The organism is Roseburia intestinalis L1-82 (assembly GCF_900537995.1).
GTDB classification, from domain to species: Bacteria; Bacillota; Clostridia; order Lachnospirales; family Lachnospiraceae; genus Roseburia; species Roseburia intestinalis.
In genome coordinates this window covers 1,115,344-1,173,014 of sequence record NZ_LR027880.1, presented here as the reverse complement: position 1 = coordinate 1,173,014, position 57,671 = coordinate 1,115,344, and the positions used below count along the sequence as shown (strand labels likewise).

General features: G+C 43.4%; 49 protein-coding genes (2 of these 49 only partly in view). 4 read left to right on the top strand and 45 right to left on the bottom strand.

The genetic code is table 11. The features are described from left to right. The 7 genes from RIL182_RS05560 to RIL182_RS05530 form a co-directional block, all read right to left on the bottom strand. Positions 1 to 628, bottom strand: the 5' portion of a protein-coding gene (locus tag RIL182_RS05560) for a carbohydrate ABC transporter permease (RefSeq protein WP_006855605.1). The gene continues 248 nt to the left of window position 1, outside the view; 628 of the gene's 876 nt are visible here — the first part of the coding sequence; the start codon lies at positions 626 to 628; its stop codon lies beyond the left edge, outside the window. A 4-nt stretch (positions 629 to 632) separates the two neighbouring features. Further along, a complete protein-coding gene (locus RIL182_RS05555) occupies positions 633 to 1,658 on the bottom strand; it encodes a carbohydrate ABC transporter permease (protein WP_006855606.1) in 1,026 nt (341 codons plus the stop codon). 50 nt (positions 1,659 to 1,708) lie between these two features. Continuing rightward, positions 1,709 to 3,178: an ABC transporter substrate-binding protein gene (locus tag RIL182_RS05550; RefSeq protein WP_006855607.1), complete on the bottom strand. Its 1,470-nt coding sequence runs from the start codon at positions 3,176 to 3,178 to the stop codon at positions 1,709 to 1,711. Between the two features lie 1,364 nt (positions 3,179 to 4,542). Then, the gene (locus RIL182_RS05545; protein WP_006855608.1) at positions 4,543 to 5,568 is read right to left on the bottom strand and encodes a substrate-binding domain-containing protein; all 1,026 of its coding nucleotides are present in this window, start codon (positions 5,566 to 5,568) and stop codon (positions 4,543 to 4,545) included. Positions 5,569 to 5,610: 42 nt separating this feature from the next. Beyond that, positions 5,611 to 7,800 (bottom strand): alpha-galactosidase, encoded by a 2,190-nt coding sequence (locus RIL182_RS05540; protein ID WP_006855609.1) that lies wholly within the window; start codon positions 7,798 to 7,800, stop codon positions 5,611 to 5,613. Between the two features lie 16 nt (positions 7,801 to 7,816). After that, positions 7,817 to 9,535 (bottom strand): phospho-sugar mutase, encoded by a 1,719-nt coding sequence (locus RIL182_RS05535; RefSeq protein WP_006855610.1) that lies wholly within the window; start codon positions 9,533 to 9,535, stop codon positions 7,817 to 7,819. A gap of 131 nt (positions 9,536 to 9,666) precedes the next feature. Beyond that, complete coding sequence (locus RIL182_RS05530; protein WP_006855611.1) at positions 9,667 to 10,602, bottom strand: glycoside hydrolase family 113; 936 nt, start codon at positions 10,600 to 10,602, stop codon at positions 9,667 to 9,669. A 145-nt stretch (positions 10,603 to 10,747) separates the two neighbouring features. Here RIL182_RS05530 and RIL182_RS05525 point away from each other — a divergent pair, with 145 nt between their 5' ends. Next, positions 10,748 to 11,644 carry an AraC family transcriptional regulator gene (locus tag RIL182_RS05525; RefSeq protein WP_044998501.1) on the top strand — a complete coding sequence of 299 codons (897 nt, stop codon included), beginning with the start codon at positions 10,748 to 10,750 and terminating at the stop codon, positions 11,642 to 11,644. Here the strand turns inward: RIL182_RS05525 and RIL182_RS05520 are convergent. From RIL182_RS05520 to truA, 11 genes are all read right to left on the bottom strand, one after another. Then, on the bottom strand, positions 11,638 to 12,756 hold the full coding sequence (locus tag RIL182_RS05520; RefSeq protein WP_006855613.1) for a CPBP family intramembrane glutamic endopeptidase: 1,119 nt from the start codon (positions 12,754 to 12,756) through the stop codon (positions 11,638 to 11,640). The two genes, RIL182_RS05525 and RIL182_RS05520, sit on opposite strands and share 7 nt — an antisense overlap. Positions 12,757 to 12,771: 15 nt before the next feature. Beyond that, on the bottom strand, positions 12,772 to 14,061 hold the full coding sequence (locus RIL182_RS05515; protein ID WP_006855614.1) for a CapA family protein: 1,290 nt from the start codon (positions 14,059 to 14,061) through the stop codon (positions 12,772 to 12,774). Positions 14,062 to 14,205: 144 nt separating this feature from the next. Then, a complete protein-coding gene (locus RIL182_RS05510) occupies positions 14,206 to 15,243 on the bottom strand; it encodes a DUF4097 family beta strand repeat-containing protein (protein WP_006855615.1) in 1,038 nt (345 codons plus the stop codon). Continuing rightward, a complete protein-coding gene (locus RIL182_RS05505) occupies positions 15,240 to 15,920 on the bottom strand; it encodes a DUF1700 domain-containing protein (RefSeq protein WP_006855616.1) in 681 nt (226 codons plus the stop codon). The genes RIL182_RS05510 and RIL182_RS05505 overlap by 4 nt, the downstream gene beginning before the upstream one ends. 5 nt (positions 15,921 to 15,925) lie before the next feature. Further along, positions 15,926 to 16,246, bottom strand: a complete 321-nt coding sequence (locus tag RIL182_RS05500) for a PadR family transcriptional regulator (RefSeq protein WP_006855617.1) — start codon at positions 16,244 to 16,246, stop codon at positions 15,926 to 15,928. A gap of 287 nt (positions 16,247 to 16,533) precedes the next feature. Further along, the gene (ade, locus tag RIL182_RS05495; RefSeq protein WP_055195947.1) at positions 16,534 to 18,222 is read right to left on the bottom strand and encodes an adenine deaminase; all 1,689 of its coding nucleotides are present in this window, start codon (positions 18,220 to 18,222) and stop codon (positions 16,534 to 16,536) included. 27 nt (positions 18,223 to 18,249) lie between these two features. Continuing rightward, the gene (locus RIL182_RS05490; protein WP_006855619.1) at positions 18,250 to 19,446 is read right to left on the bottom strand and encodes a DUF1002 domain-containing protein; all 1,197 of its coding nucleotides are present in this window, start codon (positions 19,444 to 19,446) and stop codon (positions 18,250 to 18,252) included. 65 nt (positions 19,447 to 19,511) lie between these two features. Further along, positions 19,512 to 20,456: an alpha/beta fold hydrolase gene (locus RIL182_RS05485; protein ID WP_022112265.1), complete on the bottom strand. Its 945-nt coding sequence runs from the start codon at positions 20,454 to 20,456 to the stop codon at positions 19,512 to 19,514. An 80-nt stretch (positions 20,457 to 20,536) separates the two neighbouring features. Continuing rightward, positions 20,537 to 21,457, bottom strand: coding sequence for a methyl-accepting chemotaxis protein (locus tag RIL182_RS05480; protein ID WP_006855621.1), 921 nt, complete (start codon positions 21,455 to 21,457; stop codon positions 20,537 to 20,539). Between the two features lie 13 nt (positions 21,458 to 21,470). After that, complete coding sequence (gene recJ, locus RIL182_RS05475) at positions 21,471 to 23,228, bottom strand: single-stranded-DNA-specific exonuclease RecJ (protein ID WP_006855622.1); 1,758 nt, start codon at positions 23,226 to 23,228, stop codon at positions 21,471 to 21,473. Continuing rightward, a complete protein-coding gene (gene truA, locus RIL182_RS05470) occupies positions 23,203 to 23,958 on the bottom strand; it encodes a tRNA pseudouridine(38-40) synthase TruA (protein WP_006855623.1) in 756 nt (251 codons plus the stop codon). The genes recJ and truA overlap by 26 nt, the downstream gene beginning before the upstream one ends. Positions 23,959 to 24,181: 223 nt before the next feature. Here truA and RIL182_RS05465 point away from each other — a divergent pair, with 223 nt between their 5' ends. Continuing rightward, positions 24,182 to 25,441 carry a peptidoglycan-binding protein gene (locus RIL182_RS05465; RefSeq protein WP_044998502.1) on the top strand — a complete coding sequence of 420 codons (1,260 nt, stop codon included), beginning with the start codon at positions 24,182 to 24,184 and terminating at the stop codon, positions 25,439 to 25,441. 125 nt (positions 25,442 to 25,566) lie between these two features. Here the strand turns inward: RIL182_RS05465 and glmS are convergent, their stop codons facing one another. From glmS to RIL182_RS05365, 19 genes are all read right to left on the bottom strand, one after another. Continuing rightward, positions 25,567 to 27,387: a glutamine--fructose-6-phosphate transaminase (isomerizing) gene (gene glmS / locus RIL182_RS05460; protein ID WP_006855625.1), complete on the bottom strand. Its 1,821-nt coding sequence runs from the start codon at positions 27,385 to 27,387 to the stop codon at positions 25,567 to 25,569. Positions 27,388 to 27,920: 533 nt separating this feature from the next. Continuing rightward, a complete protein-coding gene (locus RIL182_RS05450) occupies positions 27,921 to 28,562 on the bottom strand; it encodes a DUF6553 family protein (RefSeq protein ID WP_006855627.1) in 642 nt (213 codons plus the stop codon). After that, complete coding sequence (locus tag RIL182_RS05445; protein ID WP_283833943.1) at positions 28,563 to 29,618, bottom strand: galactose ABC transporter substrate-binding protein; 1,056 nt, start codon at positions 29,616 to 29,618, stop codon at positions 28,563 to 28,565. It abuts the gene before it with no gap. A 72-nt stretch (positions 29,619 to 29,690) separates the two neighbouring features. Further along, positions 29,691 to 30,635 (bottom strand): substrate-binding domain-containing protein, encoded by a 945-nt coding sequence (locus RIL182_RS05440; RefSeq protein ID WP_243128736.1) that lies wholly within the window; start codon positions 30,633 to 30,635, stop codon positions 29,691 to 29,693. Positions 30,636 to 30,667: 32 nt separating this feature from the next. After that, on the bottom strand, positions 30,668 to 32,509 hold the full coding sequence (locus RIL182_RS05435; protein ID WP_006855630.1) for a sensor histidine kinase: 1,842 nt from the start codon (positions 32,507 to 32,509) through the stop codon (positions 30,668 to 30,670). Continuing rightward, on the bottom strand, positions 32,506 to 34,107 hold the full coding sequence (locus tag RIL182_RS05430; protein WP_006855631.1) for a response regulator: 1,602 nt from the start codon (positions 34,105 to 34,107) through the stop codon (positions 32,506 to 32,508). Before RIL182_RS05430 ends, RIL182_RS05435 begins: the two co-directional genes overlap by 4 nt. A gap of 55 nt (positions 34,108 to 34,162) precedes the next feature. Continuing rightward, a complete protein-coding gene (locus tag RIL182_RS05425; RefSeq protein WP_015561254.1) occupies positions 34,163 to 34,474 on the bottom strand; it encodes a hypothetical protein in 312 nt (103 codons plus the stop codon). A gap of 105 nt (positions 34,475 to 34,579) precedes the next feature. Beyond that, on the bottom strand, positions 34,580 to 35,569 hold the full coding sequence (locus RIL182_RS05420; protein ID WP_006855633.1) for a galactose/methyl galactoside ABC transporter permease MglC: 990 nt from the start codon (positions 35,567 to 35,569) through the stop codon (positions 34,580 to 34,582). Between the two features lie 20 nt (positions 35,570 to 35,589). Then, on the bottom strand, positions 35,590 to 37,098 hold the full coding sequence (locus RIL182_RS05415) for a sugar ABC transporter ATP-binding protein (RefSeq protein WP_006855634.1): 1,509 nt from the start codon (positions 37,096 to 37,098) through the stop codon (positions 35,590 to 35,592). A gap of 224 nt (positions 37,099 to 37,322) precedes the next feature. After that, a complete protein-coding gene (locus tag RIL182_RS05410) occupies positions 37,323 to 38,474 on the bottom strand; it encodes a galactose ABC transporter substrate-binding protein (RefSeq protein ID WP_006855636.1) in 1,152 nt (383 codons plus the stop codon). 228 nt (positions 38,475 to 38,702) lie between these two features. Continuing rightward, positions 38,703 to 39,107, bottom strand: coding sequence for a C-GCAxxG-C-C family protein (locus tag RIL182_RS05405; protein ID WP_015561253.1), 405 nt, complete (start codon positions 39,105 to 39,107; stop codon positions 38,703 to 38,705). Positions 39,108 to 39,448: 341 nt separating this feature from the next. Further along, positions 39,449 to 40,726: a phosphoribosylamine--glycine ligase gene (purD, locus tag RIL182_RS05400; protein ID WP_006855638.1), complete on the bottom strand. Its 1,278-nt coding sequence runs from the start codon at positions 40,724 to 40,726 to the stop codon at positions 39,449 to 39,451. Between the two features lie 92 nt (positions 40,727 to 40,818). Then, the gene (purN, locus tag RIL182_RS05395) at positions 40,819 to 41,448 is read right to left on the bottom strand and encodes a phosphoribosylglycinamide formyltransferase (RefSeq protein WP_006855640.1); all 630 of its coding nucleotides are present in this window, start codon (positions 41,446 to 41,448) and stop codon (positions 40,819 to 40,821) included. Continuing rightward, on the bottom strand, positions 41,442 to 42,467 hold the full coding sequence (gene purM, locus RIL182_RS05390) for a phosphoribosylformylglycinamidine cyclo-ligase (protein WP_015561252.1): 1,026 nt from the start codon (positions 42,465 to 42,467) through the stop codon (positions 41,442 to 41,444). The genes purN and purM overlap by 7 nt, the downstream gene beginning before the upstream one ends. A gap of 28 nt (positions 42,468 to 42,495) precedes the next feature. Continuing rightward, entirely contained in the window at positions 42,496 to 42,996 is a 501-nt protein-coding gene (gene purE / locus RIL182_RS05385; protein WP_006855648.1) for a 5-(carboxyamino)imidazole ribonucleotide mutase, read from the bottom strand. A 179-nt stretch (positions 42,997 to 43,175) separates the two neighbouring features. Beyond that, positions 43,176 to 45,209, bottom strand: coding sequence for an aminopeptidase (locus RIL182_RS05380; protein WP_044998503.1), 2,034 nt, complete (start codon positions 45,207 to 45,209; stop codon positions 43,176 to 43,178). Between the two features lie 28 nt (positions 45,210 to 45,237). Next, positions 45,238 to 45,825: an HD domain-containing protein gene (locus RIL182_RS05375; protein WP_006855651.1), complete on the bottom strand. Its 588-nt coding sequence runs from the start codon at positions 45,823 to 45,825 to the stop codon at positions 45,238 to 45,240. Between the two features lie 58 nt (positions 45,826 to 45,883). Further along, positions 45,884 to 46,210 (bottom strand): DUF6142 family protein, encoded by a 327-nt coding sequence (locus RIL182_RS05370; protein WP_022112256.1) that lies wholly within the window; start codon positions 46,208 to 46,210, stop codon positions 45,884 to 45,886. Between the two features lie 302 nt (positions 46,211 to 46,512). Further along, on the bottom strand, positions 46,513 to 47,499 hold the full coding sequence (locus tag RIL182_RS05365) for a transposase (RefSeq protein WP_197730452.1): 987 nt from the start codon (positions 47,497 to 47,499) through the stop codon (positions 46,513 to 46,515). 473 nt (positions 47,500 to 47,972) lie between these two features. On the opposite strand from RIL182_RS05365, the gene RIL182_RS05360 reads away from it, so the two are divergent. After that, positions 47,973 to 48,284: a hypothetical protein gene (locus RIL182_RS05360; protein ID WP_006855657.1), complete on the top strand. Its 312-nt coding sequence runs from the start codon at positions 47,973 to 47,975 to the stop codon at positions 48,282 to 48,284. Between the two features lie 345 nt (positions 48,285 to 48,629). On the opposite strand, the gene pap is transcribed toward RIL182_RS05360, so the two are convergent. Continuing rightward, positions 48,630 to 50,099, bottom strand: coding sequence for a polyphosphate:AMP phosphotransferase (gene pap, locus RIL182_RS05355; RefSeq protein ID WP_044998504.1), 1,470 nt, complete (start codon positions 50,097 to 50,099; stop codon positions 48,630 to 48,632). 212 nt (positions 50,100 to 50,311) lie between these two features. On the opposite strand from pap, the gene RIL182_RS05350 reads away from it, so the two are divergent. Beyond that, positions 50,312 to 51,547 (top strand): EAL and HDOD domain-containing protein, encoded by a 1,236-nt coding sequence (locus RIL182_RS05350; protein ID WP_006855661.1) that lies wholly within the window; start codon positions 50,312 to 50,314, stop codon positions 51,545 to 51,547. A gap of 132 nt (positions 51,548 to 51,679) precedes the next feature. Here the strand turns inward: RIL182_RS05350 and RIL182_RS05345 are convergent, their stop codons facing one another. From RIL182_RS05345 to RIL182_RS05315, 7 genes are all read right to left on the bottom strand, one after another. Beyond that, positions 51,680 to 52,321 carry a V-type ATP synthase subunit D gene (locus RIL182_RS05345; RefSeq protein WP_006855662.1) on the bottom strand — a complete coding sequence of 214 codons (642 nt, stop codon included), beginning with the start codon at positions 52,319 to 52,321 and terminating at the stop codon, positions 51,680 to 51,682. A gap of 13 nt (positions 52,322 to 52,334) precedes the next feature. Continuing rightward, positions 52,335 to 53,711: a V-type ATP synthase subunit B gene (locus RIL182_RS05340; protein WP_015561246.1), complete on the bottom strand. Its 1,377-nt coding sequence runs from the start codon at positions 53,709 to 53,711 to the stop codon at positions 52,335 to 52,337. 65 nt (positions 53,712 to 53,776) lie between these two features. Next, positions 53,777 to 55,543 carry a V-type ATP synthase subunit A gene (locus tag RIL182_RS05335; RefSeq protein ID WP_006855664.1) on the bottom strand — a complete coding sequence of 589 codons (1,767 nt, stop codon included), beginning with the start codon at positions 55,541 to 55,543 and terminating at the stop codon, positions 53,777 to 53,779. A 62-nt stretch (positions 55,544 to 55,605) separates the two neighbouring features. After that, on the bottom strand, positions 55,606 to 56,172 hold the full coding sequence (locus tag RIL182_RS05330; protein ID WP_006855666.1) for a V-type ATP synthase subunit E: 567 nt from the start codon (positions 56,170 to 56,172) through the stop codon (positions 55,606 to 55,608). Positions 56,173 to 56,187: 15 nt separating this feature from the next. Then, on the bottom strand, positions 56,188 to 56,496 hold the full coding sequence (locus RIL182_RS05325) for a V-type ATP synthase subunit F (protein ID WP_006855667.1): 309 nt from the start codon (positions 56,494 to 56,496) through the stop codon (positions 56,188 to 56,190). 27 nt (positions 56,497 to 56,523) lie between these two features. Beyond that, on the bottom strand, positions 56,524 to 56,937 hold the full coding sequence (locus RIL182_RS05320) for an ATP synthase subunit C (protein WP_006855668.1): 414 nt from the start codon (positions 56,935 to 56,937) through the stop codon (positions 56,524 to 56,526). Between the two features lie 14 nt (positions 56,938 to 56,951). Beyond that, on the bottom strand, positions 56,952 to 57,671 hold the end of the coding sequence (locus RIL182_RS05315; RefSeq protein ID WP_243096716.1) for a V-type ATP synthase subunit I. Its footprint extends 1,218 nt past the window's final position; the window shows 720 of its 1,938 coding nt (coding positions 1,219–1,938); the start codon falls outside the window, past its right edge; it ends in the stop codon at positions 56,952 to 56,954.

The window sequence follows — 57,671 nt, the reverse complement described above, 5'->3', positions numbered from 1 at the left end:
TTGCCGGTTTTAACAGTGGAAGCATAATTTTCCAGTAAATTGTCCAGTAGGATGCGCCATCAATGATTGCCGATTCATCCAGAGATATTGGTATATTTTCCATAAACTGAATGAAAATGTAAATTGAGATAACATCCGTTCCGCACATCAGAATAATATATCCATATAAATGATTGACAAAGTGCAGTGCTGTCATGATATTATATACAGTTACCTGCATTGCAACTGCCGGAAGCAGTGAAGCAAACAAAAACAGGTTTCGGATCAGTCCGTTTCCCGGGAATTTAAAACGGTTTAATACATAAGCAAGCTGTGTTCCGATTACAATGGAAACAACCAGGACAGATACCATAACGATCACGGAGTTTAAGAAAGCTCTTCCCATATCCGCTGTCTGAAATGCTTTAATAAAATTATCAAAATTCAGCCAGTTCTTCGGCAATGTCATAACATTGGTCGTCTGATATTCTTCCTGTGTCTTAAACGCTGTAATCACACAGGAGATAACAGGAACAACTGCACAAAGTCCAAAGAAAATCAACGATACATATTCAACGATCAGCCAGAGGATTGCACCAACGGTATAATGTTTTTTTCTTTTCTGCACATTTACATTATGTTTTCTCATCTTCCTATGCCACTCCCTTTCCAGCTTTCTTTGCCTGTTTTTCTGCTTTTAATCTTGCGCGTTTTGCCTTGTAGGATTCATCCTCACTCTCAGCATCACGGAAGATATATTTAAAGAATAACTTCTGTAAAATCGTACATGCAAAAATGATAAGGAGAAGTACGACTGCCATTGCTGATGCAAGACCGACTTTCTGGCTTACATGAGCGATCTCATTCATAATTACAAAATATGTTCCGGTTCCATTTGCACCATCTGTGATAACGTAAGGCTGCTCAAATGCACTTAAGGAACCTGTGATAGAAAGAATTACATTTAAAGTGATAATTGTTTTGATACTCGGCAGAATAATATGTTTAAACTGCTGAAATTTATTTGCACCATCTAACTCTGCTGCTTCGTAAAGGTCTGCATCCACAGACATGATTGCACCGATAAACAATACCATGTTCTGTCCAAAATAACGCCATACCGAAGTAGCCACCAAAGACCAGTTGTTAATTGACTGATCTTTCAGCCAGTATGGAAGATTGTCAAGTTTAAATCCACACCATTGTAAGATCGTATCAAATACAAATCCTCTGGTATAGAAAAATTTAAAAATAAATCCGATCGCAATACCACTGATCAGATATGGGAAAAACATTAACCCTTTAAAGAAGTTTCCTCCCTTTACTTTAAAACTTAAAATAGTTGCCAGATAAAGTGCAAGCACAAGCTGAATGATTGCACCTACCATATAATAAAGACTGAGCTTTAATGCTCCAAAGCAGTCATCCCTGCGAAATACGTCAATATAATTTTTGAATCCGACAAATTTTCTCTGATCTACCGGAGTTAAATATTTCATCTTATAAAAACTAAATTTTACCATCTCGGCAAAAGGCAGATAAGTAAATACAAACAGCAACAGCAGCGGAATTGTCATAAATGCCACGCAGATAATCACCTGCTGTCCTTTTCTGCTTTTTGCCCATTTTGTAAAACTGAATGGTTTTTTCCCTTCCATATCCACAATTCCTCCATCCATTGTCTTTTATCCGGGAAGGGGAACCTCCCCTTCCCTTTTGTGGAACTATATTACTCAGTTACTTCAATTCCGTTTGATTCCTGTGCATCAGACCATGCTGTGTTCCATTCGTCCATGATCTCATCAAATGTCTTATCGCCATTGGATGCATGCTCAATGATTGCCTGGATTTTACTGTCTCCACCTGCGTTAATATTTAACTCAGACTCTGCATTCATCTCATTTAAGAAATCTTCCTCGCCAGCTAATGCAGGTTCATCCTCTAAGAATGTTACGCCATCGAAGGAAAGTTTTGTATCTGTACTGCCGGCTGCGACTGGAAGTCCATCCTCGTTGTATGAGAAACCGGATTTTTCTGTCATCCATTTTACAAATACCATAGCTGCTGCTTTTTCATCATCTGTTGCATTTGCATTGATACCATAAGAGTAATCAGCACCTGCGGATGCATACTGCTCACCATTTACAGTGATCGGGAATGGCATATAACCGATATCTGCGCCATTTTCGCCTGCTGCTTCCATCTGAGGATAAGCCCATGAGCCAAGTACCATACAACCGATCTCACCATTGTTGATCATACCTTTACAGCCCTCCCAGTCAGTTGTTGCAAAGTCATCTTCGATCAGTCCGTCTGCAACTGCATCATAGAGGATCTTGTAAACTGCATAAGCATGTGTATCATCGCCATAATTCTGGAATGGATCTTTTGTATGAACTAATTTCTGGTTCATATATGTATTGTCGCCTGTTGCATTATTTCCGATGTAAGCATCCCATGCTCCCATTGTCCAGCCTGCTGCATAGTTTGTATAAAGTGGGATGGCATCTGTATTATCTTTGATTTTCTGTAATGCACCGATAAATTCTTCCGGAGTCTTTGGAAGTTCTGTAACTCCTGCTTCTTCAAATACTTTTTTATTGTATACGATACCCTGTGTAGTTGCTGTAGAAGGAACACCGTAAACCTGTCCGCCATACTCCCATGTAGTTGCATAATTGATCTGGGTCTTCATGGTATCAAGATCACCATATGAAATAAAGTAATTGCTTAAGTCTGCCTTATCAACCGCCGGGATCATCATGACTGTCTCATAGTCACCGGACTGTAAATGCATCAGAGCATCATCTGCATAGTTGGTATCGGTTGTAAGTTCAACTGTAATATTTGGATACATTTCATTGAATGCTGCTAAATACTCTTTCCATGTTGTTCCGTTATAATCGTCAGATTCAAGATCTGTTCTGTGGTTGAATAATGAAATTGTTGCTGTCAGATCTGTATAATCCTCACCAAGTTTGATATCTGCATAGGATAAAGATCCGTCTGCGGATGTAGAAGCATCACCACTCTCAGTTGCTGCTACATCATTTGATGCATCTGTGCTGTTATCTGCTGCTGCACTGTTGTTGTCTGTTGTTCCCCCATTGCCTGCTGTGTTGTTTGAGCCACCGCATGCTGCCATGCTCATGGTCATTGCTGCTACTAAAGTAACGGCTAAAACTTTTCTTAATTTCATAGAATTTTCCTCCTTATGATGTTTGTTACTTGTTTTGTAACTTAATTTAATTATATATCGTTTTATTTTTTAGTCAACACTTTTTTCCTGATTTTAGCCCATTTTAACCCTTCTATTGTGCATTTCGGCACTATAGACAATTCTTTTTTGCTGTTTTTGTGCACTTTTTCACATTTATTTTTGTTTTAATTTTGTTTTTTAGCTTATTTTAGTCTATATTTTGTAAATTGATTAATTCACTTATTTACCTTGATTTTAGTTTAACTAATTACTTATTTCGCCACAGCGTTATCTGCAGAACATCCATAACTTAACAATATGAAATGCTCACCAAATGATGGTTTGTGGGTGACATGAGTTTCCTTGTGTAGGGTGGTTCTGGGGGGTTACGATTGGCAAATTGCATCAAGCCGGGACTGTTTTGTTTCCGTTGTCCGAAAATAAGAAACTCTAAGCATGCCTGATTCAGGTTGGGGCGGAGTGACGTGTACGTCCTAAATGCGCCATCCGGGCACATTAGGACTTGTGCTGCCGTCCATGGCAGCACAACACTATGTTGCGAACAGGCATCCTAAGAGTTTCTAATTTCCTTCCAAAGTCACAAAACGAGTCTCGGCTTGATGCGATTTGCCAGCCGCAAGGTTGTGAACCACTCTTCGTCGGGGAACTCATTTTACAACCTTGGGGGTGCGTAAATTTTTGTGACATTCATTTCAAAAAGGTTGAAAAATCTCGACACAATCTGTTATATCTATGCTTTTAAACATACATACTTGGAATAATAATCTGCATTATCAGTCTGGTAATTTACGAAATGATTAATGTAATGCAACATAGCAGATGAAACTTCAGACAAGTCATCAGGCTGAATATTAATGATACAGCACATTACGATTTTAAGCATATTTCCATTCGTGCGAATATCAAAAATTCACACCCGCACCCCCAATTCTGAGATGAACCGCCCGCCCAAATGGTGTTCATAACCTGAAGGCTGGCATCTTGCGCAAAGCCAGAGCTAATTTTGTGACTTTGGAAGAAAATTAGAAAATCTTGGTGTGCCTGTCTACACATAGTGATGTTCTGCCACGGATGGCAGAACAAGGCAGCATCGAGTCATGGATGACTCGTTGTTGCCGGTCACGTCACTCCGAGAAAATCTAAACCAGGCATACCTAGACTTTTCTTATTTTCGTACAACGGAACCAAAATTAACTCCGGCTTTGCGCAAAATGCCATTCACAGACCTACGACACACCATTTGGACGGGCGAAGCATGTCAACCACAAGCCAAAATTTGGTGTGAAATCCATGAAACGAAAAAAACAGAAAGCGGCAAGCCTTTCACAACTTACCGCTTTCTCTTATTTTACAACCTGCTGCACGCTGGCTTTTTCCACCAGTCTTCCCTCAACAATGGTAATCCCTTGTTTGTAGCGTTCACCGCCGACTTTTTTCAGCAACACATGAATCGCTTTATTTGCCATTTCACGAATATCCACCTCATAGGTTGTGATCTCAACATCACATAAGCCCGGGAAAAGATAGTTGTCAAATCCAACCACCGAAAAATCTTGTGGAACACGATATCCCTGTTCTTCTAACTGATTGATGACCATGCTTGCCGTGAGATCGGAGTTGCACACAAATGCCGTCGGCATATCTTTCATCTGATCCGGATGAATATCAACCTTTACCACACCACATTCCATATCACGATCCGATATGATCCACTCCTGTGGCACTTCAATACCATGTTCTAACATGGATTTCCGGTAACCGAAATAACGGTCTGTAATACTTGCCGTAAACAACAGTGTTCCGACATACGCAATTTTTTCATGACCATGCTCGATCAGATAATTCGTCAGCATGTAAGTGCCATAGTAACTGTTAGAGATCACCGCATCACTCATCTGATGTTCATCGTAAAAATCAAGATATACGATCGGGATCTGCGTATTCTGTCTTAATGCACCTAAATATTCTGTCTTCAGCCGTCCGATCAGAATCAGACCATCTACCTTCCGCTCCAGCACGATCTTCGGCAGATTAGCCTCTGCTTCATCTTCTAACGATACCACTTCAAGCATCGTAAAGCACTCTTTCTGCACCGCTCTCGTTGCAACGCTCTGATACATTCTCCAGTAAAAGGATGCATACTCTCCCAGATATTTTTCTGATACTAAAACTCCGATATTATAACTTTTTGCTGACTTTTCTTTTTTTACGGCAGATGGCTGCTTGTATCCAAGTTCATCTGCCAATTGTTTGATTTTTTCCCGCATAGCCTCGCTGACACCTTTTTGTCCGGAAAGTGCTTTTGAGACCGTGACCGTACTGACACCAAGCTGCTCTGCAATGTCTGCCAGCTTTACTGCTTTTGCCATAACCGTCCCCTTCTTACTACTTTTTACTTTTTCGATTTAATCTTATTTCTTTTCCACAAAATGTAACAGTTTTGACTGGAAATCACCCCATGGATTCTGGATCAGAATACCTGCATACATTAATGTATCTCCCGCATATACAGTATCTTCGCCTTCCAGACAGTAATTCTTCTGCGGATCGAGTCCTTTTAATGTGATTCTTCTGCTCTTATAATTCGGACGGTTGATCACCTGCACAAATGTAACCAGTGCTTCTGATTTATCTTTTGAAACCACCTCGTAACAGTCAAAATAATGATTTTCCTGATAGGAGGCGATCCTGTAATAATCGCCGCTTCTTACCAGATCATTGTATTTATGATACATGGCAACCTGTTTCGGGATCATCTGTCTGTCTTCTTCCGGAATCTTTGTGATATCCAGCTCATAACCGAAAGTTCCTGCAAGCGCTACATGACCTCTTGTCTCAAACGGTGTAACACGTCCCACCGTATGATTCGGACAGTCTGAAACGTGCGCTCCCATCGTCGATAACGGATAGATCATCGCCGTACTTTCCTGAATCTTTAACCGCTCCACCGCATCCGTATCATCCGAGCACCAGATCTGTGGACTGTAATAAAGCATACCCGGATCAAAACGTGCCCCACCGCCGGAACAGTTTTCCAGTAAAAGATGTGGGAACTCTGTTACCAGACGCTCCTGCATCTCATACACTGCCAGCACATAACGGTGATAAAGTTCACCCTGTCGGTCTGCAGGAAGTCCAAAGCTTCCGATGTCAGAAAGCTGACGGTTCATATCCCATTTGACATACTCAATATTTGCACTGCGTAAGATCGACGCCACGCTCTCATATGCATAATCGCGCACTTCTTTTCTGGTAAGATCAAGTACATACTGATTTCTGCAGAGAGATCCCTCTCTTCCCGGAATCTGAATTGCCCAGTCCGGATGTGCCTCATAAAGTTTTGAATCCGGTGAGATCATTTCCGGCTCAAACCAGATACCGAATTTTAATCCAAGCTTATTTACCTCATCTACTAGATGTTTTAAACCACCGTTTAATTTTTCTTCGTTGACATACCAGTCACCCAGACTTGATGAATCATCATTGCGGTGTCCAAACCAGCCATCATCCATAACCAGCATTTCAATGCCAAGTTCCGATGCTTTTTTTGCAATGGAAAGTAATTTTTCTGTATTGAAATCAAAATAAGTTGCTTCCCAGTTGTTGATCAGAATCGGACGTTTCTTATCCTTATATTCGCTGCGGATCAGGTGGTTCCGGTAAAGTTCATGGAACTGGTGTGTCATGCCGTCATATCCGGTGTCACTGTAAACCAGCACAACTTCCGGTGTCTGGAAACTCTCACCTTTTTCTAACTTCCAGCAGAAGTTCTCCGGGTGAATTCCCATGCCTACGCGGACAGTATCAAACTGTCCCAGTTCCACCTGTCCGATAAAGTTGCCGGAGTATACAAAATGCATACCATATACTTCGCCCTGTGACTGGTCAGCGTTTCCTGCCGCAAGTGCCATGAATGGGTGTTCCTGATGGGAAGACTCGCCTCTTACAGATTCCACACCCATAAATCCTTTTTTCACTTTGCGGTGTTCTAACATACGCTCTCTCGCCCAGGAACCATGCATCGTAAGAAGTGTAAAATCACGGTTATCCATATCCATGGAGCAAGACAGTGCTTTCGTCAGATACAACATCTCGCCGTTATTTTCGATCCGCACGCTTCTTGTGATGACATCCACATCCGAAAATGCCGTATAGAGCAATGTTACTTTCAATCCAAGTACCGGATCCTCACAGAGAAGCTCTAATGTCTCGCAGGCATTCTCGTCCCCAAATGTTGCAGGGAGACCGGCAAGTCCCGGTTTTCCTGCATAAATTTTATGTGAAACATAAAACAGTGACACTGCGGTGTGTCCGCCTGCCGTTCTTACCGAGATACTGCTTCTTCTGTAATCTCCGAGTCCGTTTCCGGCATATTCCATCGGAAATGTATCGTAAAAAGAAACACGCTCCCTGTTATTTTCCGAAGGCACAAACGGTCCTTCTCCTGTACGGAGCAGGTACGCGATGTTTGCATCTCTTAATTTCTTACCATAATAAACATGACCGACAAAGTTTTCTTTATCCACGATACCGATCACATAACTGGAGGCTGGTGTATCCAGCTTGAAAATGCGTTCTTTTTCAAAGTATGTGATTGCCATGCTGTATTTCCTCCTGTTATTTCAGCAAGTCTTCTTTTAACACGGCAAGTTTCTTTTCTGCATCCTCTAATGAACTGCCTTTTACGCCAAAGTAATATTTGATCTTCGGCTCTGTTCCGGACGGACGCATACAGCACCATGCGTTATCAGAAAGTTCATAGTAAAGTACGTTGGATTCCGGCAGACCTGTCTTTGTCACTTCTCCGGTCACAGTATCTTTTCTGGTATCTTCTTTATAGTCGCGCACTGCAAGCACATCAAATCCGCCAAGTGTTTTCGGAGGATTTTTTCTGGAATTGCTCATCAGTTCCTGGATCTGTGCAGCTCCGTCGATTCCCTTTAATGTCTTTGTCTCAAGTCCCTCTCTGTAATAGCCGTATTTCTCATACATGGCAAGCATCTCATCCCATAAGGTCATATTGTTCTTCTTGCACCAGGAAGCAACCTCACATAACATCATGACTGCAACACAGGCATCCTTATCCCTTGCGTAAGTACCTGCAAGGCATCCGTAGCTTTCCTCTAAACCAAACACATAATCGTAAGTATTCTGCTGCTCGAAAAATTTGATCTGCTCTCCGATATATTTAAATCCAGTTAAAACTTCGATCAGTTTTACACCGTAAGCTTTTGCGATCGCTTTTGCCATATCGGTTGTAACGATTGTCTCAACCAGTGCAGGATTCTTCGGCATAGTTCCCATTGCTGTTTTTTCTCTTAAAATGTATTCCGCGATCAGCATACCTGACATATTTCCGGTAAATGTCACATACTCGCCACTCTTCGTATCTTTGCAGTATACGCCAAGACGGTCTGCATCCGGGTCAGTTGCAAGAACGATGTCCGCATCCACTTCTTTTGCAAGTTTTAATGCAAGTTCAAATGCTTTTGGTGACTCCGGGTTCGGGTATGCAACGGTCGGGAAATTACCATCCGGTTTTTCCTGCTCCGGCACTACATATACATGCTCAAAACCAAGCTCTTTTAACACGCGGCGCACCGGAAGATTTCCAGTTCCGTGAAGCGGTGTGTATACGATCTTGATATCTTTTGCCATCTCTTTGATGATCTCAGGATGAATGGACTGTTTTTTCAGTTCTTCCATGTAACGGTCATCAATCTCTTTACCAATCACATTGTAAAGGCCTGCTGCAACTGCCTCTTCTTTTGCCATGGTCTTTACCTGATCGAAGGAAGTTACTTTTGCAACTTCCGCTAAAATATTTTTGTCGTGAGGCGGTGTGATCTGTGCACCATCTTCCCAGTATACTTTGTATCCGTTGTATTCTCTCGGGTTATGGCTTGCTGTAATTACAATACCGGAAATACATCCTAACTCGCGGACTGCAAAAGATAACTCCGGTGTCGGACGAAGGCTGTCAAATACATATGCCTTAATGCCGTTTGCATTTAAGCAGAGTGCTGCCTCCTCGGTAAATTCCGGGGACATAATTCTGGAGTCATGTGCGATCGCAACACCCTTTTCCTGTCCATTCTGGGAAATAATGTAATTTGCAAGTCCCTGTGTTGCCTGACGTACGGTATAAATATTCATACGGTTGGTTCCGGCTCCGATCACGCCTCTTAAACCACCGGTACCAAATTCTAACTGTCTGTAAAAACGATCCTCGATCTCTGCCTGATCCCCCTCAATCTTCTTTAACTCAGCCTTTGTATCTGCATCAAAATATGGATCTGTGCACCACTGTTTGTATGTTTCCATGTAATTGCTCATTCTTCTTCTCCTTTACTTTTCTGCGATTCATTTTTTATTATATTTTGGATTATAACCTTTTTTTAAGTTATTGTAAACTAATTTTAACCTTTTGACTATTTTTATTTAAAAATCAGCTTTTGACCTCAACATCATTTATTAAAAATATCATAATATTTTTTTACGACTTTTTCTGCGGGCTTTGCATAAATTTCATAGTCCATACGGGTCTTTGCGCTCCGCTCCTGATAAAGCTTTGCATCCCAGGACCAGAGCGCCATACCTCCTACCCAGTCTCTTTTACTGCACGCCGTAAACATATCTTCGTACCATTCTGCCTGACCCTTTGGATCCGCATCACCTCTTACACACCAGTCATTTGGCACCTCTTTGGAACCTTTTACCGACATACATCCTGTTTCCGCAAAGAAAAACGGTTTTTGAAATCTGTTTACCACGGTTTCAATACGATCCAGCTGATTTTCCCAGTCCCCATATGGATAGTAACCACTCGAAGAAATCACATCCACAGCATCCCACCAGTTTACCCGGTGTTCCTGATACTTATCTGTATTATAGGAAAGCAGTCCATGATAGACCTGTCTGATATCCGAGAGCAGTTTGCGCCATTCTGCTTCACGGTGCTCACTCATCACCATCTCGCAGCCGGCAATAAACATTTCACAGTCATGCTGTTCTGCAATTTTCGCATAGTGAAGCTGAAATGCCGTATAGGATGCAAACCAGTTTCCCCATTTCGGTTCACACGGAACATCCTCATCAAAAAAATTAATATGCGCCCGCCAGGTCCCGTTTTTACAGTTTACGGTCGGTTTTAATGCCACACGAAGCCCTATTTCCTTTGCATATTCAATCATAGCGATCAGCTCGTCATCTTCCATCGTCGCCTTTGATGTGAAGCAGATCTCCTCCGACTGCGGTGTCTCCTGTAACCCTCCAGGCACAAATATCACGAAATTTGCGCCGGTTCTCTCCTTCATCATAGCAAGGCTCTCCTTTGCCCCCGGTTTAAAAAAAGCCCCGGCACACGCAAACGGTGCAAAAGTCACCCCACAGATATATTCCATATTTTTTTCCTCCCTTTTCTCAATGCACTCTTAAAAATATAACATTTATTTTACTGATTCTGCCATTAATATAGCATTCGTCATATATATCTGCTATAATTTTTCAAGTTAAAAATTGCATAAATCTATTTTTATGGAGCCGCATATGAAATCTTTATTTGAATATACCGACAAACTGAACAAACCTTACGAATGTTTCTTTTTAGATATGAAGAAAGAATGGCTGCCCGTGCAGCCACACTGGCATTATTTTATGGAAATCCTGTATGTAACAAGGGGCACCGCCCTGATGTATCAGAATGAACAAAGTTATATTGTGACGGAAGGTGACATGATCGTCTTTCTCCCCTCCGTCGTTCATTCTGTCCATGCAGTGTCCGATGCCCCTCTGCAGTATTATGTTTTAAAATTTGACCTAAGCCAGCTGGATTCTTCCGCTTCACTTACCGGTGGAAGCTGGAATTACAGTGCACTGTTTAACAATGCCATAAATAACGAGCAGGCTGATATTTATTTCCCGGAGGAGATACTCCACTCTCTTCCGGTACAGTCTTTATTTGACGACTGTGTCCGCGAAATGCAAAATATGCAGTATGGGTATCAGATGATCCTGCAGTCGAAAGTCAGAGAACTTCTGACCTGGCTGCTTCGCATCTGGCGCGATGACGGGTTCGATACTGACTGTTATTTTTCTTCACTCACAAAAGAAAATACGATCTATACCATCACAGAATACATTGACCGTCACGCCTGCGAAAACATCCGTGTAGAAGATATTGCTGCACTCTGTCATATGAGTTATTCACATTTTGCCAAAAATTTCCGTGAAATCTACGGGCAGTCCTGTAAAAAATATATTGAATTTATCCGGCTGTGCAAAGTAGAAGATATGCTTCTTTTTACAAATTTTGACTTAAATTATATCAGTCAGGAGACGGGATACGCCGACTGCAGTCACCTGATCCGGTCATTTAAAGAAAAATATGGTGTTTCCCCGCATCAGTACCGCAGGCAGCATTCCTCACCCAGACAGAATCACTGATTCATAATGGATTCAAGTGTACTGGTATCACCTAAAACCGGCATGAGAAACATGATTGCAGTAATCATCAGTGCAGCGATCACCAGTCCGATGATTGAAGTGACCAATGCAGCGGTTGCCGTACCGTTCTGCTGTGGTTTTATTTTTTTCGAACAGATTGCACCAAGCAGACCGACCAGACCAAATCCTGCTCCATATCCCACAAACCCTGTCACAATGCCAAGGATTCCAAGAACTAATGATACCGTCGCAATATTTTCTCCCTCACGCTCTGACGGGATGATAATCTCACCTTCTCTCATTTCCACAATCTCGTCTAACTTGCTTCTCCGCAGTAATACGATACATGGAACCAAAAACAGCGGAACTGTCACTACAAGATTTAACACAGAAAGGCTGCCGATCATGTCCGTCATATCACCATTTCCAAAGATGCCACTCGCCATTAATCCGCCAAAATCAACAAGTGCATGAATAATGATACAAATCCATAAATTTCCGCTGCGCAGATAGATTGCTGCAAACAGCACACCGAGCAATGTTGCCTGCAGTGCCTGGATCAATGCGCTGGATAATGGCACACCGGAAAGTACATTCGGGATATGTGCCGCACCAAAGATCACGCTGGATAAAATAATGGCTGCAAGCACTCCCCGTCTTGTATTTGAAAAACGGTCCGCAAAAAGGTTTAACACGATTCCACGCATGATCACTTCCTCGTTCATGCCGACCAAAAACATGGTCAGTATGTAAATCATGATCCCACCGGCAGAGCGCACTCCGTCCGAACCGGAAACACTCTGCAAAAATAACTGTGCAACTGCCACATACACGCAGTAGCCAACCATAAAACCACCGATATAAAATCCTCTTAAAAATCCCACACCGGTTTTCTTAAGCGACTGCTGATATCCCATAAGAAACAGCATACCGATTGCATAGATTGCTACACCGATCTCGGCGATCAGCTGTAACGTGTAACTGTCTGCAATGGATGTCAGATGTGCCACTACTCCTCCAACCAGATTCATCAGCACCAGAAACAGTGCCGTAATCACAATGCCAATGACAATCACAGCTGCCTTTGGCAATCCCAAAATTTTGTTTTTCATACTATTCCTCCTATACTACTTTTCACTGATATTTCCCGCTTCATCTACTGATGCATTGTCCGAGATACTCTCCATATAAGAAAACAACCCCGGTGCGGCATTCGCATCCATCTGTTTTGTCTGCCCGTCCGATGCATAGACCGGAATCAGCGCATAAGAAACTGTTCCATCTTCTGTCACAGTAACTTTCACGGCTGCGGATCTGTCAATATTCTGTCCGAAAATAAAATTACCCAGACTGTAAAAAACAGGTTTTCCGTCAATATATTCGATTCCTTCCAGACAGTGGGTGTGCGCTCCGACAACCAGATCTGCACCTGCATCCATGCACTGTTTTGCCAGTTCACGCTGCACGGCATTCGGCTGTTCGCTGTACTCTGTCCCCCAGTGTGGAAATACCGTCACAAAATCACAGGTCTGTTTTGCTTCTTTGATCACTTCGATCAGTGCTGTGGCATCATAACAGGTAAACATTCCCGGCGCAGCACTCTCGATCTTCCAATCAGCAGACGGTACCACGCGCGATACAGCGATAAATCCATATTTTTTCCCATTTACTTCCATAATCTGCACTTCTTTTGCACGCTGCACCGAATCTCCGGCACCACCGTACAGGATTCCTGCTCCGTCTAATGCACTGAAAGTGTCTGACAGCGCCGCTCTTCCATAGTCTAACGTGTGGTTGTTTGCAAGTGATACAATATCCACACCCATTTCATTTAATGCCTTTACATAGGAAGGACTGCACCGGAATGTGAACTGCTTATCTGCCATCGGTTCCCCGCGGTCACTGAATGGAAACTCATTGTTTACCATCAGGATATCGGCTGCCTTTAACTGTTCTAACAGTTCCGGTGAGACGACACGCTCGATCCCGCCGGCATCGTAGGCTGCCTTGAAAGCATTTGCAAAAAGAACATCACCGGTCAGGATGATGGTTGTATCGCCGGAGTCTTTTTGATTATCCTTGTTTGCTGTTTCATCTGATGCACTCCCAGTTCCAGCTGCTGTGGCTGCATCATCTGATATGCTTCCATTTTCACCTGCTGTGGCTGCATTCTCTGATATGCTTCCGTCTTCACCTGCCGTTTCTGCACCATCCGTCGATATTCCACTTCCATCCGCTGTGGCTTCCCCATCCAGAGTGGCTTCTGCGTCAGACATCTCCGCCTGCTCCTCTTCTGCCGTCGCCCCCGGCGCAGACGCCGGTTTTGCCTGGCCGCCGGTTAAAATTGCCGCTGCGATCACGCCCGCCACAGTCAGTATGGAAAGTACATAAAGTACGATTCTGATTGTTTTATTCATAGATCCCCCATTTTTGCATTGTTTTGTTTTTCTTTGGTCTGAGAAACACTACAAAAATGACGCCGATGTACAACGATTGTACGCCGACGTCATTTTTATCATAATGATTTGCACCTTAATTGTCAACTGACACAGGATCTTAGTCTACTCAAAATCCACTTCAATACTTCCCATGCCACAGTCAAGTTCCATATTTTTCTCTGCCCCTTCATTTTTGACTTCTTTATCTCCGCTGATGTTTGAGTAAGTTTCACCATCCACATCAATCGAACCAAGTCCGCAGGAAAGTTTGTAGTTATACTCTTTTTCCTCGCCGTTTAAATCGAGTGTCATGCTTCCCATGCCGCAGTCTGCTTTCAGGTTACCCTCAACACTTCCCTCCATGGAAAAATTGCCAACTCCGCAGTCTAACGCAACATCACCATACACTACACTGTCTGTAATCTCTACATTTCCAACTCCTACGGATACATCCATTTTTCCATCTACCTGAAACCGCTCTGCCTCAAAATTACCAGCACCGACATCCACGATCAGTCTGTTACAAGTGCTGTCAAAATCTTTCCAGCTCATGTCTGCAGCACCGATATCAAAATTCAGCTCATCAAAAGAACTTCCCTTTGGCAGATACAGGATGATCTGCGGCGATCTTTTATAATAGTGTTTTTTTGCATCGTATTTAATTTTTAATGTATCACCATCCAACCTGCAGGAATAATATTTCTCCTTACCGTGTTTTAATACGGCGCGGATCTTCGTACTGTCATCCGGTTCTTTGACTGTAATTTCCGCTGCATCAATATCCAATTTGATATTTCGAATGGAAGAGACATCAAAGCTGCTGTCTGCTCCACCTGCAGGTACCTCAGTAGAAAACTCCATATCACTGATATCTGTTATCATATCATCGTCATCACTATCATCGTCATCGCTATCATCGTCATCGCTATCATCGTCATCTTCATCAAAATCATCCATATCATCATCTTCTTCGTCATCTCCATCAGCACTGCTATAATAAAGTCCCACCGGACCAATATGCCAGTTTCCATACCGGAGTTCTCCATTCTTTGCCATACGCCATACAGAAGCCCCCATCGCAGTACTGACACCGCAGAAGATCAGTCCTGCACCAAGCAATGACACTGCAATGATTAACATAATTTTTGTAAATTTTTTCATGCTGCCACCCCACTTTCTTTCTTCTTTTCAAACGGTTTTTTACACAAACCGATGATTCCCCTGACTGCCCATGGAAGAAATACGCCAGACACCCACACGACCAGAAGTACTGCAAGGATTCCAAGTCCCAATACCAAAAGTCCTGCTCCGGTCAGTCCAAGTCCGACAGCCACTCCACCGGTAAATAAAGTGCTGCATCCAAAACCAATCAAAAGGAAACCTGCAAACACAAGTGATGCCATCACTGCAACCACTGCAACCGCAATGCCAAACAATATCGCAACAACCGCAAGAAGAAGTGATGCCACGACTAAAAGCAATGTCAGCCAGAACGGTGATGTAAGAACCACCAATACGATTGCTGCTGCACTCCATCCACCTTTCTTTTCTTTTGGCACCTCTTCGCTTTTCACAAACATATCATCGTTCTTATTCCACTCCGGATTTTGATCCGCCGGCATGCCATAAGATCCATTCTCTTTTTCCATGCCAAGATTCTTTTTGATGCTCTGGGCAACCTTCTCCGGTGACTCAAGCTCCGCTATCACAGATTCCTCATTTTCCTCGCCCGCATCTTCAAAATAACTGCGGTAAAACGCAAGCGCATCCGCTTTTTCTTCTTCTGATATTCCATCCAGAAGCTGTTCTAACTGTTTTAAAAATTCTTCTCTTTTCATAACCTCTAAAGCTCCTCTCCTGAAAATAATGCTGATATTTTCATGGAATAATCTTCCCATTCTCTCCGGTATTCAACTAACTTATCCTGCCCCGGTTCCGTGATCTTATAATAACGCCTGTTCCTGCCTCCGCACTCTCTGTCATATACCTCAAGGCATCCGTCTTTCTGCAGTCTCCTGAGCACCGGATACAAAGTGGACTCTGATACATCAATGGCTTTTCGTACATCCTGTGTGATCTTATAGCCATAGGTGCCTTCCTCCTCTTTCGACACAACAGCTAACACGATCGCGTCTAAGAGAGCGGCTCCTGTATTAAATACCATACGCTCATCTCCTTTTCTTTATAATATTCTATCTGTTTTAATATTATTTTCTTATTAATACTATATTTCGTATAATATAATTTGTCAACATTTATTTTATGGAAAATATTATTAAGGAATTCTAAAGATTACAAGATATTGAGATTTCATTGAATTTATATGAAACAAATAAAGCAATAAAAATACCGGCCTCCAATCGTTAGATTTTTAGGTCTAAACTTTTGGGGTCGGTACACTTTTCGATATCATATCTCTTTTTTCATATACAAAAAATTATAACTGCCTTACTATTTCGCACCAAACAGATACACGCCGCGCTCTGTCACACGGATCTCCGGTATTACCGTAAGTGCCATAAAGGAAAGCGTGATAAATGGATCGATGTCCTCGGAAATGCCAAGTTTCTTTGCTTTCTCCAACATGTCCGCCACTTTTTCCGTGATCTCATCACAGGATTTTTCGCTCATCAGACCGCAGATTGGAAGCGGAAGCACATCCACGACTTTTCCACCGGAAGCGATAACATATCCGCCCTGATTTTCTTCCACACCTTTGATTGCTGCAAGGATATCCTCATCATTATCGCCCGCAACGATCAGGTTATGGGAATCATGTGCAACGGAAGTCGCCACTGCGCCGCCTTTGACGCCAAACCCTTTCAGCGGCGCAACACCGATCTCCCCTGTCTTTCCATGACGCTCTACCACGCAGATCTTGTTGTATACACCATCCGATTTGAAATATCCGTTTTCTGTCGGCACTTCCTCCACCAGATGCGTGGTCACGATCTGGTGCGGGTTCATCTGTATCACATCCGTTTTTCCATCACAGGAAAGCCTGATTTTCTCTTTGGTGACCTCTCCCACATGAACGGTATGAAGCAGCTCATCCGGAACCGGAACGGAATAATCTTTCGCATAATCTTCCTCTGTCAGAATACGTCCGTCCTTCATGACATCAAGCGGTCTGACCTGCTCTAAATCATCTAAAAATACGATGTCTGCACGGTAACCCGCACCGATCGCGCCATAATTTTTCAATCCATAAAACTCTGCCGCCTGATAACTTCCCATCTTATAGGCTTTTGCAACCGGCACGCCAAGTGCAATCGCCTTGCGGATGCAGGTACTGATATGTCCCTCTTTGCGGATCTCCTCCACATGCTTGTCATCCGTACAGAAAGCACAGCGGTCTAAGCATACACCTGCATCTAACATTGTTTTGATCAGTGTCTCTAAATTCTTTGCACCACTTCCCTCGCGCACATAGATATGCAGTCCGGCACGGAGTTTATCGAGCACTTCCTCAGCGGTAGAACATTCATGATCGTTTTCCACACCGGCAAGACGGTATGCCTGCACTTCTTTTCCTCGGATTCCAGGCGCATGCCCATCAATATGTTTCTTGGCAAACAGCTCTAACTTGTCTGCCATTCTCTTTTCACCCTCACAGCACTCCATAAAACGCATGGTCTCACCGAGTCCAAGTACTCTTGCATTATCCACATATTTCATCATGTCAGAGGCAAGAAATTCACCACAGCCGTTTGTCTCCACATCCGTTGCAGGAACTGCGGAAGGCACCATAAAAAATACGTTTACCAGAAGTTTTGCAGCACATTTTAAGAAATAGTCCATTCCTTTTGTTCCGCTGACATTCACGATCTCGTGCGGATCGGCAATGATCGTCGTTGTTCCCGCCTTCGCAAGGACTTTGGCAAGTTCTCCCGGTGCTGCCATACAGGATTCAATATGCATATGCGCATCGATAAAGCCCGGCACCAGATATTTCCCGGTACAGTCGATTTCTTCTTTTCCCTCGTATTCACCTACGCCTACGATCGTGTCCCCGCAGATCGCAACATCCGCTTTTAACACTTCCTCCGTAAAGACATTCAGCACATTTCCGTTTTTCAATACGAGATCTGCTTTTTCACGTCCATTTGCACAGTCTAACTTTCTTTTTCTCTCTAACATACGCTTCCTCTTTTCGTTATATATTTATTATGAAAATAACTTTTTAAAGAAATCTCCCACAGAAGAAATGATCGATTTAAAAAATCCACCGACAGCCGCTGCTATACCGCTATTTGAACTTCCATCTCCGTTTTTAAACGAATTGTACAAAGACTCCGCATAATCCACAAGTCCGTTTAAATCAATTCCGAGTGAATTGATCTTCTTGATCAGATCTATGATCTGCTGACGCTCATCATCCGATAACGTCACACCATATTTTTCACACGCCTCATCGATTGCACCGTTGATCCCGGCATCATCCGTCAGGTCATCTTTTGCAATCAGAGCCTTGATATACGCAATAAACTCTTCCACTTCTGCGTCGGAGACACCTTTTAAGGAATCTTCTAACTGACCGGTCAGCACAAGTTCATTGAGTGCCGTATCAACTACCGAATCACTGATCTCTTTTCCTGTCATCTCCTGATATGCTTTTAATACGCCTACTAAAGCCGCCGTTCCGGAAATTGGAGTTGGTCCTGCTACAATAATATCTGCATCTGTTACCCCTGCAGTAGTCAGCGCATTTTTATACATACCAACGGTACAATAATTAATATTTGTTGTGGAAATGTTTAATCCGCTTCCCTTATCCCTCTGTACGATCACAACAGAAGAAAGCGATCTTGTTCCAATCTGCGAGGATGAAATATAGGAATCTAAATACTGGTGTTCCTCTGCATTTGTCACATAGACCACATCATAATTTGACAGATTTGCCGCATCAATGCCCATAATAGAAAGAATCGTCGCTCTTTGAGAATCATTAAGATCTGCTCCAAGCGCAAGGTACGGTTTATCACTTGCCTTGATTGTGACATTATCGCTGTCCTCGTTTTGCACAATCGTTCCGTTGATATCCTGTGACGCCTGGTCTGATGTCGCATTTCCATCCTGCTGTGGCGTCTGATCCGACGATATATTTCCATCCTGCTGTGCATCAGAATTGTTTGTCTGAGCCGAATCATCCAAATACTGAATGGAACCTTCCAGATCGTCACTATCTGCATTCTGCGCAGAATCCTCTGCCGAAGTTTCTGCTGCATTCTGCACATCATCTGTCTGATCTGCCGTCGCTGCAACTGCCCCTGCCTGTGCTGCCTGCACACCCACACCGGAGGAAACAGGCATCGCTGCTGCAAGTATCACACATAATATTTTAACTACTTTTTTGTTTCTCATAATAATCCTCACTAACACTGTCCATCCCTGCTTTATATTTTATGCAGGTAAATCTATCTTATATTTTATATCTGCGCAATTCTGACACTCATCCATGCACAGATATCCGCATAAACCTGATCGCGGTCTGTCTCATTTAATATCTCATGACGGTCTGTCTCATACAAACGGTAGGTCAGATCATCCACACCCGCATCTTTGTACATATGATAAACTTTTTTTACCCCTTCACCGAGGTCACCAACCGGGTCATCTGCCCCGGAAACCATGAAAACCGGCAGATCTTTCGGCACTTTTTTTATATTATCCATCTGATTGTCAAAATATACCGCTTCCATCAGCCCATAGTACCCGTTTAATGTAAACAGAAACGTGCAGCGTGGATCACTGTAATATTTTTTGACATGCTCCACATCCTTTGTCAGCCAGCTGTTGGTATAATCTTTTCCATAAAGGTCAAATTTGTGGTATGGCTTGCTGTAGGAAAGTTTCTGCACCAGTTTACTTCTGTAATTCCAGCCACGGAAAAAGGCTAAAAATTTACACAGCGTCATACCAAATTTCATGGTGCCATCCGGCACACACCCAGTTCCCATAATGACCGCTCCACTTAAATTTTCACCATGCAGACACAGATATTTTCGCAGCATATAAGAACCCATGCTGTGTCCCATCATAAAATACGGTATCCCCGGATTCTCTCCCTGAACTGTTGTTCGCAGGCTATGCATATCCGCAACAAGCGTATCACTCGGATTTTCTGCAAAATATCCCCACTCTGTTTCATCTTTTACCGAAGCGCCATGCCCTAAATGATCGTGGCCAACAACCATAAATCCGCGCTCTGTCAGGTACTCTGCGAACTCATGATATCTTTCAATATATTCGATCATGCCGTGCGTGATCTGTAAAATTGCCTTATACTTTCCATCCTCCGGCATCCATTTTACCGCATGGATCTTTGTCGTTCCATTCGCAGATAAATACGTCATCTGTTCTTCTTTTGCCATATAAGTTCTTCCCTCATTTCTATACTGCTCTTTACTATGCCGCTGACTGTTTTGCATGCAGATATTTCATTACAGATTACTTACTCCATATCCAAAAGTGCTTTACATCCATTATAGATCTTTTCCAATTCATCCTCAGCAGATTTTTTTGCATTGATTTCTTCACGCAGTGCTGTAACCTGCACTTTTGCCTCATCCCCGAGTTTTAAGAAATCCTCCCCGGCCTGTTTTATAAAATCCGCAGCCGGTACTGCGTTGCCGGACATGTGCTCCCTTAAAGAAGTCTGTCCATTTTCATATATGGAAAGTTTCTGTGCACTGTCACTGTACAGTTTCATTACCATCGATGTAATACCCGCTTGCATTTCATTGATCTGTGCAGTCTGTTCTTTGATTTCTTTTTGCGCCTCTTCCATCGCGTCGATCTGTTCTGATAATGCCTTTAGTCTTTCTTCATACCGCTGTGCCACATTTTTGATCTCCTCCGCAGCATGAAGGAATTTTTCTCCATTCTCTCCCATTCTTGCTGCTTCGATTGCCGCATTCAATGCAAGCACTCCCATATTTTTTGCATCATCTTCCAGTTCAGCTGTCACATTTCCAAGACCATCCTGCTCTTTCGAAGCACGGTAAAGACTTTCTTCTAACTGTGCACACGGTTCTTTTAACGCCTTGTGCTGTTCAAAAACTTCTTTGATCTTTTCATTCTGCTCTGCCACCTGTCCAATAAAAATGGAATGATTTGCCTCAAAAGATTCCACAGCATTATGTACTTCAACGAATGTACTGTACAGTTCTTTTCCTGTTCTGCAGCTCTCTTCTGCCAGTTCACCCACACATTCTAACTTTTCCTCAAGAATTTCTATATTTTCTTCCATCTGGACACGGGATGCTGTCATCTGCACAGAATCTTCTTTTAATTCATCACTGTATTCTGCAATCTGTTTCTTGATCGTATAGAGTTCGTCCTGCAGTGCCTTCTCTTTCTTTCCACCAAACATATATGTCCTCCATTTACTGATAATTCTTTATCACAATCTGTATGCTTTCATTTCCCTGATACCTGTTTATCTCGGGATAATATACCACAGACATCCGGATTCCATTTGTCCTGCCAAGGAATGCCTGCTGCACTTCATTTTCCCCATATTTTCTTCCATAATATTCCCGGAATTCCTCCACATCTCCAAAATAAACAGCAGATATGGATTTTCCACGTTCAGTCTTAAGTGTCAGTTTTAATACATTCTGATTTTTCCCGACTACAACCGCACGATCGATTCCAAGATTCTTATCCGCAAACTGAGGTTTTACATTTGCTTTCCCGAATGGTTCTAACAACAACAGTTCATTTACCAGCGGAATGTCCGGATAATCGACGGGCATGGGAATATCTATTTTTATCTTAGGAATAAAATCTTCTTCTGTCAAGCCACAGCAGGCATTTATTTTCTCCCTGAAAATCTCTACATTTGCTTCCGGCAGGGAAAGTCCTGCTGCCATCGGATGACCGCCAAATTTTGTAAATAATTCCTGACATTTGCACAGTTCCTCATACATCGAATATGCCTCGATTGAGCGCCCGGAGCCTTTAACCCCATCCTCACTCTTTGTCAGCACAAAAGTCGGTTTATGACACGCCTCCCGGATTCTTCCTGCAATGATTCCTGCAAGACTTTCATGCACATCCGGCAGATAGACAACCAGGACTTTTTCACCCGTATTTCCCTCTTCCACCTGCTGCATGGCAAGTTCTACGCCCTCTGCAGTCATGTCTTTTCGCTGCGCATTCAGATCGACCAGTTCCGCTGCGATCTCCGATGCTTTTTTTACGTCCTCCTGCAGGAAAAGATTTAAGGCAATTTTCGCTGTCTCTAATCGTCCGCTTGCATTGATGCATGGTCCTAACACAAATCCGAAATGATAGGAACTGATCTGTTCCGGCTCTAATTTATTCTGTAAAATCAATGCGCGCATCCCCGGATTCATGGTCGTATGGATCCGCTTTAATCCTTCCCTTACCAGGATTCTGTTCTCATCCGTCAGATCCATCACATCCCCGACCGTCGCAAATGCCACATTTTCCAAAAAATCGTAGGACTCCTCCACCGCAATGTCACATTTTTCATAGAGGATCTGTATCACTTTCCAGGCAACTGCAGCACCGCAGAGATTTTTATACGGATATGTACACTCCATCTGCTTTGGATTTACAATGGCATCCGCCTCACTTCTTTTATAATGGCGTTCTCCCCTCTCCTCCGTATATGGTATTTCATGATGGTCTGTGACAAGAACTGTCATTCCAAGACTTTTAGCGTGCGCGATCTCGCCTATCGCTGCAATTCCATTATCACAGGTAATGATCGTATCAATTCCCGCCTCATCTGCCTGCTCAATCAGATGATCGTTGATTCCGTAACCATCTTTCATCCGGTCCGGTATCTGAAAATCCACACTGCCACCGCAGCGTGTGATTCCTTTGTACAGAATATAAGTCGACATTACCCCATCAATATCGTAGTCGCCTATGACCCTGATCTTTTTCTGTTCACTGATCTTCTGCACCAATATATCCGTCAACCGGTCCGAATCCAAAAGTAAATGAGGATCGTAAAGTTCCCCAATTCCGCCTTTTAAGTATCTTGCGATTGCCTCATCCCCCATAACCTCACGATTCCGGATCAGCCTTGCCGTAACCGGACTTATCCCAAAACGTTTTGCAATTCCTGCAAAATCAGCGCCTTTATTTATTACAAACCATTTTTCCATATATTACCTCAAGCAATGTCAGCCCGCATGCCGGTGCCGTGTATCCTGCTCTTTCCCTGTTTTTTGCCTCTAAGATCTCTGACACATCCTCCGGAGTTCTTCTTCCATCTCCGATCTCGATCAGTGTACCGGTTAAAATGCGCACCATATTCTGTAAAAATCCATTTCCGGTATAATAGATCTGTATCTCTCCCGGCAGTTCTTTGATCTGTATCCGGGAGATCGTCCGAACCGTGGATTTCTTCATTTTTTTATTGCCGCAGAATGATTTAAAATCATGTGTTCCACACAGGTACTCTGCCGCTTTTCTCATGCGGTTTACATCAAGCGGTTCCGTATAATCATAAACATATCTGCGCTCGAATACCTCCGGTATTTTTCCTGTATGGATCCGGTAAAGATAGGTCTTTTCCACTGCCTGATATCTGCTGTGGAAACGCTCATCCACTCTCTTTACTTCACAGACTGCAATATCTTCCGGAAGGTACTGATTCAGATAAAATAAAATTTTATCCTCATCCCATTCCTCTCTCAGATGAAAATTAGCCGTCTGTCCTTTTGCATGCACGCCTGCATCTGTTCTGCCGGAACCGGTAACCTCCACCTGGTATCCTGCCATTTTGCTCAAAACATCCTGTAACTTTCCCTGTATCGTAAGTTCCGCCGGAAGCACCTGCCACCCGCGGTAACGTGTTCCGTCATATTGTAAGATCATTTTATAATTTGCCATATATCTCTGTTACCTTATATCTGATTTTCGGAAAAAATAATGCCACAGATAGTTTTCCTGTGGCAGTACATCAATTATAATTATTATACCTCTGTTTTCGTTAATTGACAAATCATAAACCACATTTTCCCTTCCATTATTTTATAATTCACACAAACAATTTAAACACACCTTTTGACAGACTGCATCATATAATAGAATGAATGAATCTACGAGGTTTTTCATGTCAGATATTGCCTATACACAAAATAATACCGATCAAGGTGAGTTAAAGATCCAGGTAACGGCAAGAAGAAGTAACCGTCCGATCACAAACGCCCGTGTAGCGATCTCCTATTCCGGTGATCCGGACAGTATCGTTGAGGAGGTGAATACAGATGCATCCGGTATGTCCGAACAAATTACGCTTCCTGCGCCTCCGCTTGAATTCTCAATGGAGCCAGGCGAAGAGCAGCCGTTCTCGCAATATAGTATTCAGGTCGATGCTGAAGGATTCCGCCCGTTTACTGTGTCGGGAATTGAACTGTTTTCGAAGCAGCTGTCGCTTCAGGAAGTACGAATGGATGAGGTGGATGCACCGGGGAACCCGGTAGACACGATCGTGATCCCGGTCAATACCCTCTGGGGCGATTTTCCACCGAAAATCGCAGAGTCTGAGATCAAGCCGATCTCCGAGACCGGGGAGATCGTCCTAAGCAGAGTCGTGGTGCCGGAATATGTCGTGGTACATGACGGTCCGCCAAACGATACGACTGCGCGCGATTATTATGTGCGATACAAGGATTACATCAAAAATGTAGCGTCCAGCGAAATCTATTCCACCTGGCCGGATGCGACGCTGCGCGCAAATATCCTTGCAATCATGTCATTTACATTAAACCGGGTGTACACGGAGTGGTACCGGAACAAAGGCTACAGTTTCACGATCACCTCCTCCACCGCCTACGACCAGAAATTTACCTACGGCAGGAACATTTTCCAGAGCATCTCCGACATCGTGGATGAAATGTTCCAGAACTTTTTATCCCGGCCAAACGTCAGCCAGCCAATCTTAACGCAGTACTGCGATGGGGAACGTGTGACCTGCAGCAACTGGCTGAGTCAGTGGGGCAGCAAATACCTGGGTGACCAGAACTATGAGGCAATCGAAATTCTGCGCTACTATTATGGAAACAACATGTACATCAACACGGCAGAAGAAGTATCCGGCATCCCGGCTTCCTGGCCGAGAGTCGACCTTACGATCGGTTCGACCGGCGAAAAAGTGCGTCAGATCCAGGAGGAACTTGCACGGATTTCAAGATCCTATCCGGCGATTCCGACAGTTACACCGGACGGAATCTACGGACCTGCCACAAGAGAGGCTGTCGAGGTCTTCCAGCGTGTCTTCGGTCTGCCGGTCACCGGCGTCATTGACTACCGTACCTGGTATAAAATTTCTGAAATTTATGTGGCAGTGTCGCGCATCGCGGAACTGGTCTAAATGCAAATGGGGGCAGTCACACCAAATACTTTGTGCGGCTTCCCCCAATCTTTTTTTATGCTCAGATACGCGGTCTTTTTCCCCTTTCCGGACACTTTTCCACATATCTTTTTATTTTGCTTCTCTTATTCCACCGTCACTACTTTCGCCAAGTTTCTTGGCTTATCCACGTCAAATCCCTTGTCGGAAGAAACATAATAAGCAAGTAACTGCAGTGCCACGGATGCCGGCATTACCATAAATTCATCCTGCATATCCGGCAGATGGAAGGTATCATATGCACGGTCGATATCTTTTGCAAGACTTTCCTTGATAAAGAGCACGATGTCCGCACCTCTTGACCGTACCTCCTTGATATTTGACAGCTCTTTTGACATTAATTTTTCCTGTGTCACTGCTGCAACGACCGGCGTATCCTGCGTGATGAGTGCGATCGGTCCGTGTTTTAATTCGCCGGACGCATACGCCTCAGAATGAATGTAGGATACCTCCTTTAACTTCAGAGAACCCTCTAACAAAATAGAGTAATCAAGTCCACGGCCGATCATAAACAGATCTTTCGCCTCTAACACCTTGTTGGCAAGTTTATGGATCTCCTGCCGTCCCTCTAACACTTTTTTCATGACATCCGGCGTGCGCTGCAGCTCACGGATAAAACTCTGTGTCTCTTCCTGTGAAAAGACACCGCGAAGCTGTGCCATTTTTGCCACGATCAGATAAAATACAGCAAGCTGTGTCGTGTATGCCTTGGTACTTGCAACGGCGATCTCCGGTCCTGCGTTGGTATAGAGCACATAATCACTCTCACGCGCAATGGAAGATCCTTTTACGTTGATGATGGATAAACATTTCGCTCCACGTTTTTTTGCATACTTGACTGCCTCTAAGGTATCGATCGTCTCACCGGACTGTGAAACTGCGATGACTAATGATTTCTCATCGATGACCGGATCCGAATACATAAACTCGGATGCCATATCGACATCGATGTGCATATGAAGAATCGACTTTATCAGTGCCTGTGCCACAAGACCGGCATGCATAGCAGTTCCACATGCGATAATGTTGACACGCTCACACTGTGTAAAGATCTCATCCGGCACACCGTCTGCCGTAAAGTCCGGCATTCCACTTGTGATGCGGTTTGTGATTGTACGCTCGATCGCATCCGGCTGTTCCATGATCTCTTTTTCCATATAAAACGGATAACCGTTCTTTCCGGCATTATTAAGTTCCCAGTCTACTTCAAGATAGTCCGGCTCCACCTGATTGCCATTGAAATCTTTTAAGACAATGGCATCTTTTGCCAGTTTTAAAATATGATACTCCGGAACAACAAAATAGCGGTTGGTAAAACGGCAGAGTGCTGTCAGGTCAGATGCAAGCATAGCCCCCTCTTTGCAAAGTGTTGCGACGATCGGGCTGACATTTCTGACAGAGTAGATCTCACCCTGATGATCTTCGAATAAGATCACTAATGCAAATGTTCCTTTTAATTTGGAAACTGTCTTTTTGATGGCTTCATCCGGATCACCGGTATAAAACTTATTTAAAAGTGCAGCCACAACCTCACTGTCTGTCTCTGATTTTAAAACACTTTCCAGTTCATAGTCGGCGATCAGCTCTCTGTAATTTTCAATGATGCCATTGTGTACCAGAGTCACTTTTCCAACCTGGTGCGGATGTGCGTTTGTATCATTGACACCGCCGTGTGTTGCCCATCTGGTATGACCAATTCCACACTCTGTGATCAGTTTTTCTGACTCACAAATGGCTCTTAAATCTTTTACTCTTCCCGCACATTTATAAACTTTCGTCTGTTTCAGGCCGGTATCTGCCACAGCAATTCCCGCACTGTCATATCCGCGGTACTCAAGAAGCTCTAACGCATCAAGTAACACTCCTTTTACATCTTCACTACCTGTATAACCAATAATTCCACACATAAATTTTCCTCTTTTCTATCTATCAACTGTTTCCGGCACAATCCCGCCGGTACACTCATTTTTCCTGACCAGTTCCACTGTCAGAAGATCCTCTTCTGACAGCAAAAATATTTTTCAGGTTATCTTCTCCCTTATACCGTATTTGTTTTGCAGTCACCTGCATATTTGCCGGTATATCTCGCACCGGGAGTGTACGGGAGAGCATCCGCCGAATCTTCGATCACTCTCCTCCTCGTTAACCTGCTGATTGAAACACAGGTAATTCCTGAACATATCACAATGTCTGTTCACAGAACCTTCCTATGCATTTTCCACAGGTGCATGGCGCTAATAAGGAGACAACAGACTGCATATCCTTCCGGCAGATCTGCTGTCACATTTATGTATCCGGTATACGGGCGCAAAGACCGCGTATCTGAACATAAAAATAATATACTTTTTATTCAATTTTCAAGGTTCAACATGCTTTACTATACTATGATATGAAAAAAAAGTCCAGTGTTTCCCATCAAAGATGGCCGTTCAGACATTTTTTATTCATGCATCGATTTCCAGACTGATTCCCCATTTGGAATATACTGGCAGAATGCATCCACCATAATACTGCGGAACGGGCGGACCGCCTCTTCGAGTCCGAATGCTGCCGGGTAATCTTTCGTCACAAGATCAATGTCCTGTGCGATCTTTTCTGCAACTGCTGCATCTTTGATCGGCACGATACCAAACAATGTGGAGCAGTACGCCCTGCTTCCGGTACAGGATGCCAGATAGGTATATGCAAAATTTTTCCACTCTTCCTCAAGTATATATCCACAAACATCTTCCACATCAGCATCCTTTTCCACATTTTGTTTCTCATCTGTCCGGATACCGAGCTGCATAAGATATCCACAAAGTTCTTTTTTCTGTCTTTTTTTCTGAAAAAAGGATACACCACCTGCACTGGCTGCCTGTATCATCATCCATGCGCGCAGAAAAAGATCCGCACGTTTTTCTGCCGGATGATCTCCAAAGCGCTTTCTTAAAATCAAAAGGCGTTTTTCATCCAATGCCGGATCTAACTTCTGTTCAATTGCGAGCTGCAGAATGCGTTCACGTTCATTAATATCCTCAATCTCATAATAATGGGCGGGCCATTCCGAAAGATAGTCCACGTTTTCATTATTCAAAAGCATTTACTCTGTATCTCCTTCCATATACGAATCCACATCATCACAGGTCACTCTCGCATAAGGCAGACGGATATATTTTCCATCGATCAGATTCAGATCCGACAGATCACTTCCAGTGGAAAGCTCATATGCAAGATTTAACATTGCATCTGCCTGGCCTTCTTTATCATTATAGACCGTTCCGATCATCTCTTTATTCTTGACCGCCTCTAATCCTACATCAGTCCCATCGATTCCAATGACCGCCGGCCATTCATCCTTTGTAAGACCGGACGCTTTGAGTGCATCAATCGCACCTAGCGCCATATCATCATTATTGGCAATGACCAGTTCAATGCTGTCACCAAACTGTGACATAAGCTGTGCCATTTTCGTCTGCGCCTGTGCACGATTCCAGTTTGCGATCGCATATCCCAGCTTTTCTACTTCCACTCCACTGTCGATCATTGTGCTGACCGAATATTCCGTGCGGACGATAGCATCCTGATGACCGGCTTCGCCCTCCAACACCACATACTGAAAAATCCCGTCTCCGTTTTTATCCAGTGACTGATCGGTCAGAAATGCTTCCGCTGCAAGCTCTCCCTGCATGATACCGGACTCAAATGCCTGCGCTCCGACATAATAAAGCCTCGTCCAGCGCTCTAAATCTTCCTCCACCAGTTCGCGATTGAAAAAAATAACCGGAATATTGTTTTTTTCCGCAAGATCAATGATTGCGGTAGGATCCGTCCTGTCCACCAGATTGACACAGATCACATCGCATCCCTCCGTGATCATGTTTTCAACCTGACTGTTCTGCGTCGACTGGCTTGCCGATGCATTGTAAGTGTCGATATTGATCGCAACACCCGTCTCTTCTTCTTTTTTTGTCGCATAATCATTAAAATCTTTCATCATTTCTGATACAAATGTATCATACTGATCATAAACAGATATGCCGATCTTAATGCTCTTTTTGGCATCTTCCCTGCCGCCGCAGCCGCCAATTACCACACTCATGACTAAAATTCCACCAAAAGCCACGGTCATTTTTTTACTTTTTTTCCATTTCTTCAAGACTTGTTCCCCCATCAACATGTGCCGGACTTTTTCTGCTCCACACATTTACATCTACCCCCCATTTGTATATCACTGCACGATAGGAAATAAAATTTTCTGATTTTCCTCGTCATACAGATTATCTTTTGTGATCGTAAGAAACCCGACTTTTTCTGTTTTTGCCGAAGATAACGGCTCGCGCAGCTGACCCGCGATCGCTGCCGCACTTAAATATCCGATATTGAACTCATTCGGTACGACCAACGCTCCTATCACACCCTTATCCAGATAATACACATTTTTTTCTGAGCAGCCAATTCCATACAGTCCAAATTCTGTCTGTTCCTGCGCCTGCAGATAATCAACAGCCTGTTCCGTTCTGTCATTATCTAATGATACCACGATGTCTACCCTCTTTTTCTCAAGGCACCATTCAAATGTATTATTTACATTGTCTTCATCAGACAGATTCCATAAAATGGATGCCCCGGCAGACTCTATTTTGTCCATAAAACCTTTCAGGCACTGCTGTCCGGCAGTCTGTTTTAAGTTACCGGCAAGAATCCCAATGTCCGTATCTTCAATCTTTTCCCCATAATCCGCAATAACAGCTTCGGCAACTGCCTCCCCCATCTCATAAGACTGCGGCAGAATTGCTGCATACATTCCCTCAGCTTCCACATCCGTTTCCACCAGAATCATCTTATCAGAACCGATTTCCACAGCAGAATCATCCGTATAATTGCTGCTGTCACACATTTCAACGATCACGCCCTTTGCTCCATTATCGATCTCCCTGTGAATGATCTGGTACTCTTCCTCAATACCGGAAAATGCGCCTGTCGAAACCACATTTAAACGGATATGATAATCTTCCGCTCCTCGTTCAAGTCCTTCCCGAAAAGATGTAAATCTGTCACTGCTGCTGTTTTCTACGATCACGGATACCGGATACCATTCCTCATCCTTGCTGCCATCAAGCATCCCATATGTCGCAAACGCAATAAATGCAATGATCACTAAAATCAATGCCATTAAATAGATCAAATTATTTTTTCCGGTCCGCTTCATAGTTGTTTTCTCCCTGACTCTAACCGTTCCTGCTCCTCCGGCGTATAGACGATATACGGCAAATGGATTCTGACTGTGGTTCCCTCATCCGGCTCGCTTTCTATCTCCAGACCATATTCCTCACCGAAACGCAGCCTGATCCGGTTATGTACATTCAAAAGTCCCACACCAGATCCACGTTTGTGTACACGGTTATTTTCCTTCAAAAGCTGTTCCACTTCATCTTCCGGTATTCCAAGTCCGTTATCTCTGACCTCAATATAGATATCATCTTCCCTGCGATATCCATTGACATCAATTTCTCCGTCTCCATCCATACATTCCACGCCATAATAAATCGCATTTTCAAGCAGCGGCTGCACCACCAGTTTTACCGTACAGCACTGCAGGATCTCCGGATCTATATCAAACCGTACCTCAAAAATATTTTTATAGCGTACTTTCTGGATATTCATATAGTTTCTGGCATGTTTCAGCTCATCTTCCACACTGATGACTGTTTTTCCCCTGCTTAAACTGATACGGAAAAGACTCGCTAACTGTGTGATCATAAATACCGCATCCTCATACCGTTCTCCCTCGATCATCCAGACGATCGAGTCAAGTGTATTATACAAAAAATGAGGGTTGATCTGCGACTGAAGCGCATCGAGTTCACTTTTTCTTTTTTCTTCCTGCTCGACCACAATATCCTGCATCAGCTGCCTGATCTGTTCCACCGTGGAACGGAGTGTACACCCTAAATGTTCCACTTCCATAGATCCGCCGATATAGATAGACGGGTTCATATTTCCGGTCTCCCACTCCTTGACCGAATTATTTAATTTTTTCAGCGGCATGGCAATACTTGCAGACACAAGCTGATTTAAAAGGATCACCGCAAGCATAGATACTGTCACTAGCATGATCACAAAATATTTTGTGCCTGTCATTCCCATATCAAAGGAACTCATTGGCACAACACTGACGATCTTCCATCCGGTATAACTGACCGTCTTTACCGTAACAAGGCGTTTTTCCCCCTGGAAAATCTCTTCCGTGCTTCCATCCTCGTACCCTGCTGCCTCGATATTATTCTCCTGATAAAGATCGGTATAGATCAGCTTCTGTCTCGGATGATAAATGATCTCACCCTTTCCGTCGATCAGGTAAACATACTCCGAAGAATTTCCAACATTCGCTTTTTTTAAGATCTGTTCAATACTGTTGTAGTTCATATCGACCAAAAGTACTCCCAGCGTCGATGTTCCATTACTTGTCAGCTCCACGGCACGGCTTAAGGATACGACCCAGTAATAACGGTAAGATGGATCGCCAAACAGATTCTGCACATGCGGTGTCGAAAAATGAAGGTTTTCCATCTGACCGACCGCATCGGTAAACCACTGCTGCTTCACAATATTTACCTGACTTTTTTCATTCGCAACAGGTACTGCTGCCACAAGCTGTCCCTCTCCCGTATAACAGGCAATACTGATCAGGTTATCTTTATTCGCCTCATATAAGAGATTCATTTCTTCATCCATGGTATCACTGGCAAGATCTTTATTCTTGATGACACTGTAATACATAGTATCAGAAATACGGCGCATGTTTCGGAGATAATCCTCAAGGTTGATGGCTGTCTGATTTAAAAGCTGCCCCGTACTCTCAATCGTCATTGCTTCTGCTCTGTTTGAAAACTGCCGGTAAAGTGTGACGCCAAGGAAGGCCATACTACATATGGACAGAATCGTAAACGAAATCGATATCGTCATCTGAATACTGTGCGGTTTTGTCATTTTTCTGATATATGCAGTTAATTCTCTTATTTTATCTTTGATATTTGACAAACTCATTTTCTTTTTTCTGCTTTGTACTTTGAAGGTGACATTCCAAACTGTTTTTTAAATGCGTAACTGAAATAATTCGGATCGGAATAGCCCACTTTTTCTGCAATCACATATGTTTTTTCATCCTGATTCAAAAGCAGATCAAGCGCCTGTTCCATCCGATACTCTGTCAGATAATTGATAAAAGTTTTTCCGGTCTCCTTTTTAAACACGGTAGAAAAGTACGCCGTGCTGACCGAAAGATTTTTACATACACTCTCTACATTGAGTCCTGAATCTGCATAGTGTTCCCTGACATACTCGATCGCTTTTGTGACAAATGATTTCGTCGTGTCCTGTCTGCCATTCTGGATTATCTCCTGCATCTGACGTCCGGTCTTTAGCAGCCAGTTTTCCAGTGCCTCCGGCGATTCCATCTGAAGAACTTCCCGGTAGATATCTCCCGTACCACTGAAAATTTCGTCCAGATTCAGCCCGTTTAATGTACCAAAACGGAAGATTTCCGCAATAAGTTCCGTGATAAATATCTGATATTTCTGCAGTGATGCTCCACGTCCGGAAAGCTGTGTCACGCTTTCTTTGACCGCTTCTTTCAGCGCCTGCTCATCCCCGGTCTTAATCTTTTTTAAAATATTCCCGATTGACTGCTCTTCCCACGGTTCCTCTGCACTGCCCTGCGGATCGATCTCCGCAATATTAATGGCTCTTGTATTTCCATAGATCACACGGTAGGAAACCGCATTGCGCGCCCCCTGATAGGAAGCCGGCAGCTCTGCGATCTCATCACAGACCGGACCGATTCCTGCCGTCACCTTCGCACCGCAGACACGTTTCGCCAGCTTGCAAAACCGATCCATTGCATTGGTATATGCCGTGATTTCTTCCGTTTCTTTTAACTGTGTGATCATAAGGATGTCTCCGAGATAAAAGAATGTGTTCAATCTCCACTTGTCCACAAACTGTTCCTCAGCAAGCTGTTTGACGGACATTCCAAGCAAAAACGGATCGAGTTCAAGCTGTGGATCCGGCGTGCTGATATGTAATATAGTTGCCACATAATATGGTCCGCTCCACGGTATCTGGTATTGTTTCAAATATTTTTCAATCTCAGATGCCGGAATTCTTCCCTCAATCAATGATGTATAAAAGTTTTCCTGCAATACCGGAAGACTCTCCATATAATAAGCGCGCAGTTTTTCGATATTACGTTTTTCATCAAGCTCTCTGTCAAGGTTTGTCCTGATACGCTCAAACACTTCCCGCAGTTCATTGGAATTGATCGGCTTTAAAATGTACTCCTCCGCCTCGATCTTAATTGCCTCTTTTGCATATTCAAATTCATCAAATCCAGAAAAAATAATAATTTTTATTTTCTGATATAGTTCTTTTAATTTCTTGCTTAAGGTCAGTCCGTCCATGTATGGCATTTTGATGTCTGTCATCACAACATCCGGCTGGATTTCCTCTGCCATCTCTAATGCTTCGACGCCATTTCTGGCATACCCGGCAATACGAAACCCCATCGCTTCCCAGTCAAGCTTTTTCATAATGACAGAATATACTTCTTCCTCATCATCCACCAATAATACCGAATATAAATTCATCGTGTTCTATTCTCCATTCCAATATGAAAAAATCATATTTTCACATTTTCTTCCGCTAGTCTCCATATTTTGCATTCATATTATGCCATAAAATTCCAAGGATCACCGTACAGATAATGATCTCTGCCACTGCCACATAGGTGTTCCAGAATAATAAAAGCATCATGACAAGTGTTGCCACTGCAAAAAAGAACATCAGCTTTCCGGCGCATTTTGCATAGTTTTCTTCGTCTTTTACCGGTGGTTTATTCTTTCCTCGGATGGCGGAGATATCTTTCATAAACCATAACCGCATTCCATAATAGATCAAAATCACAAATAAAAGTAATGGTATCCCTGCTGTCTCTAAAATCTGATCTGTTGTCATATAATCCTTGTTTTCCTCCATTTGTTTTACTAAGCAAAAATAACGGCTGGTCTGTAACACCCAGCCGTTATTTTACAGTCCGATATAAGAATTATACCGTATGTTTTATTTTCTTGCTATATATTTTCTGATATCCAGAGAAATTGCTACGAAGATTACAACACCGATTGCGATGTACTGTGCGTTTGCATTCATTCCTAAGTACTGGAGAGCAACCTTCAATAACTCGAATACTGCAACACCGATGATAGCGGATGAAACTTTACCACGACCACCTGTTACGGATACACCACCGATCGTACATGCTGCGATTGCTTCCATTTCGTAACCATACCCGGTCTGAACAGATGCACCACCTGCTTTTGCGCCGAGCATGAATCCTGCAAGACCATACATAGCTGCTGCTTTCATGTAGATTAAGATCAATGTCTTTTTCACCGGAACACCTGCAACCTCTGCTGCCTGTGGGTTACCACCGATTGCGTACATATATTTTCCATGACGTGTCATGTTGAAAATGAACCATGTGATCGCTGCCACAATAATTGCAATCCAGATCAGGTAATTGATTCCGAGAAATTTTTTGTTTGCAACATTGGTATATGCCTCAACATATCCACCAAGAGGTGTTGCGTTTGTAACGATAAGTCCAATACCATAAACGATTTCCATCATTGCTAAGGTTGCAATGAAAGGCGGTACATTTAAGTATGCAATAAAGATACCGGTTACTGTACCAAATGCTGCACAGATGAGCATTGCGATGATCGCTACTAAAACTACGTTCAATGGTTTCATATCCGGGAAGAATTTACCGGAATAATCCAGACGCTGTAACAACATACCGGAAATACATGCACCGAAACCAATCATACGTCCTGCGGAAAGGTCACATCCTGCGGTGATAACACATCCTGCAATACCAAGTGCAATGACAAGTCGTGAACTCATATTCATAAGAATATTCATTAAGTTGTTGCCTGTGAAGAAGTTATTGGATGTCAAACCAGTATAGATTACCAGAATGAACATTACAATAATAACCCCGTTGTTAATCAAAAAATCTTTTACTTTCTGCTGTTTTGTCTTTCCCATTTTCGTCTCCTCCTATCGCATCAGAATCTTGTTGCGTATTCCATAATTTTTGCCTGTGTCATATCTTCCGGTTCCTTCACTTCACCGGTCAGTTTTCCGTTACACATAACACAAATTCTGTCTGACATTCCAAGAAGTTCTGACATCTCGGAAGAAATCATAATGATCGCTTTGCCCTGTTTTGCCAGATCGCACATGATCTCATAAATCTCATGTTTTGCACCTACGTCGATACCACGGGTAGGTTCATCCATGATCAGAACATCCGGGTCATTGGCTAACCATCTTGCAACGATTACTTTCTGCTGGTTACCTCCGGACAGATTGGAAATATGTTCTTTCATGCTCGGAGTCTTGATACTTAATTTTTTAATGCTGCTTGTTACGATCTCATTGATCTTTTTGTGATTTAAAACAAATCCTGCATTCAGATATTTATTGTAGATAGATACACCTACATTATCTTTGATAGACAGGCATCCGAAAATACCGTTTCCTCTTCGATCCTCAGTGATCAGTCCGATTCCGGCATTCATCGCATCGATTGGATGTTTGATCTTTACTTTTTTGCCATGCATATAGATCTCACCGGATGCAATACCACGGATACCGAAGATTCCTTCCATCAATTCTGTTCTCTGTGCACCTACCAGTCCACCAAATCCAAGGATTTCTCCTTTGTGGAGCTGAAAACTTACATTCTGGAATGATTTTGCATGGATGGAGCAAAGATTTTTTACTTCCATAACCACTTCATCACCCGGTTTGTTTTCTCTCGGTGGATATACATTTGTCAGCTCACGGCCAACCATCTTTGTGATGATCTGATCTGTGGTCATCTCTGCTGCCGGCCAGGTTCCAACATATGTACCATCCCGCATGACTGTGATATCATCAGCGATTCGTTTGATCTCATCCATCTTATGTGAAATGTAGACCATTGCCACACCTTTGTCTCTTAAATCATTCATGATGCGGAACAATGCTTCTACTTCATTATCAGAAAGAGATGATGTCGGCTCATCAAAGATGATAACCTTTGCCTGTTGGGAAACTGCCTTTGCAATCTCAACGGACTGCATCTGACCTATGGATAAAGATCCAAGCTGTGCTTTCGGATCAAAGTCCATTTTTACTTCTTTTAACCATTTTGCAGTATCCTCATACATTTTCTTATGATCGATCACTTTTAATGGTCCACACTTTGTCGGGAATCTTCCCAGGTACATATTTTCTGCAACGCTTCTTGCCGGTACCGGCTGCAGTTCCTGATGTACCATGGCAATTCCTTTTTTCATTGCCTCATCCGGGTTATTAATCTCGACTTTTTCTCCGTCCAGAATAATCTCGCCGGCATCCATTTTATAAATACCAAACAGACATTTCATCAGGGTTGATTTTCCTGCACCATTTTCCCCCATCAGTGCATGGACGGTTCCCGGACGGAGTGATAACTGTACATTGTCAAGTGCTTTGACACCGGGGAAAGATTTGCATACACCCCTAAGCTCCAGTTTATACTCAGCCATGTTTCTCCTCCTTTATATCATTTGGCTTACTTCTCTGCCAATTATGTTCCTATTTCATATCTGTGCTATTTAGCACACTTCATTTTTCATAGAATATATATCTGCCTGTTTTTATTTCATACATTCATTTCTGCATTTCTGCAGTCTGATCATAATTCTTATGAATAGTGGCAGCGGGTGCCATATGCACCCGCACCACTTTTATACCCTGTTCTTTTTACAGATTATTTAACCATGTCAAGAACATCCTGTGCATTGTCTTTTGTTACTTTTACATAATCACATCCGATGTAGTGATCATTGCCAGCGCCTGTGATGTAGTTGATAGCTGCATCTGCTGCACTGTGGGACTGTGAGAAGTGATCGTTAAATACAGTACCTGTCATGGTTCCTGCAAGAACATCCTCTAATGCCTCTGATAATGCATCAACACCTACCAGATAAATATCAGTACCTACGGTACGTCCTGCACTCTGGATTGCCTGTAAAGCACCAAGTGCCATTGCATCGTTGTTGCAGAATACAACTTCTACATCGTTACCGTACTGTCCAAGGGCATTTGCTACGATCTGCTGTGCCTGATCCTGCTGCCAGTTACCAACCTGATCGGATAAGCAGTTTACTTCAAGTCCTGCATCCTCAAGAGCTTTTACAGAATATTCTGTACGATACTGGGCATCCACGTTCTCCGGATCACCTTCTACCATAACGTAGTCGATTTTACCGTTTCCATTTAAATCTACGGTATCAAGACCAAGATCACTGATCATCTCACCCTGGAAAGTACCGGACTGACGTGCATCACATCCAACGTATGTAACATCCCAGTTGTTATCTGACCATCTCTTCTGCTCTTCTTCATCCGGCTCACGGTTGATGTATACCAGCGGGATTCCTGCTGCAACTACTTTATCTGTGATGGTTGCTGCGGAAGAGGAGTTAACCGGGTTGATAATAAGGACATCTACCCCCTCTGTGATAAAGTTATCAATCTGACCTGTCTGTGTAGCCTGATCGTTTGCACCATCAACAATTGTGATATTGTCTTTTGAAAATCCTTTTTCTACCAGATAATTTTCAAGCTCTGTACGGAACAGTGTCATGAAGTTATCGGAGAACTGGTAAATACATACACCAACTTTTTTGTCTGCTAAACTTGCATCTGCGTCTGTTGCTGCATCGGCTGCTGCGTCCCCTGCATCGGCTGCCTCTGTAGCTGCTGCATCATTCGATGTATCACTTGATGCATCGCTTGCTGCTGCATCGGTTGTTGTTCCGGCATTGTTTGTGGATGCGTTATTGCTTCCGCCACATCCTGCTACCATAGATGCTACCATTGCTGTTGCTAAAATTACACTAACTACCTTTCTTTTCATAGAAAAATCCTCCCATTTGATTTAATGTATTTGTAACTCTTTGTTTGTTACAAGTGCATTATACCAACAGGAGGATTGGATAAACATACAATATTCTTCTGTCTTTCTTAAAAATTCTTCTTTTTATTTGTGCATTTCATCACTTTTCTTTGATTTTCGTTTTATTTCGTTGTGTATTTTGACATAATAGTAAATTATTTCATGTTTTTTTAACGTCATTCTGTTGCTTTAAAGTTCTAAAATACTCTCTGCTATCTCCACTGCATCACGGATACAGTCCGGGCAGCTTCTAAGTACTTTTCCGGTTTCAGTGCCCTTTAATTCTCCACAGGTGAGCGATCCGTTTTTCTCTAAAAATGTCTTCGTGATCTCTCTGGTCAGTTTATAGGTATCTGCCTTACTTGCCGGCTGCTCTAAATTTTTGCAGCTGTTTTTTAATCCCGCAAGCATGACTGCGCCGGATACCGCACCACAGGTTGCTGCCATGCCGCCCATGCCAAGTCCGAATCCTTCACAGGCTGCAAACAAGATTTCTTCCGGTATGCCGGTCTCCTCTGCAAATGCACAGGCAACTGCCTGGGCACAGTTGAATCCTTTATCGTGTAATTCGATTGCTTTTTCTTTTCTGGTCATTGATGTGTCCTCCGTTTTTATCAATTTTACTTTTGGCATAGAACATGTTTTATGTACGATACATATTCTAAGTGCTGTACATACTTTATTTATTATACGGAGGTGACAGTGTATTTTCAAGTTTCTGTATCATTTAAAGCGTTTCCTGACCATTTAATCTCCTTTCCAGTCAGGGTCATTGCCGACAATATATCATCATGATCTGCAAAAGTCTATCCCAAAATCATAAAATACATATTCTCTAAACATTTTATTATCATGAAACAAAAATAACAGGGCACATCGGATTTTAAATCCGAAGTCCCTGTCGTTAAGTAAAAAACAAATAGAAAATGCCGCTCTTATTTTGCCTCATCGATTGCTTTTCCGATATCATGGCGCATATATTTATTGGCAAAGTCAACCCACTCGGTTGCCTCGTAGGCTTTCTTTCTCGCCTCCTTCAAATCAGCTCCGGTCGCCGTGATACCAAGCACACGTCCGCCATTTGTGACGATATCGCCATTCTCATCGAATTTCGTTCCGGCATGGAAACAGAAATAGTCGTCTTTTCCATCAAACTTTTCAAAACCACTGATCTTAAATCCTTTTTCATAGGATACCGGATATCCGTCGGATGCCAGTACCACACAGACTGCCGCATTATCCTCAAACTGCAGATCAATGGTATCTAATCTGCCATCTACGCATGCTTCCATCACATCAATGATGTCGTTTTTCATACGCGGAAGTACGACCTGGGCTTCCGGATCGCCGAATCTTGCATTATACTCTAGCACCTTCGGTCCATCCTCTGTCAGCATCAGTCCAAAGAAAATGACTCCGGTAAACGGTCTGCCCTCTGCAGCCATGGCATCCACGGTTGCCTGATAAATGTATTTCTGACAGAAATCATCCACCTCTTTGGTATAGAACGGACTTGGAGAAAAGTTACCCATTCCTCCGGTATTTAATCCCTGATCGCCGTCTTTCGCACGTTTGTGATCCTGTGCAGAAGACATGATCTTGATCGTCTTTCCATCCACGAAAGATAATACAGACACCTCACGTCCTGTCATAAATTCTTCCACAACCATGGTATTTCCGGCTGTTCCGAACTTTTTATCCTCCATGATCTCTTTGACACCGGCTTTTGCCTCCTCTAAGGTGTTGCAGATCAAAACACCTTTACCGAGTGCTAATCCGTCCGCCTTTAATACGATCGGCATTTTTGCAGTCTCTAAATAAGCAAGCGCCTCTTCTGCTGATGTAAAGTTTTCGTAAGCTGCCGTAGGAATATGGTATTTTTTCATGAGGTCTTTTGAGAATGCCTTAGATCCCTCTAAAATAGCTGCGTTCTTACGCGGTCCAAATACCTTTAATCCCTCCGCCTCGAAAACATCCACGATTCCGCCGACCAATGGATCATCCATTCCAACGATCGTAAAATCAATGGCCTGCTCTTTTGCAAAAGCCACAAGTTTATCAAACTCCATGGCACCGATCGGCACGCACTTTGCAAGTGCCGCGATTCCGGCATTTCCCGGAGCGCAGTAAATCTTATCGACACGCGGGCTCTTTGCCACACTTGTCACGATCGCATGTTCACGTCCACCGCTTCCAACTACTAATACTTTCATCCTCCGTCGCTCCTTACTCTGTTATTAAACACTATCTTTCATTTCCTGCTATTCTGTAATGATCGTATGTCCATTTTCTACCGATAGCTTTCTTACTCTTTCGCAATGATCACATGTCCATCTTCCACAGATACTTTCCCGTTTGCGATCAGGTCGATCGCTTTTGGAAGGATCACCCATTCTGCCTGTTCCATCACACGGCGCTGTAATACTTCCGGTGTATCTCCCTGCTCTACCTCGACTGCCTTCTGCAAAATAATCGGTCCCGTGTCTGTTCCCTCGTCAACAAAATGTACCGTTGCGCCCGTTACCTTCACTCCGCGGGCAAGCACGCCTTCATGTACTTTCAGACCATAAAATCCTTTTCCACAAAAAGATGGGATCAGGGATGGATGGATATTTACGATACGGTTCGTATATTCTTTGATCATCATCTCCGGCAGTACTACAAGGAATCCCGCCAGCACAACAAGATCTACATTGTAGGAATTTAATTTATCAAGGAATGCCTGATTAAAAGCCTCTCTGCTTTCAAAATCTTTCGGTGAGATGCACAGTGCTTCGATTCCATGTGCCCTCGCACGCTCCAGGGCATAGGCATTTGCATTATTACTGATGACAACCGAAATGCACGCATTTGTAATCTTTCCTGCGCTGATCGCATCAATGATCGCCTGAAGATTTGTTCCTCCACCGGATACTAAGACTGCCAGTTTTAGCATAAGGTTACTCCTTTTTCACCGTCTTTGATCTCACCAACCACATATGGTGTCTCGCCTGCTGCTTTGATTGCTTCCATTGTTTTGTCCACATCAGCAGGATCTACTGCAAGTACCATACCAAGTCCCATATTGTAGGTATTGTACATCATTTTCTCTTCTACCTGTCCCTTTTTCGCCATCAGTTTAAAGATAGACGGAACTTCATAACTGTCTTTGCGGATCACAGCCTGTTTTCCCTCCGGCAGCATTCTTGGAACATTCTCATAGAAACCACCGCCTGTGATATGGCTGCATGCCTTGATGCGCACACCTGCCTCTTTGACGCTGCGCAGCGCTTTTACATAGATTCTTGTAGGAGCAAGCAATGCCTCTCCAAGTGTTTTTCCTAACTCATCATAATAGGTATCCAGGCTTTCTTTTGTCATCTCAAAGATTTTTCTGACAAGTGAAAAACCGTTGGAGTGCACACCGGAAGATGCCATACCGATCAGTACATCTCCTGCCTTTACATCTGCACCTGTTATGATATCTTTTTCATCTACGACACCAACCGCAAATCCAGCAAGATCATATTCGTCCTCAGGCATCAGTCCCGGATGCTCTGCTGTCTCTCCACCGATCAGGGCTGCGTCGGACTGTTTGCATCCCTCTGCGACACCGCTTACAATTGCCGCAATCTTTTCCGGATAGTTTTTTCCACATGCGATATAATCAAGGAAAAATAAAGGTTCACCGCCTGCACATGCGATATCGTTGACACACATTGCAACACAGTCAATTCCGATCGTGTCATGTTTGTCCATAAGAAATGCAAGTTTTAATTTTGTTCCTACGCCGTCCGTTCCGGACACTAAGGTAGGTTTCTCCATGTTTTTAAATTTTTCCATGGAAAATGCACCGGAAAATCCGCCAAGACCTGTTAAAACCTCTGGCCGCATGGTTCCCTGTACATATTTTTTCATCAGTTCCACTGATTTGTAGCCTGCTTCGATATCAACACCGGAATTCTTGTAATCCATTAATTTTTCCTCCTGAATCTGTTGTTTTTTAGTAATTTTTATAACCAACTTCCTGTAATCTGGCATCTTTTGCCTGAACCTGTTCTTTTAACTCTTTTGAATACTCTTTTAATTTTGCAAGCAGAGCCTCATCTGAAGTAGCAAGAATCTTTGCTGCAAGCAGTCCTGCATTTGCACCTCCATTGATCGCTACTGTTGCAACCGGGATACCAGATGGCATCTGAACGATCGAGTATAAAGAATCTCTTCCGCCAAGGGATGTGGTATGCATTGGGATACCAATAACAGGCATCGGGAAAATTGCTGCACACATACCCGGTAAATGCGCTGCCATTCCTGCACCTGCAATAATCACCTTAAATCCTTTTGCTTCTGCGCTCTTGGCATATTCAAAAAATACGTCCGGCTCTCTGTGCGCGGAGATGATCGTCATCTCATAATCAATTCCAAGCTTATCTAAAATATCTGCAGCTTTTGCCATAACCGGCATATCTGAATCGCTGCCCATTACAATACCAACTTTTGCCATAATCGTGCTCCTTCCAGATTCCTACAGTATCAAATCTCCACTGTTATCTATGTGTATTGTAACTGTCATTCTTTTAGAAGTCCAATTAATATTTATTATTTTATTTATTAAATAATCTTATATATTATCTTTTTTATTTCTGAAGCAGGACTCCAGCTTATTTTTAGCAATCCTGTTTTTTATAAAAGCGGCTCATTCAGCTGCTCTGTTCCGACTAAGACAAATTTGCCATCTGCAATGATATCTTCTGTACTGCCATCTTTTCTTATCACTGTGATCTTGTCAAGCTCATCATATGGGATCGTAATATCTGTATGACAATTTAAATACGCTTTTTCTACGGACTCTTTTCTCTGTGCAGATACACTGTTCTCCCTTGCAACGATCGCTTTTCCATCCGGGTTATAGGAAATATTGTCCTCCTCATGGCTGTAACAGGTGTCACCCACTGCAAAATGCGGTCCGGTCTTCTCGGCAATCAGGATCGGCAGTTTATCTGCGATCTGATAATCTCTCGCCATGCGGTATGCGGTTGTATTCGTTCCGATCGCAAACTCTCCCATCGGCAGCGTGTCATGATGTTTTAATACATTATCACGGATATATTTTTTATTTTCTGCCTCATCCTTAAAATTGGTGCAGGTATAGGACTCTACCATACCATCCTTAAACCGGATTTCTAAATTCTCATAGTTGAGTCCGTTTAAGTAGACCTGTCCGACGAAAAGTATTCCCGTGGTTTTCTCTAATACCGGTGAAGTAAACACCTCTCCGACCGGAATGTTGACATCTGCCACGCAGTTCTCAAATGCAGTCTCCTTTGCCGGATCTTTTAATTTCCAGATATTTACATACAGATCTGTCTTATTTTTTCCTTTTCCCGTAATATGCACCTGATCTGCCGTATCTAATACATCAATAATCTTCTGCTGTATCGTCTGGTACAATTTATAATCCAAAGTATTTAATTTTACCGTTTCGGCAAAAATCTCCTCAAAACGGTCACCGATCTCCGGGATCGGATATGCGATAATTGTAAAACTGCGCTCTTCGCCTTTGATATATTCATTAATCATCTGCCCTGCCATGTTCATCTCATAGACACAGATTTTCTGCTGTTTTTCGTTATATTTTACCGCACGCTCTTTATTTTCCGGTGAAAATGGTACCTCCCCGAACACTTCGATCACTGCAGGGCCTGCATGACCGGCCGCTAATTTTTTTTCTTCCTCAAAATAATTCTTTCTTGCCTCTAAGCAGCGCTCCACATACGCTTTATCCAGATAGAGTGCACGGTCTTCACTGTGATCATAGTCAAACTGCTTGTTTGGTGATGTTGCAGATGCAAGCATAGTCGGCTTTAAATTCATTTTTTCAAAATTGTGTACCGCTGCACGGACCATCCGCTCAAAACCGATCGGATAACGGAGCTGTACCGTCTGCTTTTTGCCAAGATCTTTGCCTGTCACTTCAAATCCGATCCGATAGCCTTCCGTATAGGTGTCTGCCATCGCCTGGATCTCCTCATCGGTCAGCCTGTTTAAAAATGCTGCCATCTTTTTCTCATTTTCCCCAATATATACACCGTAGCGGTACAGATAGCGCAGATCGTTAAGATCAGCATTCATCACAATATCATTCTCAAAATCTTCTGCCGGATCAATCAGCCTTCGAAGACTTTTTTCATAAAAAATCTCACTGTAATCATGGAAAAACCAGTACAGATCCTGCTGCACCGCTGATTTCTCCGGGACATCTTTTTCTTCCCCTGCTTCAAAACGGTTATAAATTTCGACAAACAGTTCCATCTGGATCGTAAGCTGCATCAGATCCCCACGAAATGCCGCACCAGTCTCACGTCTGATATATGCAAGGTACGCACAGAGAAGCTGTCCGAACTCTTCTCCTAATTGTTCCACAGCATAATCCGGATTCGCATAACTTGTCTGATATGCCTCACCAAGAATGTCTTTATATAATGCCTGATTACATCTTTCTGCTTCTTTTAAACTCTGTTTTTGAATCGCATCATCTGCCCATAGATCATAGACAGCCGCCTGTTTCTGCAGCAGCTGTGCCGTCTGCCTGAAGTATTCTTTATATTTTTCTTCTGTCTCCGGCTTTTCTTCAATCTCTGCAACCCGCTCACGCACCAGCACAAAACGCTCCTTTGCAAGCTCGTTGGATTCTTTATATAATTCTTTGTATAACATTAAGTCAGAACCTCCACAAAAATTTCTATCACTCATCAATCAGTTTTCCATATTTTGCATTTTTTTCAATCAATGATTTTGCATACTCCCAGATCCGTTCAGAGCCCTCGTGTACCCTCTCGTCCCTCTTTAATACCTGAGATTTTTTCACACCATGTTCCTCCCATGAAATACCACCCGATGCATCATTTAAAAACAATGGCTGTACCTTATCTAACATATTCGCAAACTTTGATTCCGGTGTCTCCATCGCCTCAAACTCATCCCACAGACCGCGGTATTCCTTCTGCTGTGCCTCCGGCAGTAAACCAAAGATACGGTCAGCCGCTTTTAATTCACGCTCCCGCTTTGTCTTATTGCCCTCCGTATCGTACGCATAAGTATCCCCCGCATCGATTTCTATGACATCGTGAAGAAGTACCATTTTCATGGTTTTTAATACATCAATCGGCTCATTCGCGTAATCAGCAAGCACAAACGCCATCAGCGCCAGATGCCAGGAATGTTCCGCATCGTTTTCTTTCCTGCTCCCGTCACTTAAATAGGTCTGTCTTGTAATCTTTTTTATTTTGTCCAGTTCCATGATAAATGAAATCTGTTTTTCAAAATCTGTCATATGAATTCTCCATTCCTGCGTGTAAAAATCTTTTTTTCACACCAATTTCTCTCTTTATTTACAGCAAAAATCCAACTATATACAGTGCAGCCCATACCCCAACAGCAAGGAAAGAGCATACGGTCGCAAGATAAGGAAAAAAACGATAGGAATTTTCCTCTCTTAAGCTTACAATTGCATTGAACAATGCGATCACTCCAACGAACATGGACGACACACCCGCACTCCCAAGATACATGCTTCCGTTTCCTCCATCCTGAAAAGAACAGGCAATGACTGCAATTAGCCCCCCCAATGATATAACCGACAGTATCCATGCAGCAATTCCTCTTTTTGACTGTTTTTTATCTGTAAATTTATATCCTCTTTTATGTCGTGTATGCATCTTGTTTATCCTCATTTTCATGATTTTTATCCATTTGCCTGTCAGGCATATGTTTTTATCACTAATTTCCATGCCGGACTCAAATATCATTCACCTGCCGGCATTCTTTTATTATACAAAAACATATCTTTTTATGCAACCTGTCCGCCAGTCACACAGGGATTTCGCTTTTAAATTTTTTATCTATGCATTTTTATAAATAATCCAGTTATCAGCATTCCATCTGCGGTTACCCTTCGTTCCTGGTCAATACGCGCAAAATTCCCCCTGCTTTTTCCCTATATATTTTTTCTGGTGATTTTCTATCCGCCTTTTTCACATAAAATCTGTTTCACTTTTTCTGTTAGCAGATCATCGCAAAAAATCCGGTTTATGCTCTTTCGGCTTATACCACTTCCTGCAAAGTTCCGGCTTCTTCGGTACAAATATAACTCTCTTACATTAAAACCTATGATTATCAGATTAAATATGGTTTCAACCGCATCTCGACAGTAACAGTGCTTTGCGTGATAATACGTTTTCAATTGATGGAAACCATTCTCCTCAATGTCCCACCTGCGGTGCATCATTTCCCATAAGACTCGGTAGTCTGCCGCTTCCAGTGTCGTTACAAGCCACATGAAACGCTCTGTTTCTTTTCCATTTTCTTTCCACTGCTCATAATACCGCACCACACGCAGTTTATATGGACACCCTTCCATCTCAAAACCAGAAAGATCCCATACTTCAATCTTCTTTTTCCCTTTCCAGAAAGATGCCTTTTTTCCCTCATCCTGTTTGAACAGACGCTCTGCATCCTGAAAAATCATTCTTCTTTCGTCTTTCAGGCGTATCACCCCTTCCAGACCATTTTCCTTCAGAATGTTGATAAATGAAGCATTCAGATATAACGCATCCGCCACAATCACATCCGCAAAATGTCCATGCCGTTTCTTCAGCTGCTCAATCAACCTTTTTCCGCCTGTCAGTTCTCCTTCGTCTTTCCCAGAACCATCCCTTGGTTTTAACATTTCCTGCCCCAGAATTACGTGTGGCGATTTACCTATAATCATGCACACCACACTCCGGTAAAAGTATTCGGTTTCCCCTGTGTGTTTTTTTCGGCTCAGACAGTTTTTCAGTCTTTTCGACATGCTTTCCGGGGTTGAAAAAATGGTATGGAAACTTTCATACTGCAGCATCAGAAAAAGCAGTACCGGCATGACAATGTTAAACAATGGAATAGATTTTCTTTTTCTTTCGTCCGTTAAACACTTGATTTTTTGCGGGATTTTATATACACTCTTCATATAAGTTAGCAGTTTCTTCAATGCTAATTTTTCATTCAGGACACCTTCTTTCGTATGTTTTGTTCCATAACATAATTATACAATAAAAGGTGTCCTTTTTGAGTGATTATACAGAAAAAAACAGTAATTTAATACCCCAAATTGATATCCCCTGCTTTGCCTGGAATTCACAGGCAGAACAGGGGCTTTTATTTTTTAAAGCGAAATCTCTGGATACCAATGACTTTTATGACCTGATCGAATAGTCAAAATCCGGAGGATATCAGGGTTCAGTCATTCTGTTTTTTGATTTTGAGTCCGGTAAAGTTTTCAAACCGTTTGCAAAAAAAAGAAATGTCATTTACAGCAATCCTGTCTATGCAGAGGGTTTTTACTATTTTCTGCAGGGCGATTATGACGAAAAGAAAATCTCTCTGTACCGCTATATTCCCGGAAAACTTTTAGAAAAAGAGACAGAACTTAGTACAGAAGAAGTGAGCCTGTATAAACTTTGCATCATTGGAAATCCGGTACACATCATCAGTCAGGAGGACACCTTTGTATGTTATTATCCCGAGAAAATTTCTTTTCCGATAACCGGTCATGAAAGCGCCCTTTTTATAGAAGATGAAAAAATATATTTTGAATCCTGGGTGGAAGAAGGCTGGAATGACAAAAATGACTGTGCCACAGACAATTATGATCTTTACTACAAAGTTATTGTAAAAGATTTCAGTGGAAATACGCTTTCTGAAGAAGTTGGCGATTTGTATCAGGCGGCAGACGGCACCTGGTGGATCGCATGACTTCCAGTTGCTTTATGGATAAAAATTGAATATTTCCATTACACCATAAATGTGAAATGGGCGAAATGATATGTTACTTCAATCTTTTCATCCAAAAATACTGTCTCATTTTATGAATTTGTATGATATTGGGTGAAAACGATCCTGTATCATACAAAACACCCACGAATTTCGATATATGTGGCTGTTTTTCAAAAAAAGTTCTTTTAATTCGCCCATTTGACAATATTATGTCAACTGCTTTACAAAAAAACGGGCGAAACAAGCATATCCTGTACTTGTTTCGCCCAACGTATTTCATTTTGCCTGACAGACTTCAAAAACATCTGCACCTTTCCACATACATCACTCCAGCACTTTTTCTAACTCCTCGATCACGATCTTTAATGCTTTGATCCTTGCATACCGTTTATCCACTGACTCTAAGATATGCCAGGGCGCATATGTCGTACTGGTTTTCTGGATCATCTCATTGACTGCATCTTCATACTGATCCCATTTTTCACGGTTACGCCAGTCCTCATCTGTGATCTTCCACTGCTTCTGCGGAGTGTTCTGTCTCTCATTAAAACGCTCTAACTGTGTATCCTTGTCGATCTGCACCCAGAACTTGATGATAACAGAGCCCCAGTCGTGCAGTTCCTTTTCAAATTCATTAATTTCGTTATAGGCACGTTTCCAGTCATTTTCGCTGCAGAACCCCTCAAGACGCTCCACCATGACTCTGCCATACCAGGTGCGGTCAAAGATCGCGATATGTCCTGTCTTTGGCAGCCTCGTCCAGAAACGCCAGAGATAATGTCTCGCCTTCTCGTGTGGCTCCGGGCTTGCGATCGGATGTACTTCATAGCCTCTCGGATCGAGTGCTCCGGTGATCCGCTTGATATTGCCGCCCTTTCCTGCTGCATCCCATCCCTCATATGCAATGATGACCGGAACTTTTTTGCGGTACAGACGGTTATGAAGCTCTCCTAAGCGGTTCTGGAGACGTTTCAGTTCTTTTTTATACTCGTCCTCTCCAATTGTCTTATCCAGTGGGATCTCCGACAACAGGGGCATTTTTTCCATAGAAAATACATTCTGTAAAATTGGCACCGCCATCGCATTATTGGCAAGCGCCACATCAATTCCTTCCGTCAGAATCTCAAGTACCTGTAACTCCGTCCATTTTTTTGATTCTGCATCAATGATATACCACGGTGCTGACGGCAGATTTGTTTCCTTTAAATAGGAATCAAATGCATTCAGGCATTTCTCATAATGCTCATTCTGCCAGCGGTCATTCCTGCTGACACGCCATCTGGTATCCTTCTCCTTAGAAAGATGTTCGATCCGTTTTTCCTGTTCCTTTTTAGACACCTGCAAAAATAATTTCACGACGAGATAACCGTTATCTGTCAGCTGGCGTTCAAACCGCTTGACACTCTCAATGCGGTGCGCATATGCCTCGTCTCCAAGCTTTTCATGCAGTCTTTCACCCATGATCTCATCCATCCAGCCGGAGTCTAAAAAGCTGAACTTGCCGCTCTCCGGTATTTTTACAAAGTGGCGGTACAAAAACGGTTTTCTCTTTTCTTCCTCCGTCGGTGCCGCCATGGACGCTACTTTAAAGAATCTCGGATCAATGTTTTTAATAATCTGACCGATCAGTGAGCCTTTACCTGCGGTTCCCCATCCTTCCACAAGCACAAGCACCGGCAGTCCGTGCTCTTTTACCTTGAGCTGCTGCTCCTGCAGTTTTCTCCGTGCTTCCTGCAGCCGTTCCTCCAGTTTTGCATCTGACGGACGCTCTGTTTTTTCCCATTGTTTTAACATGCAAATCCCTCCCATTCTTCTGTCATTAGTTTTCCACATTCATTCTGAAATATCAAGTATTTTCAATTATTTTTCATAAAATAAGTTTTCTGTTTATTAATTTCAAAAAAATGTGTCTTTTTTCACAGATTTATAGTATAGTAAAAGTAGATAAATGTTAACGTTTCACATGGTTTCTTCACAAAAGATTCCATGCTATAAGGAGAACGCCTATGCTGGTTACATTAATACCTCTATTTGATGAAAACATAAAAGTCAGCGCATATTCTCTGTATACACAGAAAGCAAATTTTCTGCTTCACCCGAATCTTTTGGGAAGCGGAAGCAATGATGGCGCCGCCCAGATTGAAGGATTTGAACTGATCTTAAATATGGGACTTGAAACACTTTCCCCGGCAAAAGAAATCTTTGTTCCGGTAAATGAAATATCGATTTTTTCCGATATTCCTTCCCAGTGTGGCCTGCCGCACGAGTTTTTCGTATTGCTGTTAAAAGGAAATATCCCATGCACACCAATGTATATTGACCGTGTAAAAGCACTGAAAAAGATGGGGTATCGATTTGCCATCCGCAAGCTTCCTGTATCAAGTTACGAAGCTTACCATGATCTGCTCGTACTGATGGATTATGTCATGTTAGACTGTGAAGAGATTGACATCAGCAAAGCACGTATTTATTTCAATAAAGTTTATCCAAACATCAGGCTCTGTGCTTCAAATATAACCAAAACAGAGACATTTGATGCAATCTGTCAGGATAAGAGCTGCACTTTATATGAGGGAAGTTTTTACAGACTCCCTGTCACAAAGGGAAACCATGACGTAGCTCCGTTAAAGATCAATTACATTGAACTTATGAATCTGGTTAATACAGAGGACTTTGACCTCACCAAAGCGGCAGATATCATCGGTCATGACACCGCTCTTGTCATCTCACTGCTTCGCATGGTCAATCATATGGCTGTCAACTCTGAGATCACTTCCATCCGGCACGCAGCTGCCATGCTTGGACAGAAAGAACTGAAACGCTGGATCAACACCGCCGTTGTCAATCAGTTGTGTTCTGACAAGCCAAACGAGCTTACGCGTTTATCCCTGTTGCGTGCAAAGTTTGCAGAAAATCTTGCCCCTGCCTTTGAGCTTGGCGGCAAAGCTTCCGAACTATTCTTAACCGGACTGTTTTCCGTGCTTGATATCATCCTCGATAAACCAATGGAGGAAGCACTCTCGCTTGTCAAAGTTTCACGCGACATCGAAGATGCTCTCATCCGTCAGAGTGGTATTTTTGCGGAACCTTTATATTTCATCAAACAATATGAGGCAGGTAACTGGTCCGAAGTTTCCCGGCTTATGATCCTGGAAAACCTTGACACACAGACTGTGTATGATGCCTATATTGCTGCCCTGAAATGGTACCGTGATCTGTTTTCTGACACCTACAAAAAATAATCTGCTACCTAACATTTTGTCATAAAATGTTAGGCTAGAATGCACGCTCCGCGAACATTCTATTGTCATGAATAAAAGCCGAAAGCGACACTTCATTCCGCTTTCGGCTTTCTTATTTTTCATTCATTATTCTTATGACATCATCCCGGAACCTGCATTTTTCATCCGGTTTTTCTTTACAACTTTCTGTCTTGTGAACTCTTCCCTCTCTTTTTCCTCCAGATAATCCTGTATCTCACGCGACAGTTTTTCATACTTCGGAATTGTAATGTTCGAGAGTGCATTCGCGCGTTTCTGCGTCTTTTTGATATTATAGGCAAGGCGGTATGCAGAGTTTTCGATCTCCGCAAGGTGGATCGTTAATTCTTTTACCTTTTCAAACTGCTGGCACGCTTCATCTAATGACATCCTTGTATGATAAAAAGAATACGCCGGCACCTGTTTCTTTTTTTCATACTCTACTTTCGGGATCTCCGTCCCCATGACACTGCGACGTTTGATACGGATGGAGTTTTCCACCGGAACCGCTTTTGCAATCTGTTCTACCTGATGGATTCCCATCTGGATATTGGCTTTCTGCAGTGCCTGGTAGGCATTGGAAAATGTCTCATCGATCTGGTTCTGGATATCCGAAGCCTCTGAGATCAACTCCATCAGTTCCCGGATCAGGATATTTCTTTTTTTATCCATCAGGTCAAATCCCTGTTTTGACAATGCGAGCGCATTTTTTGCCAATATGAGGTTTCCCTTCGTCGGAAACGTATTCGGATCCATGCGTCATCCCCTCCTAATCCCAGTACTTTTCAAGAATTTTTGTATCAATACGGTCTAATTCTCCACGCGGCAGGATATGCAGCAGCCGCCAGCCGATATCCAGCGTTTCCGCCATCGAACGGTTTTCGTCTTTTCCCTGCCCGATAAATTCTTTTTCAAAAGCTGTACCAAATTTCAGATACTGTTTATCGGTATCAGAAAGCTCGTCCTCGCCGATGACACTCGCAAGATCTCTCGCCTCGCCGACACGGGCATAGGAGGAAAAGAGCTGGTTTGCAAGATCCTGATGGTCTTCCCTGGTATATTTTTCACCGATACCGTCCTTCATCAGACGCGACAGTGACGGCAGTACATTGATCGGAGGATAAATATTTTTCTGGTGAAGGGAACGTTCCAGTACGATCTGCCCCTCGGTGATATATCCGGTAAGATCCGGGATCGGATGTGTGATATCGTCATTCGGCATTGTCAGGATCGGAATCTGTGTGACGGAACCGGATGCACCGTTTACGATCCCGGCTCTCTCATAAAGTGCTGCAAACTCACTGTACAGATATCCCGGATAGCCTTTCCTGCTTGGGATCTCTCCCTTCTGCGCCGAAACTTCACGCATCGCCTCTGCAAACGAAGTCATATCGGTCAGTATTACAAGGATATGCATATTTTTCTCAAACGCGAGATACTCGGCGGCTGTCAGCGCTACCTTCGGCGTGATCAGACGCTCTGCAACCGGATCATTGGAGAGATTTAAAAACATCGCAACATGGTCACTTACACCACATTCTGCAAAACGGCGCTTAAAATACTCCGCCACATCATATTTGACTCCCATCGCGGCAAACACGACTGCAAACGGTTCGTCCTCGTTTTCGCCATCCCCAAGACTGGCCTGTTCCACAATCTGGGCTGCAAGCTCATCATGCGGCAGACCGTTGCCTGAAAAGATCGGCAGTTTCTGTCCACGGATCAAAGTCGTCAGTCCATCGATCGCAGAGATACCGGTTCTGATATAGTTTCTCGGATATTCCCTGCTGCACGGATTCATCGGCTGTCCGTTGACGTCACGCACAACCTCGGCGTGCACCGCGCCGAGCCCGTCGATCGGCTGCCCCAGACCGTTGAATGTTCTTCCTAAGATTTCCTCCGACAGCCCCACACACAGCGGTCTGCCTGTTAACCTTGCATGCGTATTTAAAAGGGACATCTCCTCCGTGCTCTCAAACACCTGAACGACCGCATAGTCATTATTGATCTCCACGATGCGCCCTAATTTTTTCTGTTTTCCTTCCACGACCAACTCCACGATCTCATCATAGAAAGCGCCTCTTACACCTTCTACTGCAACCAGTGGTCCATTGATCTCACTCAGTCCAAGATACTCAATCGCCATATCAATCCTCATTTCTGAGCAGCTTATTCTTCACACGAATCTACATTTTTGTGTTCAACCGCCCCTTACGCATTTTCCGCCATCAGATGCTGATAAAATTCTTCGATCTTATCATCATACAGGTTTAGCTGCTCTAGTTTGTCATTTGCCACATCATATTTAATGGAAATGATCTTCTCAAATATATCACTTTCCCGAAGAAGCGCCATCGGCATGTTCCGGTCGATCAGTGCCTTGCAGCGGTCGTAAAGATGAAGGATGATCTCCATCATGCGAAGCTGTTTTTCCATCGGCACATAGGTGTCCTCTTTGTGGAATGCATTCTGCTGCAAAAATCCAAGCCGGATCACACGCGCAATCTCAAGCACCAGCTTCTGATCGTCCGGAAGCACATCACTTCCAATCAGCTTTACGATCTCATTCAGACGATTTTCCATCGTCAGAAGATTCAAGATCTCATTCCGACACTGCACGAATGTCGGGCCAACATTCGTCTCATACCATGCCGTCAGATCAGGAATATACTCTGAATAACTGGTCAGCCAGTTGATCGCAGGATAATGTCTTGCATAGGCAAGTGATTTGTCCAGTGCAAGGAAACAGCGAACAAAGCGCTTGGTATTCTGTGTGACAGGCTCCGAAAAATCGCCTCCCTGCGGGGACACCGCCCCGATGATCGTCACACTGCCATCCGAACCGTTTAAATTCTGCACATACCCGGCGCGCTCATAAAATGCCGAAAGCCTCGATGCCAGATATGCAGGGAAACCTTCCTCCGCCGGCATCTCCTCAAGCCTTCCGGAGAGCTCTCTTAATGCCTCTGCCCAGCGCGACGTGGAATCTGCCATGATTGCTACATGATAACCCATGTCGCGGTAGTATTCCGCTAACGTGATGCCGGTATAAATGCTCGCCTCACGCGCCGCCACCGGCATGTTCGAAGTATTTGCGATCAGCGTGGTGCGGTCCATCAGAAGATTGCCGGTCTTTGGATCATTTAATTCTCCAAATTCCTCCAAAACATTGGTCATCTCATTTCCACGTTCCCCACAGCCGATATAAATGATAATGTCCGCATCACACCATTTTGCAAGCTGGTGCTGCGTCATCGTTTTTCCGGTACCAAATCCTCCCGGCAATGCCGCCGTGCCGCCCTTTGCGATCGGGAAAAGTGTATCTAAGATACGCTGTCCGGTCACAAGCGGCCGGTCTGCCGGATACCGGTCTTTAACCGGACGCGGTTTGCGGATCGGCCACTCCTGTGTCATGGTAAGTGCCTTTGTACCGCCGTCTGTAGTGCGTATCGTTACGATCTCATCACAGATCGTATAATCTCCATCCGGTTTTACCGCCGTCACTGTTCCGGATACTCCGGGCGGAAGCATCACACGGTGTACGATCGACTTTGTCTCCGGCACCTCCGCTATGATAGAACCCCCTGCCACCTCGTCACCTTCCTGTACGGTGATATGCGTCTCCCATAATTTCTCCCGATCCAGTGCATCTGCCTGCGCTCCCGTTGGGATAAACGCTCCGCTTTTTTCTGCGATTTTTTGCAGTGGACGTTCAATACCATCAAAGATGTTATTTAAAATTCCGGGAGCTAATTTTACACTGATGGCGCAGCCCGCACCGGCCACTTCCTCACCCGGCTTTAATCCGGATGTCTCCTCATATACCTGGATGGTCGTCTTTTCCTTCGACAGCCGGATTACTTCCCCGACTAAACGGTGCTCTCCGACATATACCATCTCATTCATTTTATAACCAAGATTTCCCTGTATCGTGATAACCGGTCCGTTGATCCCGTATATCTTTCCTGTTATACCCATATCTGATCCTCTCAAACTGCTCTCTGTTTTTGTGCTGTCTCCCGGCACATAACAGTTTTACATCATATCCAGCATATCTCTCCCGCATGTTTCATTCTCTCTGCAAATGATTCGTCGATCAGAACGTTCTTTGCCGGAATGACTGCCCGCATGCCGCCGGAAAACTCATCCTCAGCGATCTCTACCCTGCATCCGCTCTTCTCTTCAAGGACGGCCTGTCTCTCCTGATCTGAGGGACTGATAAATACGGTCAGATCCTCTCCCTGTGCAAATTCTTTTGCCTTACCTATCTGTGCAAGCAGAAATGCTTCATACGCATCCGTCCGGCGGTACGATAAAAGCTTTTCCTTCACCATCTCAAACAATTCTTCCGTCTTCTGCTCTTTGAGCGCCTGATAATCCTTTTTCCACGCCATTGTCTGCTCTGCATTCCTGCGGTTTACTTCTTTTTTCTGTTTTTCTAAGAAAATGCGTCTTGAGCTTTTAAGTGCATCACGGCAGGACTGCTCATGTTCTTCCATTGCCGACTGATAAATATTTTTCTGCTCATCGAGCATCGACTCGCTCTGGCTGTTTGCAGCACCGATCGCAGCTCCAAAAAAAACTTCCAGTTTTTCATTGATCTCCATGCATCCATCCCCCGTTTACAGTTTCAGCCCGATTGCCTGACTGACATAATCCGTAATAAAATTCTTGCTTCTGCCGCTTCCATGCCTGTCCGGGATCTCCACAAACAGCGGCGTCCTCCGGCTCAGTTTTAAATCATTTACCAGTTCCGGAAAATCCCTGCCGAGTTTTTCTGTCAGCAGTACGATCCCGATATCCGGCTGTCCCGTCACAAAGGAAAGCGCTTCTTCAAGTTCTTCTCTCTCATGCACGACCACACCATCAACACCGGAAAGCCGCATCCCCGTGTATGTGTCTATATTGTCGCTGATCAAATACATCCTCATGGAAATCCGCCATCCTTCCCGTCTCTTTTATCCCAGAATGGAAAATGAGATCAAAAGTCCATACAATGCGATAGATTCTGCCAGCGCAACGAAGATCAGCGCCTTACCCATAATACTTGAATCCTCGCTCAGTGCTCCGATTGCTGCGGATGCCGCACTCGCAACTGCTACACCGGCACCGATACAGGAAAGTCCGGTTGACAGTGCTGCCGCCATGTATCTCCATCCCTCTGCTGCGGATGCCGCGGTATCGGATGCTGCATAGATATGCCCGCTGAAAAGCAGCATATCTGCCACCACAACTGTTCCGAAAAACAGAACCAAATTTACCGCAAGAGATGCCTTAAAACTTTTCTCTTTCCTGTTTCCGAGCACATATCCCAGAAAAGGGATCACCATACTGAAAATTAAAATTGCCACCAGTGTTATTTTTGCTGCCATATCTTTTTCTCCTCCTATTTCCTGTTTCCGGAAAATGCCACAAACGGCTTTCCGGTTCCCTGATAAAAACGGCTGAACATCTCATAATATTCAAGTCTTAATACCTGGATCCCTACGACGAGTCCCTCAAGACCTGTCACGACGATATTTCCAAGTACCACAACGATCCAGTTCGGCGAACCACTCTCATATCCGGCGAGCGTCAGCACCACTCCCATCATGCCCGCATGACTGAGCGCAAACGCTCCGACACGGACAAAGGATATACTGTTCGTCGCATAACTTAATACCACATCAAACAATTCCACGAGAGATTCCACAAAAAACATCGCCTTGCTCTCGCCTTCCGGAAACAGCTTTTTCTTTCGTTCAAGCAGATTTGTAAGCGGTTCTTTCAAAAGGATTGCAATGAGCGGCACTCCGACAAAAACAGCAAGAATGCCAGTAGCCGGAACCGGTTTTTCAAATGCATAAAGTACAATGCATAAAACCGCACATCCGTAACACAAAATACCCGCGACTCCGCTCGGACTAAAAAGAATCCGTCCCACATCTTTCGCACGCACGGCATTGATGATATTTAAGACCATCGCAGCCAGGATCAGAAACATTCCAAATCCGATCGCTAACATCAGTGTCGTCATAATGTTATCCATCGGACGCATCCACACGGGCTTTAAGATATCCTCGAATCCAAACACGCTGCCATACATAAAACCGAATACCGTAGACCA

Bases quoted from the DNA above. Each gene is read 5' to 3' on its own strand.
- RIL182_RS05415 (WP_006855634.1), bottom strand. From the start codon at position 37,098: ATGGCTGAGTATAAACTGGAGCTTAGGGGTGTATGCAAATCTTTCCCC.
- RIL182_RS05365 (WP_197730452.1), bottom strand. From the start codon at position 47,499: ATGAAGAGTGTATATAAAATCCCGCAAAAAATCAAGTGTTTAACGGAC.
- purN (WP_006855640.1), bottom strand. From the start codon at position 41,448: ATGCTAAAACTGGCAGTCTTAGTATCCGGTGGAGGAACAAATCTTCAG.
- RIL182_RS05520 (WP_006855613.1), bottom strand. From the start codon at position 12,756: ATGAAAAACAAAATTTTGGGATTGCCAAAGGCAGCTGTGATTGTCATT.
- RIL182_RS05325 (WP_006855667.1), bottom strand. From the start codon at position 56,496: ATGAGGATGTATTTGATCAGCGACAATATAGACACATACACGGGGATG.
- RIL182_RS05330 (WP_006855666.1), bottom strand. From the start codon at position 56,172: ATGGAGATCAATGAAAAACTGGAAGTTTTTTTTGGAGCTGCGATCGGT.
- RIL182_RS05505 (WP_006855616.1), bottom strand. From the start codon at position 15,920: ATGAAAAGAGAAGAATTTTTAAAACAGTTAGAACAGCTTCTGGATGGA.
- RIL182_RS05465 (WP_044998502.1), top strand. From the start codon at position 24,182: ATGTCAGATATTGCCTATACACAAAATAATACCGATCAAGGTGAGTTA.
- RIL182_RS05375 (WP_006855651.1), bottom strand. From the start codon at position 45,825: ATGACAGATTTTGAAAAACAGATTTCATTTATCATGGAACTGGACAAA.
- RIL182_RS05545 (WP_006855608.1), bottom strand. From the start codon at position 5,568: ATGGCAAAAGCAGTAAAGCTGGCAGACATTGCAGAGCAGCTTGGTGTC.
- RIL182_RS05490 (WP_006855619.1), bottom strand. From the start codon at position 19,446: ATGAGAAACAAAAAAGTAGTTAAAATATTATGTGTGATACTTGCAGCA.
- RIL182_RS05500 (WP_006855617.1), bottom strand. From the start codon at position 16,246: ATGGTATTTAATACAGGAGCCGCTCTCTTAGACGCGATCGTGTTAGCT.
- purM (WP_015561252.1), bottom strand. From the start codon at position 42,467: ATGGATTACAAGAATTCCGGTGTTGATATCGAAGCAGGCTACAAATCA.
- RIL182_RS05420 (WP_006855633.1), bottom strand. From the start codon at position 35,569: ATGGGAAAGACAAAACAGCAGAAAGTAAAAGATTTTTTGATTAACAAC.
- truA (WP_006855623.1), bottom strand. From the start codon at position 23,958: ATGGCAAATTATAAAATGATCTTACAATATGACGGAACACGTTACCGC.
- RIL182_RS05430 (WP_006855631.1), bottom strand. From the start codon at position 34,107: ATGAATTTATATTCGGTATTATTGGTGGATGATGAGGAAGAAGTATAT.
- RIL182_RS05345 (WP_006855662.1), bottom strand. From the start codon at position 52,321: ATGGATCCGAATACGTTTCCGACGAAGGGAAACCTCATATTGGCAAAA.
- RIL182_RS05435 (WP_006855630.1), bottom strand. From the start codon at position 32,509: ATGAGTTTGTCAAATATCAAAGATAAAATAAGAGAATTAACTGCATAT.
- RIL182_RS05525 (WP_044998501.1), top strand. From the start codon at position 10,748: ATGAAATCTTTATTTGAATATACCGACAAACTGAACAAACCTTACGAA.
- RIL182_RS05425 (WP_015561254.1), bottom strand. From the start codon at position 34,474: ATGACAACAGATCAGATTTTAGAGACAGCAGGGATACCATTACTTTTA.
- pap (WP_044998504.1), bottom strand. From the start codon at position 50,099: ATGTTAAAACAATGGGAAAAAACAGAGCGTCCGTCAGATGCAAAACTG.
- RIL182_RS05340 (WP_015561246.1), bottom strand. From the start codon at position 53,711: ATGGCGATTGAGTATCTTGGACTGAGTGAGATCAATGGACCACTGGTT.
- RIL182_RS05440 (WP_243128736.1), bottom strand. From the start codon at position 30,635: ATGGCATTGATTTTAGTGATCATTGCATTTATTGCGTTTGCGACATAT.
- RIL182_RS05485 (WP_022112265.1), bottom strand. From the start codon at position 20,456: ATGGCAAAAGAAGAACAGATGACGTATTTATCTGCGAATGGAACGACA.
- RIL182_RS05515 (WP_006855614.1), bottom strand. From the start codon at position 14,061: ATGAATAAAACAATCAGAATCGTACTTTATGTACTTTCCATACTGACT.
- ade (WP_055195947.1), bottom strand. From the start codon at position 18,222: ATGTTAGAGAGAAAAAGAAAGTTAGACTGTGCAAATGGACGTGAAAAA.
- RIL182_RS05380 (WP_044998503.1), bottom strand. From the start codon at position 45,209: ATGTTATACAAAGAATTATATAAAGAATCCAACGAGCTTGCAAAGGAG.
- RIL182_RS05540 (WP_006855609.1), bottom strand. From the start codon at position 7,800: ATGGCAATCACATACTTTGAAAAAGAACGCATTTTCAAGCTGGATACA.
- RIL182_RS05335 (WP_006855664.1), bottom strand. From the start codon at position 55,543: ATGGGTATAACAGGAAAGATATACGGGATCAACGGACCGGTTATCACG.
- RIL182_RS05370 (WP_022112256.1), bottom strand. From the start codon at position 46,210: ATGCATACACGACATAAAAGAGGATATAAATTTACAGATAAAAAACAG.
- purD (WP_006855638.1), bottom strand. From the start codon at position 40,726: ATGAAAGTATTAGTAGTTGGAAGCGGTGGACGTGAACATGCGATCGTG.
- RIL182_RS05550 (WP_006855607.1), bottom strand. From the start codon at position 3,178: ATGAAATTAAGAAAAGTTTTAGCCGTTACTTTAGTAGCAGCAATGACC.
- RIL182_RS05450 (WP_006855627.1), bottom strand. From the start codon at position 28,562: ATGCTTTTGAATAATGAAAACGTGGACTATCTTTCGGAATGGCCCGCC.
- RIL182_RS05350 (WP_006855661.1), top strand. From the start codon at position 50,312: ATGCTGGTTACATTAATACCTCTATTTGATGAAAACATAAAAGTCAGC.
- RIL182_RS05510 (WP_006855615.1), bottom strand. From the start codon at position 15,243: ATGAAAAAATTTACAAAAATTATGTTAATCATTGCAGTGTCATTGCTT.
- RIL182_RS05555 (WP_006855606.1), bottom strand. From the start codon at position 1,658: ATGGATGGAGGAATTGTGGATATGGAAGGGAAAAAACCATTCAGTTTT.
- glmS (WP_006855625.1), bottom strand. From the start codon at position 27,387: ATGTGTGGAATTATTGGTTATACAGGTAGTGAAGATGTAAAAGGAGTG.
- RIL182_RS05320 (WP_006855668.1), bottom strand. From the start codon at position 56,937: ATGGCAGCAAAAATAACACTGGTGGCAATTTTAATTTTCAGTATGGTG.
- RIL182_RS05405 (WP_015561253.1), bottom strand. From the start codon at position 39,107: ATGACCAGAAAAGAAAAAGCAATCGAATTACACGATAAAGGATTCAAC.
- RIL182_RS05480 (WP_006855621.1), bottom strand. From the start codon at position 21,457: ATGTTTGGTGGAAAGAAAGAGAAGGCACTGCAGGACGAACTCTATACG.
- purE (WP_006855648.1), bottom strand. From the start codon at position 42,996: ATGGCAAAAGTTGGTATTGTAATGGGCAGCGATTCAGATATGCCGGTT.
- RIL182_RS05410 (WP_006855636.1), bottom strand. From the start codon at position 38,474: ATGAAAAGAAAGGTAGTTAGTGTAATTTTAGCAACAGCAATGGTAGCA.
- recJ (WP_006855622.1), bottom strand. From the start codon at position 23,228: ATGGAAAAATGGTTTGTAATAAATAAAGGCGCTGATTTTGCAGGAATT.
- RIL182_RS05535 (WP_006855610.1), bottom strand. From the start codon at position 9,535: ATGAGCAATTACATGGAAACATACAAACAGTGGTGCACAGATCCATAT.
- RIL182_RS05530 (WP_006855611.1), bottom strand. From the start codon at position 10,602: ATGGAATATATCTGTGGGGTGACTTTTGCACCGTTTGCGTGTGCCGGG.